The organism is Microbulbifer epialgicus, assembly GCF_041447265.1.
In the GTDB taxonomy this organism is placed as follows: domain Bacteria; phylum Pseudomonadota; class Gammaproteobacteria; order Pseudomonadales; family Cellvibrionaceae; genus Microbulbifer; species Microbulbifer epialgicus.
In genome coordinates, this window is record NZ_JBGMEK010000029.1 from 1 (window position 1) to 57,671 (window position 57,671).

The 57,671-nt window shown below is 48.9% G+C and carries 31 protein-coding genes (1 of these 31 running past the window's edge); 11 read left to right on the plus strand and 20 right to left on the minus strand.

The genetic code is table 11. The features are described 5' to 3' along the window. Window positions 1-375 (plus strand): transposase (locus tag ACCI49_RS13455; protein ID WP_371837343.1); only part of this gene is annotated, 375 nt, incomplete at its 5' end. Between the two features lie 68 nt (window positions 376-443). On the opposite strand, the gene ACCI49_RS13460 is transcribed toward ACCI49_RS13455, so the two are convergent. Then, window positions 444-1,079, minus strand: a complete 636-nt coding sequence (locus ACCI49_RS13460) for a LysE family translocator (protein WP_371839530.1) — start codon at window positions 1,077-1,079, stop codon at window positions 444-446. Window positions 1,080-1,356: 277 nt separating this feature from the next. Here ACCI49_RS13460 and ACCI49_RS13465 point away from each other — a divergent pair, with 277 nt between their 5' ends. Further along, the gene (locus ACCI49_RS13465; protein ID WP_371839531.1) at window positions 1,357-1,647 is read left to right on the plus strand and encodes a transposase; all 291 of its coding nucleotides are present in this window, start codon (window positions 1,357-1,359) and stop codon (window positions 1,645-1,647) included. A 440-nt stretch (window positions 1,648-2,087) separates the two neighbouring features. Here the strand turns inward: ACCI49_RS13465 and ACCI49_RS13470 are convergent, their stop codons facing one another. The 12 genes from ACCI49_RS13470 to ACCI49_RS13525 form a co-directional block, all read right to left on the minus strand. Then, complete coding sequence (locus tag ACCI49_RS13470) at window positions 2,088-7,298, minus strand: flagellar motor protein MotB (RefSeq protein WP_371839533.1); 5,211 nt, start codon at window positions 7,296-7,298, stop codon at window positions 2,088-2,090. Beyond that, window positions 7,298-20,467 (minus strand): isopeptide-forming domain-containing fimbrial protein, encoded by a 13,170-nt coding sequence (locus ACCI49_RS13475; RefSeq protein WP_371839534.1) that lies wholly within the window; start codon window positions 20,465-20,467, stop codon window positions 7,298-7,300. Before ACCI49_RS13475 ends, ACCI49_RS13470 begins: the two co-directional genes overlap by 1 nt. 299 nt (window positions 20,468-20,766) lie before the next feature. Further along, window positions 20,767-22,146 carry an AgmX/PglI C-terminal domain-containing protein gene (locus ACCI49_RS13480; protein ID WP_371839535.1) on the minus strand — a complete coding sequence of 460 codons (1,380 nt, stop codon included), beginning with the start codon at window positions 22,144-22,146 and terminating at the stop codon, window positions 20,767-20,769. A gap of 9 nt (window positions 22,147-22,155) precedes the next feature. Beyond that, window positions 22,156-22,695, minus strand: coding sequence for an ExbD/TolR family protein (locus ACCI49_RS13485; RefSeq protein WP_371839536.1), 540 nt, complete (start codon window positions 22,693-22,695; stop codon window positions 22,156-22,158). Beyond that, on the minus strand, window positions 22,692-23,282 hold the full coding sequence (locus ACCI49_RS13490; protein WP_371839537.1) for an ExbD/TolR family protein: 591 nt from the start codon (window positions 23,280-23,282) through the stop codon (window positions 22,692-22,694). The genes ACCI49_RS13485 and ACCI49_RS13490 overlap by 4 nt, the downstream gene beginning before the upstream one ends. Then, the gene (locus ACCI49_RS13495; RefSeq protein ID WP_371839538.1) at window positions 23,282-24,064 is read right to left on the minus strand and encodes a MotA/TolQ/ExbB proton channel family protein; all 783 of its coding nucleotides are present in this window, start codon (window positions 24,062-24,064) and stop codon (window positions 23,282-23,284) included. The genes ACCI49_RS13490 and ACCI49_RS13495 overlap by 1 nt, the downstream gene beginning before the upstream one ends. Window positions 24,065-24,129: 65 nt before the next feature. Further along, on the minus strand, window positions 24,130-24,453 hold the full coding sequence (locus tag ACCI49_RS13500) for a hypothetical protein (RefSeq protein ID WP_371839539.1): 324 nt from the start codon (window positions 24,451-24,453) through the stop codon (window positions 24,130-24,132). Further along, window positions 24,450-25,034: a tetratricopeptide repeat protein gene (locus ACCI49_RS13505; RefSeq protein WP_371839541.1), complete on the minus strand. Its 585-nt coding sequence runs from the start codon at window positions 25,032-25,034 to the stop codon at window positions 24,450-24,452. Before ACCI49_RS13505 ends, ACCI49_RS13500 begins: the two co-directional genes overlap by 4 nt. 68 nt (window positions 25,035-25,102) lie before the next feature. Then, on the minus strand, window positions 25,103-28,243 hold the full coding sequence (locus ACCI49_RS13510) for a tetratricopeptide repeat protein (protein ID WP_371839543.1): 3,141 nt from the start codon (window positions 28,241-28,243) through the stop codon (window positions 25,103-25,105). Then, window positions 28,240-30,267: a tetratricopeptide repeat protein gene (locus ACCI49_RS13515; RefSeq protein WP_371839544.1), complete on the minus strand. Its 2,028-nt coding sequence runs from the start codon at window positions 30,265-30,267 to the stop codon at window positions 28,240-28,242. Before ACCI49_RS13515 ends, ACCI49_RS13510 begins: the two co-directional genes overlap by 4 nt. Then, the gene (locus ACCI49_RS13520) at window positions 30,267-30,776 is read right to left on the minus strand and encodes a hypothetical protein (RefSeq protein WP_371839545.1); all 510 of its coding nucleotides are present in this window, start codon (window positions 30,774-30,776) and stop codon (window positions 30,267-30,269) included. Before ACCI49_RS13520 ends, ACCI49_RS13515 begins: the two co-directional genes overlap by 1 nt. A 447-nt stretch (window positions 30,777-31,223) precedes the next feature. Next, window positions 31,224-32,243: an NADP-dependent oxidoreductase gene (locus ACCI49_RS13525; protein WP_371839546.1), complete on the minus strand. Its 1,020-nt coding sequence runs from the start codon at window positions 32,241-32,243 to the stop codon at window positions 31,224-31,226. Window positions 32,244-32,391: 148 nt separating this feature from the next. Here ACCI49_RS13525 and ACCI49_RS13530 point away from each other — a divergent pair, with 148 nt between their 5' ends. Beyond that, window positions 32,392-33,309, plus strand: coding sequence for a LysR family transcriptional regulator (locus ACCI49_RS13530; RefSeq protein ID WP_371839547.1), 918 nt, complete (start codon window positions 32,392-32,394; stop codon window positions 33,307-33,309). 18 nt (window positions 33,310-33,327) lie between these two features. Here ACCI49_RS13530 and ACCI49_RS13535 read toward each other — a convergent pair whose 3' ends face one another. Both ACCI49_RS13535 and ACCI49_RS13540 read right to left on the minus strand, forming a co-directional pair. Beyond that, entirely contained in the window at window positions 33,328-33,777 is a 450-nt protein-coding gene (locus ACCI49_RS13535) for a hypothetical protein (protein ID WP_371839548.1), read from the minus strand. Beyond that, window positions 33,777-35,144 carry a hypothetical protein gene (locus tag ACCI49_RS13540; RefSeq protein WP_371839549.1) on the minus strand — a complete coding sequence of 456 codons (1,368 nt, stop codon included), beginning with the start codon at window positions 35,142-35,144 and terminating at the stop codon, window positions 33,777-33,779. Before ACCI49_RS13540 ends, ACCI49_RS13535 begins: the two co-directional genes overlap by 1 nt. Before the next feature lie 841 nt (window positions 35,145-35,985). On the opposite strand from ACCI49_RS13540, the gene ACCI49_RS13545 reads away from it, so the two are divergent. Together ACCI49_RS13545 and ACCI49_RS13550 are read left to right on the plus strand one after the other, a co-directional pair. Further along, window positions 35,986-37,773, plus strand: coding sequence for a C1 family peptidase (locus ACCI49_RS13545; protein WP_371839550.1), 1,788 nt, complete (start codon window positions 35,986-35,988; stop codon window positions 37,771-37,773). Window positions 37,774-38,033: 260 nt separating this feature from the next. Continuing rightward, complete coding sequence (locus ACCI49_RS13550; RefSeq protein WP_371839551.1) at window positions 38,034-38,708, plus strand: hypothetical protein; 675 nt, start codon at window positions 38,034-38,036, stop codon at window positions 38,706-38,708. A gap of 177 nt (window positions 38,709-38,885) precedes the next feature. Here ACCI49_RS13550 and ACCI49_RS13555 read toward each other — a convergent pair whose 3' ends face one another. The 5 genes from ACCI49_RS13555 to ACCI49_RS13575 all read right to left on the minus strand — a co-directional run bounded on the left by ACCI49_RS13555 (window position 38,886) and on the right by ACCI49_RS13575 (window position 53,218). After that, window positions 38,886-46,067, minus strand: coding sequence for a hypothetical protein (locus tag ACCI49_RS13555; protein ID WP_371839552.1), 7,182 nt, complete (start codon window positions 46,065-46,067; stop codon window positions 38,886-38,888). Window positions 46,068-46,134: 67 nt separating this feature from the next. Continuing rightward, on the minus strand, window positions 46,135-46,617 hold the full coding sequence (locus ACCI49_RS13560) for a hypothetical protein (RefSeq protein ID WP_371839553.1): 483 nt from the start codon (window positions 46,615-46,617) through the stop codon (window positions 46,135-46,137). 251 nt (window positions 46,618-46,868) lie between these two features. Then, entirely contained in the window at window positions 46,869-47,117 is a 249-nt protein-coding gene (locus tag ACCI49_RS13565; RefSeq protein ID WP_371839554.1) for a hypothetical protein, read from the minus strand. Window positions 47,118-47,119: 2 nt separating this feature from the next. Beyond that, entirely contained in the window at window positions 47,120-50,080 is a 2,961-nt protein-coding gene (locus ACCI49_RS13570; RefSeq protein ID WP_371839555.1) for a hypothetical protein, read from the minus strand. A gap of 1,797 nt (window positions 50,081-51,877) precedes the next feature. Then, the gene (locus ACCI49_RS13575; RefSeq protein WP_371839556.1) at window positions 51,878-53,218 is read right to left on the minus strand and encodes an MFS transporter; all 1,341 of its coding nucleotides are present in this window, start codon (window positions 53,216-53,218) and stop codon (window positions 51,878-51,880) included. A gap of 412 nt (window positions 53,219-53,630) precedes the next feature. Between ACCI49_RS13575 and ACCI49_RS13580 the strand changes: the two genes are divergently transcribed. The 6 genes from ACCI49_RS13580 to ACCI49_RS13605 form a co-directional block, all read left to right on the plus strand. Continuing rightward, window positions 53,631-54,059 (plus strand): DUF4174 domain-containing protein, encoded by a 429-nt coding sequence (locus tag ACCI49_RS13580; RefSeq protein ID WP_371839557.1) that lies wholly within the window; start codon window positions 53,631-53,633, stop codon window positions 54,057-54,059. A 423-nt stretch (window positions 54,060-54,482) separates the two neighbouring features. Further along, complete coding sequence (locus tag ACCI49_RS13585) at window positions 54,483-55,130, plus strand: NAD-dependent epimerase/dehydratase family protein (protein WP_371839558.1); 648 nt, start codon at window positions 54,483-54,485, stop codon at window positions 55,128-55,130. An 85-nt stretch (window positions 55,131-55,215) separates the two neighbouring features. After that, the gene (locus ACCI49_RS13590) at window positions 55,216-55,467 is read left to right on the plus strand and encodes a hypothetical protein (protein WP_371839559.1); all 252 of its coding nucleotides are present in this window, start codon (window positions 55,216-55,218) and stop codon (window positions 55,465-55,467) included. Continuing rightward, on the plus strand, window positions 55,451-56,065 hold the full coding sequence (locus ACCI49_RS13595) for an exopolysaccharide biosynthesis protein (protein WP_371839560.1): 615 nt from the start codon (window positions 55,451-55,453) through the stop codon (window positions 56,063-56,065). Before ACCI49_RS13590 ends, ACCI49_RS13595 begins: the two co-directional genes overlap by 17 nt. Before the next feature lie 530 nt (window positions 56,066-56,595). Next, window positions 56,596-57,399, plus strand: a complete 804-nt coding sequence (locus tag ACCI49_RS13600) for an iron-containing redox enzyme family protein (protein WP_371839561.1) — start codon at window positions 56,596-56,598, stop codon at window positions 57,397-57,399. After that, window positions 57,377-57,671: the 5' portion of a class I SAM-dependent methyltransferase gene (locus ACCI49_RS13605; RefSeq protein ID WP_371839562.1), read on the plus strand. It continues 143 nt past the right edge of the window; the window shows 295 of its 438 coding nt (coding positions 1-295); it begins with the start codon at window positions 57,377-57,379; the stop codon falls past the right edge of the window. Before ACCI49_RS13600 ends, ACCI49_RS13605 begins: the two co-directional genes overlap by 23 nt.

Sequence of the window (57,671 nt, forward strand, 5' to 3'; positions counted from 1 at the left end):
CGTTTTCAAATTTACGAAGGAAGTATGAATGCCGATAGGCTGATTGACTTTCTTAAGCGATTGATCAAAACAGCGGGGCGTAAAGTTTACCTCATTCTGGACAATCTTAGGGTACATCATGCACGATTTGTTAAAGCTTGGCTGGCAGAGCACGAGGATGAGATAGAAATTTATTATTTACCATCATATTCACCTGAACTGAATCCAGATGAGTATTTGAATTGCGACCTTAAAGGGGGCGTTCACAGTGGCATGCCAGCCCGATCCAAGGAGAAGCTAAAAAGGAAAGTGCTTTCTCACATGAGAATGTTACAAAAGAAGCCCGCGCGTGTAGCAGCCTACTTCCGACACGAATCAATTAGGTACGCAGCATAACTGAACTATTTGTCCGCCGGGTTAATAACCCCGACAGGGGCGATAACAACCGCTTGTAAGTCGCTCCCTCATGGTTGTGAAAGTCCCAACTTGGCTCCAAACCCAATAAAGATGAATCCCGCTGAAGATTTTAACCATTTTGAAACTTTATGACTAATTGAAAGTGTTTTTAGTTGCGAAATGAGAATTACCATTGCCGAGAACCATAATAAGTTAACGGCAGCATGTGCGGAGATCAAAATATATGCACTTGATGCGCTATCCTCAACAGGTAGAAATTGAGGAAAGGCTGCAAGGTAAAACATGGAAACTTTTGGATTAAGCACATTCGTGAGAAGGCCCTCAAAAAATGCAGTGCGAATGGAGACTAAATTTTTTTCTTCGACAGGGGATAACTTAGAGCAATTCGCTTTAGGCCTCCAAGCTGACATAAGTGCCCTAAAACCTATCCAACATAGGTATGCTGCGCCCAACATTTTAAATACAAAGAACGCTTGAGCAGACTGTACAAGCAGTACTGATATACCTAGCACGGAAAGAGTACCATGTACATAGAAGGCAGCAACGAAACCCCAAACATTAGCAAAGCCGGCTCTTCGCCCAGACAAGGGAACCGTCTTCGCCACAAGGACTCCATTCGGTCCAGGGGAAATCACGAGAAGCGTTGCCACAAAAATGAATGCCGCTATGTTTATCGAATCCATCTATATAATCTCTTAAGTGTGAATTTGTAGAACGACGATTAACGCCTTGCTAAACGGCAACCGAAACGTACTACTGGGCCAGAAGGAAAGAATACACTGCACTCAAGACGCGCTGTGAATACATCCCTGTAAGCTCATAATCGGCATCCATGCCTCATACGGTCCCGAGCGCGGTGTATTCTTTCCTTCCCCTGTTTTAGTAACATAGGCTGTCTGTAGTGGTCTAATCCTTCCGGACACTTCGCTAAGATGGTAAAACTACCAAGCGAGGTGAAGTATGACAACAAAAGGTACACGTCGGCATTTCAAGCCGGAATTCAAGAAAGACGCCGTAGCCCTAGTCTCCGAGCAAGGATACTCGATTCCTACAGCTGCCGAGGCTGTAGGAATCACTGCTAACAATCTGCGACGCTGGATAAAAGAGCTGAAGCTGGAAGAGAGCGGAGTAAGGCTGGATGCCGGCGAGCGCGCTGAATTGGATCGATTGCTACGCGAAATCAGGCAGTTGCGTATGGAGAAGGAAATCCTAAAAAAGGCCAGCGCCTTCTTTGCGAAAGAAATAAAATAAAGTACAACTTTATCAAGAAGCAGCAAGGCAACTTTCCAGTTAGGGTGCTCTGTCGGGTAATACAGGTAAATAAGAGTAGCTATTTCGAAAGCAATCCCGCACCACACCTTCCACATTCTTATTAAAATCAGACAATTACAGACATATTACACTAACGTATAAACTGGAAAAACTGTCATCGTGAGCGAAAGTTCCTGATCTGGCACTTACCAGCTTAATGTTATTAAAAGCCCTGTATAATCTGGAACAAATTGCGAGGGTGCTTTAAAGACGGTGATAGAGAAATGATTGCAGAGGGTACGAGAGCTCTAACCTCGGTGGAGAGAAGCATATATTAGAGGGCTATATGTTCTATGGCAGGGAAATGCTGTGAAGAGATTATCCTGGCTTTTAGCAAGGCTGAAAGTAGTAAGGGCCAGGTAAGCACCAGGCCCCTCTAATCACAACTTCCCAATAATATTCACAAATACACCCTGGCTGTCGTAATCCAGCTGGGTGAGATCATCAGAGAAGTCGGTAAAGTTATAGCCTACGCCCAGTTTCAGGTGATCGCCGATATGACGGTACAGGCCTATCAGGGCACCACTCTTACTATCTTGGGCGTCGGGAAGATCGAGCAGGCGGCCTTCGATCAACAGGTCCCAGCGGTTAACGAAATGCCAATCAGCACGCAGCACATAAAGGCTGGCGCGGCTGTCGAAGAATTCCGGGTCTTCTCTATCGAGGCTCAACTGGCCGAGTCGATAGGCATACTTGGCGCCCAGGGTCCAGCGATGGGTCAGGTCATAGCTGGCATCCACAGAGAAAATATGACTCTTTTGGATAAATTCCGCCGAGGTATTCTCTACCGTAACCTGGTCCTGAGTCGGTACGTTATAAAAATAGGTGTATTTCAATAAGGTATTCAGGCGGTCGTGATTTACCGGGCGATAGGCATAGCCCATTACGGCTTCGGTAAATTTGCCATCGTAAAATTCTCCCTGAGAACTTTTGCTGTCGGAGTAATTTAATTTACCCACCAAGCGCCAGTCTGGATTGAGCTGATAACTCAGGGTATTTTTCAGCAACCAGGTGTCCCGCTCGGATTCTGTAACGGTATTCTCATCCAATGCAGTTTCCATCGCATCAGTACGGTATTCCACTGCAGAGGCCAAGCGGATGGCATCCAGGCTGTAGCCCATATTGAAACCCATAGCATTGCGCTCGGTTTTGGCGCCGGTACGAGGGTCTTCCAAGGTGCCCGCCTCTACCGTGGTACCGTAGGTCCAGCGGTCGTTGGGCGCCAGGTCCATCCCCAGGGCATGAGTCAGACCAGTGGAAACATCACCATGACTATATCGCTCCTCGCCATACATGCTCAGGGTATCAGAATAACGGCTGCGGAAACCGGTACTCATATTGCCCTTGCGCGCACGCACGCCGGTATCGCTACGCTCGTTATCAAGCGTGTAATTCATGTAAAGGCTGGTTCTATCGGTCACCAGAAAATCGGTTCCCAGACGCGCTGCCATACCGGTATCGCCGCTGGAGACTTCGCTATCCATGGTGAGTCGATCGCTCACTCGATAGGCACCGCCCAAACCGATGCGATTGTTTTCCTCGCGAGTGCCAGTTACTTCCATGGTGTTTTGTACAAAACCAAAGGCGCTCCAATTTTCACCGGAATCATAACTGGCTTCCACAGCCATATCGGTACGGTCACCCTGGGTCTGAGTCGCAGGAACTACCGTAGAGAAATCTTCACGGCTATCCGTACGTACCCCAGAGCTGAGCCGCCAGTGGTCATTGAGCCGATAACCGAGCATCAGGTCTGTGGCGCTGGTGTGAAGCCCAAACTCCTCTTCCTTACTATCCGCTTTGACACCTACATCGAAGCTCTCACCAAGGGGCAGGTTAACACCGGCTCCATATTGAGTAGTATCGCCCTGTACAAATTGACCGGGACCAGAGAAACCTGCTTCTCGCTCCTGGTGATAGAAATTACCGGAGCCGCGAAAGCTTTCGAAAAAGTCTCCCAATTGAAGGCTGCCCTCAACCTTGGTTGCGCCTGCCGTGGCCTCGGGGTCCAGGGTTTGTCCATTATCAAAAGTAAAGCCACCATCTAAGGAGCTAATACTATCCAGGTTGCCGCCTTCACTATCCGCGACTTCTACCTTTAACCAGCTACCAGCACTTTTACGCAGGGTGAGATCAAACCCCTGAAGGGCCGTTTCATTATCATCCTCATCCTGCCGGGTACCGCTGACACCCAGCTTTACGTAATCCCCAAACCAGTAATGGGCGCGGCCACCAAAAGCCAGGGTGTCCATCTCCTCAAAACCGGGCGTATATTCGTAGCGGGCTACCAAGAACTGGGGATTGCCGTTATAAGAGCCGTCCTGGATTAATAAGTTATCGTTGGCCAAGGCGGAAAGGGGCTTATTTAATAGGACTCGCCCCTGGATATAGTCGATATCGTAATCGATCACCGGGGAGAGATTTTTTACTCCCAATACCAGGCCAGAATCCTTATCCCGCACCTCTACGCGCAGGCGCTCAGATCCGCCGAGAATATCCTGATGGCGAAGAAAATACAGTGAGCCGCCGGTACCACGATATTCATCACGACCGGCAATAGTGCCGGGTTCCGCTCCAAAGGCATCTATTTGGAAACGTTTTTCCCCAAAGCTGGTTATGGCATCACTTTCAAAGTGACCATTAGCACCATAGAGTGCCCGGTCTATTTGCGCCAGTTCATTGTCGGCATAGGTCGCCTTGAAATTACCCCACAGGCCGTAGTCATCGTATTTAGATAACTTCACATAAAACTTGCCGGAAGTGGGCGCATCTTCAACTACCGTAGAGTCGTCACCAAAGGTGGGGTAGTAAAGATCACTATCGAGGCGGCGGAAAAGAGCATCCGGAGACTTTTCCATAAAGTTGGAAAACAAATCATCGACAGGCCCCTCTTCCGTATCCGCACTGGCAGCCAAGCGCCAGCCCTCTCCAAAACCGCCGCTGGTATAAAACGCCAGACGGCCATCGTAGCTTACAGAATTGTCGTAGTGGGTTTCATCGCCCGTCACCAGGGCTGCCGGTCCATTGGTTTTATCGTAGCCGATGGTAAGGTCGGCTATCCCCACGGTAAACCAGTCGTTTTTGGCAAATTCCAGGTCACGCAGGAACAGCTCACCATTGCCCTCTTCATCCAGGATCGCCACTTCCACAGTATGCATACCGGGATCAAAAATCTGTTCGGCAACGAATTGACCCTGGTCGTTTACCGGTATGGGGTTACCCGCCAGCCACACAGTGTGGCCCGGTGGCACCTGAGTACCGTTAACAAGCACACTATTGCCGTCCAGGGGAATATTTCTCCGCGCCAGGCGGTTCTCGCCGTAGCCCACCAGCAGTTCTTGGGCTACATCCACTGCTTCACTGGACTCTTCGATATTATCTACCAGCCACAGCGTTTGCTCAGCGGTTTCATCGAAGCGACCTTTTTTGTCGTACACCCGCAGCACATAGTAAAGCTTTTTCAGCGGTGCCTGGAATTCGGTAAATTCTGCCTGCCAATTCCCTTTTCCATACTGGTCCAACGGAACGACCGCAATGGGGGTATCGCGCAGGGATTGCCCTTCTTCAAACAGGCGCACTTCGGCCCGCTCAACAAAGGATGGGTAATTGGTGTAAGTGCGAAAAACTACACGATTCTCGCTAAGGTCGGTATCCGGGTTATCGGCATAACGAATGGTATTGGGCCACGCAGTAACATTTAGGCGCGGCTGCATCTTTTTGTTGTCGAAACGGAACTGGATATTGGCATTATCCAGAGCCACATCGGTACAGCGCTGCAGGTCGGCGGAGTTTTTATAAGGATCGTATTCCGGGCTGCCATCCACGGTAATACGCATTAGATTCAAAGCATAAGGGTTATTGGCGATGGCCTCACGGTTAATACGCTCGATTTCTAAGCGATCACTCTCCGCGAGTATTGCCAGCTCATCGTAGAGCACCTGCACTTCAACACGCGCGCCATCCTCTTGAATAAAACCGTTGGTCACCACATCGTCGGACTGCACATAACCACGACCTTCAAACTCCACCTGGGCGTCTTCGAGGTTAAGAAGCTCCTTTACCTGCTCCATGGCACGGCGGGCACGAGCGCCAGATAGACCGACATCATCCCCATAGACCATAGCTTCACGGCGATCCATACGCTTGTTTTCGCTGTAGCCGATAAAACTCAGGCGCACATTGGCCTTGCTGGAAATTTCCGCCATGGCAGTGCGCATTTGCATCAGTTGCGCCTGGGTAATGATGGGATCACCATTGTCAAAGCGAATCGGTGCTACCGCACCGCGCAGGGATTCATAGGCAATAGTAATCGTTTCCGCAACTGCGGCTTCCGGGCAGGCCTGCACGCCATCCACCGCAACTTCTAATGGATCGTCATACCAAAATTCCACTTCCACCCGTCGGTTAAGGGCGCGGCCTTTGGGTGTATCATTTGCAGCAATGGGGTGGCTGGCTCCTTTGCCACTGCTGGTAATCATGGCGTCCGGCAAAGCCAAGGCATCGCGCACTGCGAGGGCGACACGGCGGGCTTCACTATGGGACTTTTCCAGGTAGGCTTTTTGCTGCTCTTCGGCGCTTTGGTTCACATCCTGTGGAAGCGCATCGGTATGCCCGACAAAGTGCACTACCAGATTATTTTTATCTGCGAGGTTTGACCGTACCTCACCTAAACGCCGAATAAATGCGTCTGGCAACTCTAATTGACCAGGCTCCAGGCGCAGGGGGGTAACCAGATTTTTTAAGCGTGCGCGCTGCTCTGTCCCAGCGGTGTAATTGAGCCGACATACCGTTTCCTGGCGACAGACTTTCACGCGATTTAATGCCAACGCCTCTGCACGGGCGCGGGCTGCCATGGCTTCTTTATCCAGCGCTTCGTAAGTCACCCGCACTTGAACACGGCGATTTAACTCCCGCCCTGCAGTAGTAATGTTATCGGCAATCGGTTCTGCATCGCCCTGACTTTCTATCAAAATCATCTGCTCGGGCAATTCCAGGGCTTGCTGGAAAAAATCTGCCACAAATTGAGCGCGAGCCAAGGTGAATTCTTCCTTGCTCTCGAAATCCGCCACCAGCTCTTTTTGCATGGGATCGGAATCAGTGTGGCCGATAAAGTGCAACTTAAAATTGGGGGTTTCACCCAGTTCGTTTAACTTCTCCCGCAATAACTCCACAGTTTCCGCAGGGACTTCATCACCCACCATGTAGAACGGCATTGGCTCGATAAAGTCTTCCACCACAACCGGGTCCAGCGGCGCAATAAAAGTAGTCGCGTCCTGTAGCCATTGATTTGAGGGAGCGCGCAGCAGCATAGCCTCGGTATTGCTACCGATGGATTTTTCCTCGAATTCAGCCTGGGGTTCCTCCACCTCCGGGGCCAAACCGGGAATTTTTTGCCACACTTGCCACCAGCTGGCTTCTTGAGGCAGACCAGTCTCTGTGTCAGCTTGCACTTGGGCTTGCGCAGGAAGAGACAAAGCCAGCGCAATCGCTGTGGCGAGACAGCGATCATGCCGGTGAAAAGCCCGGGCCATTTTTTCTATTGAGCTAGCAGTGTTACCTGGCCGATTCATCTTGTTGCGCTTCGCAGAGGACATTACTCCAATCCTCCATTGCTGGGCGGCGCTCCACGCCGCCAGAACACTTCAGTCTCAATATTCAATTCGTAGTCGCCGTTACCACGCGCCCACTCATCGGCAATCTCAGCCTTGATCGTTTGCAAACGCTCATCCACCAAATCCGGGTCTTCATTTTCCGCGAGGTAGGACAGGCGCAATACCGATGGAGCCTCACTGAGTTTTTCCAGCAACAGCTCTATACGAGACTGCCACTGGGGACGCAACTCGGTGGTGCCCGGCTCAAATACTGCTTCGGCCATATCCAGACGCACTACCCGATGCAAGCTGGCACCGAAGTTAAACTTCACCGTCTTGCCTCGAGTTGCACGCATTACCCGCGGGTTTTCAGTGGTGAGACGATAGCCGCTGGGCAAGCTACGGTCGTCGAGCTTGAGCACAAAATTGGAACCGCGATCAGCATTCGGCACCACCGCACAGGTAATATGGAATCGCCCATGGGCATCGGCGGTGGCATTCAGGCCGGTTGCAGTAACCACCCGCGCACCGGGCAGACCACCTTCACCAGCATCCTGGTAGCCGTTCATGTTTTTGTCGTCGAAGACCTTACCGATCACATCGGTACAGTCAAAGGTGGGATCTGGCACTACGCGTACCGTGGCTGAGGCCTCACCGGAAGCCTCCTGGCCGGAAAGTTGGTTGAACATACGCGCGCGGTTGACATATTTGCCCTCACCTACACCGGAGCCCACTACCAGTAGCAGTTTCAGCTCACGGGTTTGCTCGGCTTCTACACGCAGATCAGACCAAATCAGCTGTAGCCCATCCATGACTGGTTCCACCGGCTCACCATCAAGACGCGCCGAACCGGCCACATATTTGAAGCCTGCGGGGAAGAAATCCACCAGCTGCAAATCTGAAAGTGGTATCGGCAAAGTATTGCCGAAGGTGATGGTGTAAGGCACCAGCTGACTTCGGGTTACATTCAACATCGCCGCAGTTTTGGTAATGGAGAGAGCACCTTCCAGATGCGGGTCCATGGCGATATGGTTATTAAACAGCTGGCTTTCTCCTGGAATCTGATCGTCGTCCAGGGTCAAACGCAGGTAGTAATCCGATGCTGCATCCCGCGCTTCTATATCCAGCGGTGGATGGGCGGGAGACAGTTGCACTTCGCAATGCTGCGCGGTACCTGGAATCATATCGGCATTGCTACCGAGGCACGCGCCTACATCAAAGCCCGCAGTTTCTCCGTTAGTTTGCGCCGGAATTACCAGGGATTCACCTCCCACATAATCGTCATCGGTAATTTCCACCTGAATCAGGTAATCGGCATTGGCCGGGCAAGCGGCATCGTCGAAATTAATATCGAACTTGTAGTAGCCGCCTGTACGGGTTACCTGGCCTTGCTGCTTTTTATCATCGAAGCAGCGGTCCGGCAGCGCCTGACCTGAGCTGGCTCGAAGCATGGTCAGGGCGGCGCCGGTTATGGGCTCGCGCAGAATCGAGTTGTACACCACACCATTGGGGGTAAGCGGAAGGTTCAGGTCCTGAGGATTGGCTCCTGACTCCACAAAGATCTCGCTGATGCGCTGCGGACCATTGGTGAAGTCGGAAACCGGGTTGCCCAGAGATGCGGTATTTTCACCAGCATCCGGCGCCGCGTAACGCATCTCATAACTGAGACCACCGTAGCTGTTGGGCGCTAGTCCCTGGAACTGGAAGTAACCGTTTTCATCGGTCTGGATGGTTTCCAGCAACGCATCATTGAAATAGAGATCCACTGCCCAATTCAGCAGCAGCCTTTCGTCCGTATCCGCCTGGTTGTTGAAATTTACATCGTGCCACAGGTAACCAGCCAGATTGGCAATGCCAGGCGTACCACCCACATCGATAGCAACGCTGGCCTGGTTGGTTGAGGGTGGATCATTCCACTGCACCTCTGCAGTGTTCAGTACCGTGTAACCAATTTCCAGGGTCTCCGAAAGTTTTGCCTGGAAGCGCAGTGTGGCACTTTCACCCGGCAACAAATCTCCGTAAATAGCGGAATAGTCAGCAGTAATTACAGTACCGGCAACACTGATTCCATCTACTTGGCCATTGAGCATGGCAGAGTCTGCAACGTATGTAAGGACACCATCGCCTGCAACCATAAGGTCATCAGTAATACGCACCATGGTCGCCGGCACGCCACTGATATTTGCAATGGTCACCAGATATTCCAACACCGTGCCTGCCTCTGCAGCTCCGCCGTCGACAACCGCTACTTCCTTCACAATCGACAGCAGCTGTGCATCACCGACTACCACTTGGGTGGGCTGGGCACCATTTGCCGGATTACCATCCGCATCGGTCAGGGTCAGTGGCAGCTCCTGCGCAGCAACGCTGCCCTGGTTACTGATCACTGTGCCCCGGGCTGCATCAGCATTCACCATCACATCGAAAGTCACCGTGGCAGTTTGTGCGGAACTAATCACGCCCTCATTGGCGCCCGGCAGTGGCGGTGTCAGATCGCTGGAAGAAACCGGCAAAGCAGTATTCAATAGCGACATACCACCAGCATTATCCGCCACCGCCATACCATTTAGAGTGGTGGTGCCGGCTACATAAGTCGTGTTCGCCGGCACCTGATCAGTGAGCGCCACTTGCATGGCATCGACGCCACCCATATTGGAGATGGCTATGGTGTAACGCAGCACATCACCGGGATCGACAATACCTGCAGATATATTATCCACGGCAATTGCCACGGTTTTGTGGGCGATCAATAAAGGGAGGTCACCGACAATATCGATAGTCGGATCGTTGGGCGCATCGGTGGCGGGATCATCAGACGGGATTTCATCGAATGGGCCACTGCCTGCGCCTTCACCATTAACAAAGCCCTGGTTAGAAATAATGGTGCCATCGTTAACATCATTAATGGTGACATCAAAGGTGACTACCACCGCTGCAGCGCCGGTCGCCGTCGCGCCAACAAAACCATCAGCCTCGCCAGAGGTATTCATGTCCATACCAGTTGCAAGGGGTGAAGCACCGCCCACATCCGTAACAGCTGTGCCATTTAAGGTCGTTGAGCCAGCAACATAGGTGGTATTCGCCGGAACCTGGTCGCGCAGCATCGCATTAACAATATTTTCGTTACCGGTATTTTCCACGCGAATCGTGTAGCGCAAAGTATCCGCGACCATCAGCAAATCCGGGTCATCAGTCATATCCACTGAGGTTTTGTGGGCCACCAGCAGTGGCTCGGACTCAATCAATACCTGGGTGGGGTCCTCATCACCTGTCACATCGGGATCATCGATGCCGTTAATATTGGGATCATCACTGTTCTGTAACAACTGGCCAGGCAATTGCACCTGGGCCTGGTTCAACACCGGCGTACCACTGTCGATCACAGCTGCCAGGGTTACCTCGTATACCACCTGTACAGAATCACCAGCATTTCCTGTGGCCGCCAACTCCAGATTTTTCACCAGTAACAAGCCGCTGCCGTGAGTACCGGCAGACGCATCTATGCCGCTACTGTCGCTACCCACTGGCGCTGTCACCAGCTGCAGTGAACCGGACTGGAACAGCGGCAAGCTATTCAGGCGGCCGAGGTCGTCAGTAATTTCGATACCACTAACATCCGCACCACTTAAGTTGGTCAGCGTGAGGGTATAGCGCAGCACATCTGCCGGGGTGGCCGCAGTTGCCGGATTTTCCGCTCGGGTTACATTCTCAACGGTTTTGTAGAAAGTGACTTTGGGTACAGAGGCGCTTACGGTATAAGCATCTTCGTGATCGAGTACGCCTGGCGTGCCATTGGTGGGTGCTGGACGTGAGTACTCACGCGCTTGCGGCATACTGCTATCCCAACTGTGCCAGAGTTCCACCCCGGCAATATTCGTCAGGGCATCGCCATCGAGGGTATCCACATCCAGATAGGCATCGTAACTCAGCAGCAGGTGGTGGTCCGCAGCCAGCATGGCCGCCGCACCCACTGAGGTAATGGTGAGGGTGCAGCTAGCCCCATCGAAGGTTGCATTAAAATCAGTACCTTCTGTCAGAGTGGCAACCGCAGCGCCCGCTCCATCAGTAATTTGCGCAGCAAAATTATTCGGAGCAGTTTCACACATACCGCCTGGATTACTGTCCGGCAGAATATCGGTCACTGTGACATCCCAAGCCGGGCCCGTACCGATATTGTGCAAATCCAGGGTAAAGGTGCCAGCTAAACCAGATTGCATACTCGCAGGTCCGGTTTTGGTCAGGGTGATCGCCGTGGGCTCCACAACCTGCATGTCCAGGGTGGTATTACCGGCACCGGCACCCTGCCCTGCTGCCGCATTGTCATTGTCATAGTTGTAGCTATAACTCGCGCTGTTGGTAAACGCCAGACCATCGACATTGGGCGGGTTGCTGTCACGCAAGCGCAGAGTCACATCGATCACGACCTGCTCACCTGCAGGCACATCAATGCCGCTGGTTGCATCGGCAATCACCAGCGCTGTGGCCGAGCCACTATTTTCCGGTGTGAATGTATTGCTACCGGATACCTTGGCCGCGCTGACAAATTCCAAATCCGCCGCAGAAGTAGTCAGGTCCATCAGCACACTAACATCGTGCAGGGCTGTGGGCTGTACGGTTTCCGGAATGGTAATGCGGTAATTAAACGGCTCGCCAATAGATGCTGTCGGCTGAGTATTTTCAATCAACAGCGGCGCTGCATTGGGCGTATTAAACTGCACACTGACTGGCGCTGTGGGGCCATAGTCCTCACGCATATCCGCGGTAACCACAGTCGCTCCCAAAGATGGCAAATTGTCATTATCCAGGGAGTAATACAGCTCAACATAAGCGGCATTTTGCAGATTGAGGCCCGCGCCCAAATTCGCATCCGCCTGTACCCGATACACCATCTCCAAAGCCTGGCCCGGATTAATGGCATAACCCATGCCCGCAGAAAAATCCCAAACTGCCGCACCGGTGCCGTTGTCGAAAGTGGGAGCAACAATGGTTGCTGCCACACCATTAACAGTGATGGACTGTACATTGACTCCACCCTGACGCAGGCCAACAGGGATTATGTCCCGGAAGATTGGATCATAGGCCGGTGCGGAACCGTTATTGGTAATGGTTATGGTGTAATCGACTATGTTACCAGCAGACAGGGTGGTCCCCCCCGCAGGGGTAGAGCTGATCGCCGCAACGAGATCCGGCTGTAACAGGTCCAGGGTATCACTATCATTTCGCAGCTCGGCACCGGCGGCGGCATCGAAAGTGAATTCCACATTATTGGTTAGCGCTGTATTACTGGCCGGCCAGGGGTGGGCATCCTTATTCAGAACCCTTGCCTGATAGCGAAGTACAAATTCATCGTTAGTGAGATTGTTATCACCACTGTTGATCAGCTCTGCAATATTCCAGCTCAGTGTTGTCGGGCCGGTAGCGGGATCACCGGCCTGCACAGGTTCGGCAATATCGTTATGAACAAAGGGTGCCGCCGCTGCGAAGGGTGCAGTGGTAACCCCATTAATTGACTGGGTGCCTACAAACACCATCCCCTGTGGAAGGGTATCGACAATTAAGGTATTGGGAGCGGTGCCCTCTGGCAGGGACAAACGCAGCTCATATTCCACCAAGTCACCGACACGCAGCTGTGGATCTGCACTACCGTAACTGTCGTCAACGCGGGTTTTACTGATTGTGCTGTCGTTGGCAGCGGTTAGCTGAGCGGCAATATTTTCCAACACATAATCATTCAGGCCACCGACACCATCGGCACCATTGCGCTCGTAAGGGCTGCTGTTGTCCTCATTAAGACTGGTCCACTCGATCCGAGCAGAGGCGGACAGTATCGCCGCAGCCAGCACTTCATCCAGCACCAGCACATCAAATACCAGTAGACTGTTGGTGCCAGCAGCTATATCCAGGTCGCTGTTCGAGCGATTCCACTCCAGTAACTGCGCAGCATTAATGCCATCCCCACTCACAGTAGGATCAGCTTGGGCGACACTGGCAAAGGTCACACTGCCCGGAACAAATTCCAGGCCAAGGGACAACTGCTCCCTGACCAGCAAATCGTAAGCAGCGGCGTTTTCCGGATTACCTGCCGCGGTGAGATCCAATGTGAAACGCAGGATATCTCCAGCATCCGGGTCGTTACCGGGGTTGGTCTGGTTAGCCACAGAATTTGTCGCAGACAAATCCGGCTCCAAGATAGTTAAGGTCGGTGCAGTACCCGTGCCACCGGCTTGAATCACACCACCGCTTGTAGCGGCATAGGAATAGCTGGCTTCATTATTGAAATTATGACCCGCCTGTGCCGTTGCATTGTTTGCAACCCGGGCACGCAGCTCAAAAATAGCGACAGCACCAGCCGGAATAATATCCAGGGCCAGGGCAATATTGTTGTTAGTGGTGTTATCGGTAAATGCACGGCCATTAATTTCCTGCAGCTGGATCAGCTCCAGGCTTGGGTCCAGTACATCGGCAATTTCCACATCGTAGATAGCCGATGTGGTTGCACTACCTGGAACCTGTATACGGTAAACCACTTCTTCGCCCACCGCTGCCGTAGCAGCACTCTGCAGAGTTTTTTGCGGCGCAGTGACTGTGGTGGCGACAGTTCCCATCGGATAGGGTGTACCCAGTGGAACAGGAGCATATTGCTCTCCGCTTTTTGCCGACAGTGACCAGAATTCATTGGTTGTAAAGGTATTTACCCAGTTTTCACCACCGCCAATATCAGTATAAAAGCCAATTTCGTAATTGATATCCAGGCAGGCTCCCGCTTCGACAGGCACCAGGAAAGTGAACTGCATATCGTCGCCACGATTACCTGGCGCGGTGTAAGAGTAATCGGTGCCCTGTGTAAGTACGGTGCTATCCAAAGTGACCTGCAGATTGGCGATGGAGGCCTCATCCATCTGAGTAGCCAGGTCATCAGTCAGGGACAGATCGTAGGCTGGCGCCAAACCGGAGTTACAGGCATGCAGAGTAAACTGCATCACATCGTTGGCCGGGTCCACATTCATATGGGAGCTTGGCCAGGTAGCGTCCGTTTTTGTCAGGCTGTCGATCACCGGCTGCAATACTGTAATGTCGGCACTATCTTGCAGGGTACTGGCAGCGCCGGTGTAATTAAGCACGGCTGTATTGGTCAGGGTCGCAGTCGGCGCTGCAATACCCGAACCCGCCACTACTTTGGCGGTGTACTCGATAACAAATTTATTGGTATTGCCGAAGTTGCTGAGGATATCTCCCAGGTTCCAGGTGACCGTACCTGTGTCCCCTGCTGTGGGCACAGCAATGGCTGAATAAACAAAATCATTCAGGTTGTCGTCGTAGGGCGCAGCAGTATCACCATTCACACTGACAATGGAATTAAATTCCAATCCGCTCGGCAGTGCATCATTAATAGTCACTGCCGGTGTCGTACCCGCTTGCAGGTTCAGGGCCAGTTGATAGGTAACCGTATCGCCAACCCTCAGCGTGCCTACTGCAGAAGCGGTATCAGAATCTGCAACAACCGTTTTCACAATACCGGTGTTGTCCACAGTATCGATACTGGCTTCAGCCGGACCCTCACAGTAATCGTCCGGTGCGGATATTGCCGGACAGCCAGCGCCATCGCGCTCATATGCCTGCTGATTGATACTGCTGTCGTCGAGGGACGTCCAGTCCAGCATTACGCTATTGCTAATCGGCGAGCCAAATACTCCTGTTACCTGGGTTCGATAGGTAATAACTAAAGTTTCACCAAGCTGCAGGTCCAAAGTGTTATCGCCATTATCACGCCCCCAAACCAGAGGCCCAACGGGAGCCCCGGCAGGTGTTGCGACAAAACCGGCAACAGCACCACCATTGATCATTGCTGTCGGGGCAAAGCTGCTGTCAAACTGCAACTCCGATGGCAGTGTATCGACTAAATTCAGATCAAATGCTGCAGCAGTAGATGCGGGATCATGGGCAACGGTAATCACGTACTCCAGTACATCGCCACCCACTGGCAAATTGCCCGGGTTAGTCGCATTGCTGACCGCTTTATTGATAGTGAGCAGAGGTTCCACCACAGTAACTGCAGCGGTATTGTCATTTAAGTTTTCTGTCGCCCCACTCTCACCGTTACTATATGTCAACGCCGCACTGTTCTGACGCGTGTCACCATTATTAGTCGCAAGGTCATTCTCCACGCGGGCGAAATAAGTAATTCTTACTAAGGGGTCCAGAGTACTGCCGGCAGTATCATTTTCACTGGCAGTATCGACTGTACCAATATTCCATACAGCGTTACCGGAAGTATTATCAGTAGGGAAACTGTTAAATACCCCCTCAGACGGGGCCGCACCATTAATGGTTTCAATACCTACAAAATCATAGGTAATATCGAAATCCGCATTGTGGCTCAGCACATAGCCTTCCGGGCTACCGAGCTGGTCGGTAATCACCACATTCTGGCTGATGCCTTCCGGCAGGCGGATTTCCAATTGGAATTTCTTATGCGCACCGATGGTAGGAACCACGGCGGGTTCCAGGTCAGATTTGGTTAACTGTAGCGGCGGTACTTCTGTCTGCGCACTGGCAGTGGTTTCATAATCGTTAATCGCATCGCCAGCATTGGGTAACACACCAATACGCATACCGTCAGCCGCTCCATCCGGGCCAATAGTATTTGCGCTGTTCAAGGCGACATCATTTCCAGGAAGAGACTGCCAGCGGGCCTGTACAATGTTATCCAGGATTTCATGGGGCTCTACGCCCTGCTCTACCCGCACATCAAAGGTAAAGGTTTTGGTATCGCCTACGGCAATGGTGTAATCCGCATTGCTGCGATTCCAGCTGAAAATGGGCGCATTGGCTCCGATAGTAGTGATATCGACATTCTGGGGCGGATCGGTACCACCGATATTGCCCAGGTAAACCAGCTTGGTGCCTGTGAGATCGTCGAGCACATGTAGATTGTAAGCAGCTGCAGTGCCGGTATTTTCTGCCGTTACGGTAACAGTGAGAATGTCATCCGCATCGCTATTGGGTACAGCGAATGACTTGGTCAATTGAATATTCGGACCCTGTACATTAATTGTATGAGGATCAAAATTAGTCGCTACTGGATCGGCCCCAATTGCGGGCCGATAAGTCATTTGTGCCACACCGCTTACCTTGGGGTTCACCAAAGTAGTGGCGTGAGGCGTAAAGGCATTGTTTTCCACCCGAGCAATAAAAGTTAATTCAACAGGCACTAATCCATCAGGATATGTAGTACGGTCAAAAGATAACAGATGCTGGTCACCATAACGCCACTCTACATAGTCATCGGTACAATTGACTTGAGGTACAGTCGGATCACCGCCAGTAAACCAGTTAGTATCTGGAATGGATCTCAAATCCAGCGCATCTGCTTCAATACAACTCAACCCATCTGGAAGATCATCACGGAAAGTAAAGTCAATTAACCGGGACGCAGGCACCTTACCGGTTAACCGATATCGTATCTCCTCACCAACAACAACATTATTATTTCTAGGGTCTCCAAGTGATAGCTCAATAACCTCTTTAGGTTCTGTTTTTACATCGATGATGGTCATGGTGGCATCATCAGAAACACAGTACCCACTACCATCAATGCAATAAATCCGGGCACCACCTAACGCTGGAGAGCCGGGCCGATCCGGAACCTGCCCATTTGTATCAGGGTGATTGGTGTTTCCAATGGTTGGATTACTTTGAGAGCCCGCCAGTCCTTTTAAGCTGTCATAGCGGAATATACTTGCAGTATTCTTAAAGGACTGATTCGGTACAACGGTTCGATGAGGGCTAACACGGTAATAAAAATCAATGCTATCCGATTCGTTCACCTGTTCCAATGCTGCTGAATGATCATAAGAAAATGTAAGGTATGCACGAGTGCCATTTTCTAAACAGTGTGGAGATGCCTCAGGATCATTGGGGTCATAGCTATAATCATTACGACCAACGCCTGTGCCGACAAGACCAAAATCACCTTCCGGTGTATTCTGCAGACCATCGGTTGCAAGTGGCCATACACACATTTGAGCACTTGCTAGCTCATCAGTAATTACAACATCATAGGCTGGCGCTGCACCGGGACCAGCGGCTTGATTATTTTCGACGGTAATCCGATAAACGAAGTCGTCGAATTTGCTACCAGATACGGTGTCTTCCCAGCTACAGTTATTAATATTTCCATTGACTTGACTAAAATTACAAACTTTTTTGGAAATATTTAGGTTAGGCTCCGTTACCGTAAGTTCTGCAGTCCAATCCTGCCATTGAGGATAACCTGGATATTCAGTATTACAGCTGGCATTCTTGGTGCAGCTAGAATTATCAATCGTAATCTGTTCTGTAGTTGAGGTACCCGTACCGCTCTTAAAATATGCAGTAAAACGTGCGCGACCATAATCGGTACTTGTATCACCATGAATGGTCGGCCCGGAAACTGTGTCCTCATCTTTATTTAGTAGCCGGGTTGTCATATTGGCAAGAAACCATTGTCCCCGCTTGTCGACAGCGTAAGAGCTACCATCACTAACATTCCACTTTAAGCCGGAATCAGAGAGTAAGGTTCCTGGAGTACTGGTAAAATTTGTAATAGTGTCACTACAATCTGTCCTGGTTGGATCTGGGAAAGTTGCATCGGCACAGGAAGAGAGTTGCTGATGATTTATATATCCCTGATGACCATCTCGCCCATTAAGACCACCAGGAGTCTCATCAGCTATTTCAATTCCACCAACTGCAATTAGGTTATAACCTGGTGTTTCAAACCCAAACCAGCCACCGGCATACACTTCGAAGTCGCACTCCTCACCAATCAAAATCTCGGGCTCAATCGAAGGCCTATTAGGCAACTCATTACAACTTCCTGGCACATGCCGTTTCAACAGGTTGAAGCCTAGCACCTTGCCACGCATAGCATCCAAAGAATAGTTATTTGCCTGCTGTTCTATCGGGTAAGTTCCAGGATTAGCTGCTTCGGGCGTTGGGTAGATTAATGGCCTTTCATCGTCGAGGGTTATCTCCCCAATCAAATCCACACGAAATGTTAGGTCATCAGCCTCCAAACCTGTACTGCTGGTATTTTTCTCTACAACAAAAGTAATATCCCCAGTACTGCCGCTTTGTGCTCTCAGAGTGCCCAGCCCATAATCAATTGAACAAAGATAGATACTTGCATCAGCGGGGATTGGTGGGATGTTATTATCAGGCGGCGGCAGCTTCCAGATAGGTATCTCAGGGTTAGCACCTGATGGATGGGTAGTACTTGGATGAAGTGGGGGATTAGCAACTGCAGTACTGCTACAACCATTCGGCACGCCTACAACATTCATGGTCGCACCAAAAGACACATAGGCATAGTAATGGTCTGCTCTATCTCCCCCCTCATTTGTGATTTCAAAAGTCAGATCAGTAGTGCCATTATCACGTACTATATGTAGTGCCGCAGGGATATTAACATCCAGGTCTTCTGGCCAGGCATCAAAGTTAGTAGTTTCAGTTACAATTGCGTTATTAATATTACAGAAATTATCGAACTCAACATCCACTTTATGTTGAAGTGTTTTTCTATAATTAGTATCTGGCTCGTTTGGCCCTTCATCAAGATTTGTTTCTAGATCAAAGGCTTCAGAATCAATTAGAATAATTCTAAAAGTAACTTCAACCCAATCACCGTGACGCAGGATATCTACTTGCGTACCATCACCATTTGCTTGACCAGCCCCCTTCAAGGAAAACTTCGGAGCTTTAAGCTTTGTATCACCAAGATCTGACTGATCGGGCGTCAAGGTGACTGAATTATCCCAATTAACGCCGCCCCGTCCAGAGGCAATACGCCCTGGGTAATCATTACCCCCTCCACCGTTACGGCGGTTCACTCGTGGAGAATATGTCGGGTCCATAACATATTCAGTTGGAAGGGTATTCAACAACCGAATTCCGCTCACCGTATGACCAGTATTATTAACTACCCGGATAGTTATCTCACCGCGTGACCCTGCCCTGCCACTGGTACCCTGAACATTATGAATAGTTGTAGTAATATCCAAGTCCGTTGGACTTTGGTTGCTGAATAGGTTGGCAGATTGTGAGGCCGGTGGCGCCTGTCCCCAGGCATGGGTAATACCACCGATCGGATCACCTACCTGAACATCACATCCCCATTCAAGGTTTCTAACTACGTTAGTTTGACGCTGACTATTGCACGATCCATCCATCTCCCCCGAAAAAAATATCGAAACTGCTCCATTAATGGTAGGTAAATTAAATTTCAACCCCGCCGCATCAACCCCTACCAGTTGGTTACCAACATCATCTATTCGCTGGCAACTACCTTGCGCCGAATCATCAACTACGGAGCTAATTGCATCAACTCTGGAGAAACACGCCCACTCCAGGTCAGTGGCTCCATTTAAAGGTGCTAACAAATCTTCAAATTTTACAGCTTCCAGCTCTCGAGAGCCGCTGTTCACTGTGACTTCCCATACAACTCCATCATGTTCGTGACCATACGCTGTGGAATCACCAAATGTCGGTATCAAAGCTCCCGAACTAGTATCAAAAGTACTTACAGACTTAGAAAGAGACGGGGTTGGCTGTTCAATAGTTAGAGTTTGGTTATCGCTTTGCTGCTGAATTGTGGTACTGCCACACGCCGAGTAGCGTGCGGTGGCTGTAATCCCCAGTGGCAAATTCAATTCTGCTAAATTTTCCTCCTCACCAGGACGACTACGTACATTAAATTCCAGCTGTACATACTCACAATCATTGTCAAATACATCGCTTTCACTACATATCGGCCCCCCCAATGATGATCCAGGTAAATCATTAAAAGTAAATGAAGGGTTATCATCACCATCTACTGGAGAGGTAGAAACGATGTCTGTTCCTGTAATTTGCAAACCCCCGGCATATTCAAGTCTGGGATTGTTCAGATTAAGATCTAAAGAAAGATTGCGCAGTGGCTCATCCGTTGGGTTACGTAACCGCACACGGACTGTTCCTGTACCACACAATTCACAGTGGCTATCGTTTGCAATCGCCACAACATCCGATATGGAAGGTACGGGGCACTCTTCTGTAGCTAGGGCATTACTCGCTGCAAACAAAAAGTAAAAACTGGTTAAAATTAGACCAGCAAACGAGTGTTTCCAAAATTTCAGCCCAATTACTTCTGACATCATCGTCACTTATTAGCCGCCGCTTTTCTGTTTCAAAAAACCCTTGACAGCACCCGAGAGCACCGCCTCCGAACAGACACTGCCCGGTGCGCGAACTTTAAATACAAGATGGAAAAGTGGCCGTGAAACAGGTCATAAATAACAGTCAGGTAAGGGAACTTTTTTGGGGATTGCCAAATGGTTCTCAGGCTGGGGCACGAGAAAGAGTGAAGCAGTAGACTGGAACAAGCAAAGTTGCCCCCAGCTCTTTTTAAATATGACAGCCCCCTTCCCGCATAAGTGGGAAGGGGGCCAGACGTTTAATTGTTCGGGAAGAAGTCAATCGGGAAAAGAATGGTGATCGTTGGAACACCGGCCTTTTCGCCGAAGTTGAACCGTTTGACCCGCGCCACAATTTTGGCATTGAGTGCTGGCGAATCCATATCACTGGATTCCACTTGCGCAAGAGATACCGAACCATCCGGCTCAATGGTTATCTTTAAGACCATCTTGCCTTGCAAGGCCGGATTGTTACGCAGTTCACGATTGTAAATGCGATACAGCGAGGCCTTGTAGCGGTCGAAGACAATCTGGATTTCCTCATCAGTACGGGACGGACCCACACCATCGCTAAGCGGTCGATCCTCACCCGCAAAGTCGCCCTCGGTACCGATGGAGCTCTCTACCCGCGAGAAGGCCACTCCGCCCAGGGATGAACCAGTGCCGCCCACATTGCGACTCAGCTCCGCGGTATTGATACCTCCACTGCCAGCTTTCGCGGCTGCGGTAATCAGCGAGCGCTGACTGCGGTTCTCTTTCTTACCCGCCGTGCTCAATTGGGTCTGCTGACCGAGGCGATTATCCAGATCATCTTGGATAAGATCCTGGAAGTTATCCTTGAATGCCAGCACGCCTGCGCGCTCAGCCTTCTTGCGCGCCTGCTTTTTCTCCGCCTTGGAAGGTTTCGGGTCCTGCTTGGCCACTTTCTGCTCAGGTTTGGGCTCAGGCTTTTTCTCCTCCTTCTTGGGCTTGGCCTTCTCCGGTTCAGGCGGTGGCTTGGGCTTGGATTTCTTCTCGATCACCAGCTTGGCCAAACGCTCAGGAATCTCGACCACCTGAGTCTCGGGTTCTGGCAGGGTATACAGAGGCACAAGGTAGCCCAACAGTGCGGCCATAAAGAGAGAGACAAATACGCAAATGCGGAAACGTTTTTCGTCCTCACCCTTGGTATGCCAGGGCATTTCCATCGGGCGAAACTCTGGCTGCTCGAATTCGCGAGTGATTTCGAATTCAAACTTAGATTCCTCTTCCTCGCGACGCAGCTTGTCGGCACGCTCATCCAGCGTGAAGATTTCCTCGTTGTAGTACTCGATATTATCGAGGATATTCCTGCGACCCTGGTGCAACTGATCCAGGTTATCGTTGAAATCGCGGGTCGACTCCCTGATCCGCTCTATCACCTGCTCTGAGGCGTCTGCCCGATAATCCTCGGCCCAGAACATTTCCCCTGCGCCGGCATCTTCGAGCTTGCGCAGGCGCTCAGAAATTTCATCGAGTAGCTGGTACTTAGTGCCATTGGCTTGCAATTCAGCCAGCTTCTCCTCGATCTGCCGCCGCTCATCCTCGAGCAAATGCATTCGCTGGCGAACCGCATCAAGCGCCTCGCTGACCGCCCGCTGTTGTTGAAGAAAATTACTCACAAACTTCCACTAACCCTGAGATGCTTTCTGAATAACCGCCAGTGATACCTTGGTGTAGCCCGCATCAGTGCAGCTGGACATCACTTTTTTAAGCAAACTGAACGGAATGCCCCTGTCCGCAAGAATATTGACTTCCGGTGGTTCAGCCCCCTGCTCGCTTTCGTCTCTTCCGCCCTCCCCTTGAGCCTGTACCTGAGCCACGCCAATCGCCTTATCCAGTTCTGCAATCATCGCCTGTTTGATAGCCTCGATAATGACCTCCTCACTCTCGAGCACTTCGCTGGTGGCAACAACGGAGTTGGCTTCCACCAGGATCTCCTCAGCCGTCACCATCAGGGTTACCGTTTCCCTGGGCTTGGTCTCCACTACCGAATCCGGCAGCGTGATTATCTTAGGTGGCTCCAACGCTTCATTGCTGGAGGTGTTGGTCAGGAGGAAAAACACCAGGATGGTGAAAACGTCCATTAGAGACGTCAGATTCATACCCGAGGTTTTTTTGCGCTTGTGGCTGCGAGCCATGCGCTTCATGCGTCGGCTTTCATGTCTCACGGCGCATCTCCTATGGAAATATCGGGAAACAGAATCACCTTCTCTACCGCTGAGGGATCATTGGGGTCACTACCTTCAACCCGAACTTCAGCACCGCGTACGGTATCCATTACACCTACCAGGTGTTCATAGGCGATATCTGCTTCCATCAACAGGATGGAATCGGTCTTCTCCGGATAACTGGCTTTCACCTGTAGTAAAAACTCGGTAAGTTTTTTCAGGTCGTAAACTTCTGCTGTCGGCAATACTGCAAGCTCAGCATTCTGCTCCGCGCTTTCCTCCACAGCCACTTCCGACTGGACGGGCTCGCCCTCTTCAGTGACATTTAGGTTAGGGAAGCGCGCGATCACCTTCTCTCCATCGCTGATTTCCAGAGCCTGCTCGCGCACCACCACCTCTACCGTCACCGTAGGGTCATCCGGAGCACCGCCGCCAGCTCCGCTCGGCATATTCAGCTCCAGGATTGTCACCCGTGAAAACACGGCCGATACCAGTAGGAAGGGCACCAGTACCACCATCAGGTTCAGAAAGGCGGTGATGTCCAGCTCCGGGGCTTCTTTATCTCTCCCGTGGCGCCGCCTTCTCATTACGCAGTTTCCGTTTGCTGTTTTTCAGTTTCGGCCTCGGTCTCGGTTTCTATCTCGGCTTCCGGTTCAGCTTTGTCTTCACTGTCATGAGCCGGCTTCTCATTAGATTCTTGTCCGCGCTTGACCGGCACATCAATCTCAAAGCGGCGACGGGTTGAACTGCCAATCAGATTGGAGGCTTTAACAGAAACCATCTCAAGACTGTCGATAAGTTCGCCGGTCAGGGAGTTAAGCAGCGCGTGCACAATCAACAGGGGGATACCGGTCATCAGACCAAAAGCGGTGGTGTTCATCGCCACAGAAATACTTGCGGAGAGCAAGTCGGCTTTCTCCGCCGGGTTAGCATTGGCCACTGCAGTGAAGGCTTCAATCAGCCCCATAATGGTTCCGAGCAAACCCAGCAGCGTAGCGATATTGGAAAAGAGAGCCACGTAGGGGGTGCGTTTTTCCAGCTGCGGGATGATTTCCATCATGCTCTCTTCCATCGCGATCTCAATATCTTCGCGACGGCGTACGGTACCCTGACGGGCGAGCCCCATGGACAACAGCTTGCTCACACTGGAGTTATCTTCTTTAACCAGGCTGCGCGCTTGGTCAAAATCGGCAGATGCCAACAGAGGTTGCAGCTTGTCCCACATGCTGCGATTGGTGTAGCGCTCATAATGCAGTCGAATGAATCGCTCGATGGCGACAGCACTACCCAGTGCGGCAACCACGAGAATGGGGTACATAAATGTACCGCCGGTCTGGAAAAATTCGATGACGCTATTAAAAAAGTCCATTACAAACCCTCTTGAGAAATACTGCAGTAATTCATTGCTGCTCCGGAGCCGGAGAAAGGACGGCGTTAATCGCCGGATAGGCTGAGCTGGTAGAACTCCAGCTCACGCATGAAAACTTCCTTGTCGAGCGGCTTGAGTTTGTCGTCCATCAGGCTGGAGACGAGATCGCTTTCGACACCCACTTCGGAACTTTTCCAGGGGACAATATAGAGAGACTTGGGGGCTTCTTTGTTACCAATAATGGAAATGCCCGACAACTCTTTGATCTTTGAGTCTACTTTCGTTTCCGTGGGCTCTTTTACTCCCTTTCCCTCAGACTGGGCGAAAGCAGGGAGGAGTGTGTTGATACCGACAACCAGCGGCAAAACCCATTTAAACTTCAATGTCACTTGCCCGCCCTCCGTTTAAGATCCGCCAACCAGATGGAGACATCCTGGGATTCCGGCTCCAATTGCACGTAATGTTGGAATTGTGCCAGAGCACACTGGAGATCTTGCAGATAGAGATCACACAATATGCCGAGATTTTTAATTAAAGGCAGATATTCGGGATTTTCTGCCAAGGCATTCACATAAATTTTCCGCGCATCGGCAAAACGCCCCTGCTTGCGATAGAGCACCGCTAGCTCATTGGTCGCCACCGGATGCTCGGCATCGAGTTCCAGGGCCTTGAGAAAAGCCGCTTCTGAATTCTTCTCATCACCAACCTGGTAGTGGGCAATTCCGAGGTTGATATAGGGCGCCGGCAGGCGCTGCTCGCGCTCCACCACTGACTGTAAAAGTTCAATGGCCGACTCATACTCCTTATCTGCCAAGTATTGGAGAGAGCGTTCGAAATCCCGGCTTACACTGCCGGAAATTCGCACCGATGAGTAATCAGTAATTTTGCCGGTGGTTGTCTGGGTGCCAGCACAAGCGGTCATTAGCAGTGCAAGCCCCATCAGGAAAAATATTCGCAGTTTCGTTTGCATAGCTCTCATCGCCTTACTTGCTGTTATCAACCCAGTATCCTTACCAGTGTCCGGGCCAACTCAAATTTCTACCGACCGGATACCGCTTCGCCTGCCTTCAGCTGCTCAGGCTCTGGCGGTAGCGGCACAATGTTCTGCAGATATTGACCCGCTTCCTCGACCCGCGCGTACCGAGCTGGCATCAATCCTGCGAGCTTGCCAATGCTCTTATCGACCCAAGGGTTATAGATACCCACCCCCAGAAGTTCGACATTCTTCTCGTGCACTGAAATCGCCTTTTCTTCAAACGGATAAATCTGCTCTTCTAGCGCCAACTCATACTCTTCCAGCTCCAGCGCATTTAGATTAGTGGGGCGCTCAGAGTCTTTGAGTGACTGACTGAAGTGCAAATAGATTTCCGCGAGGTAATAAGTAGCCGCCGCAGTGACATCAGCCACTTGATAATCAATCAAGTCAGTGAAGGCGCTAATGGCCGTTTTCATACGCTTACGCTTCAGGTTGAGGTTTTGCTCAATCGGTTTGACCAATGCAACCTGGGTAAAGGCGTTGTAACTCGGCTCCGCCAACAACAGCGCGGCATTACCGGCGAGGTAGCGGGTACGGTCACTGCGTTGTGAACCGCCGCGCAATTCTATACGGACCATTTCACGCAGTGCATTCATATAAAGCTTTTGTTCTCCGGCCGCTTTGTAGATATCGGCGATTTTTTGCCGCGTTTCCAAAGCCGGCTCCAGGGGATTCGGAAATAAATCCACGTAGCGGCGCAGTACAGCCAACGCTTTTTGGTTATCTTCCGCTGCGCTATAGAGGTCAGCCGCCTGAGTCAGAGCCTCACGACGGACTTCTTCATCCTCAGACTCACGCTCAATACGCTCAAACTCGGCAGCGGCCAATAGCAGTTCGCCACTTTCCTGGTAGACTACCGCCAGCTTTTTGGTGACGTCTTTCGCCAATTTGTGGTCGGGGAAATGAGTGCGGAAATTGTTAAGTACCGTCGCAGCCTGAGCCCAATCTTTCAGAATGATCAGTGAGGCGGCAGCATCGTACTCCGCGGTAGCCAATAGAGTTGCCCCCGGGGCTGCAGCGCGGATACGCAGAAAGTGACTTGCAGCAGTCGCATGATCTTCCTGTTTGCGAGCCATATCACCTTGCTGGTAGATAGACGCCGCAAGGTTATCGACAAGCCCTGCACGATCCTTGGCATCGCTTGCGGTAAGATTCAGGGTCTCCCCGTAAGCCAATTCCGCATCGGCAAATGCCTCTACATCAAATGATGCGTGAGCCACCAACATCCAGCTGGAGCGACGAATCTCCTGCTCTGCCGCTGGGAATTTTTCCAGCAACCGGCGGCCATTTTCAATAGCGAGTGTATAGTCCTTGAGACCATACAGGTCCTCAATCGCGCCCAACATTACTTGCGGGGCTTTTTCATGCTCATGGAAGGTATCGGCAAATGTGAGTGATGAGCGGATAATTTCCCGTAACAGTGGCGCACGCTGATCCGCAGAAGCTTCTTTCAGGTTATTGGTTAAATGCTCACGATAGGCATAGACCGCGGCGTAACCGGCTTCGCTGGAATCCTTGTGCGCAAGATATTCGTAAGCGGTTCGCTCATACTCCAGCGCGGCACCATGAAAATCGCGATTTTCTAACATCAGGCCGGCCAGTTGGTAATTGATTTCCGGCGCCCGCTCAGTTTCGCGGAAGGATTGCAGATAACTGCGATACCAGTGAATCGCCTCGCGATAGTGATCGGCTTTTTTATCCTTGAGCTTTTTATTCTGGTAGGCGGCATGGTAGTGGCTGGCCAAGTCGATCAGGTTTGCCTGCAGGAACTCGACAACCTCTCCGTACTCATTGATATCGAACACCGCCCAGTATTCGGCATTGAGCGCATAGGTATTGGCAAAGGACTTCTTGGCCTCAAGCACCAGCTTGGGAAATCCACCCTTGCCGTAAATTTCGATCACTCGAATAGAAAAGTCCGCGGAAACCTTGTGTAGTGGGTTACGCTCAACAAATGCGTTGTAGGATTTTGCCGAATCCTGGTAGCGACGCTTATCCAGATAGTACTCACCCAAGTGGCTGTACACTAAGTATTCATACTGGCGCGCACCTTTGCGGGAGAAGTAATCGACAATGGAGTCGGGGCCTTCCAGGTAGGAGAAACTCAAACTGACCACACGGAACGTATCGTCTACGTGCTTGCGCTCTACTTCATTGCTCTGCTGGTCAAAGTCATAACCTTGCGAGACTTTGTAATCAAGCATGGCGATATAGTCGTCGAGCGCCATCTCATACATATCCTGCTTAAACAGAGACCAGCCGCGCTTATACAATGCAAGCTCGTAGAAACTGGAAACCACACCGATTTGGATTACTTTGCCATAGGCCTCTTCGGCATCCAGATACTTCTTGCGGGTAAAATAATATTCGCCCAGGCGGAACCAGGATTCATCGATATGTCGGGAATCAGGGTACTTAGCCACCAACTGGCGCAATATATCCACCGCAGCATCGATCTGACCCGCTTCCTCATAGGCGCGGGAGAGCTGGTACATCACCTGGTCGTTGCGGTCGTACAGTGGATACTTTTTAAGTAGGTCGAGATACAGATTGATCGCCTCTCGGGCATTGGCGGACATCAGCGCATCGGGGTCATCTGCGGGCATCTGTAGTGGCGTATTGTCGAAAGCGACCTCAACATTACCAGTGGCACGGGCTTCAAACTCGGCATCCGACTCTGTCCCGCTATTTTCCTGCTCCACAGGGGCTGCCACCTGGGCAACCGGGATTTCAACTTCAGCCGGGGCATCGAGAATATTTCCCGCAGCCAGTTCAGGGGCGTCTATGGCAACAACTGCACCACTGGCATTCGCCGCACTGGTTGGGCTGACGGCGCTGTCAATGGCGGCATCCTCCGCACGGTGGGCTTGTTTAATTTTCAGATCGGCAATACGGCGCATGGCCTCAGGAGTGAGATTCGACTCGGGCGTTTCCTGCAGGTAGTGCTGGTAACTAGCCAGGGCCTTTTCAAGGCTTCCGTCGATATACTCCTCTTTAATTTCGATATCGACATGTTGCAGGCTTCCAATGGTCTTACTGTTATTCACTGCGCAAGCATTGAGCAACAGCACCACGGCAACTGCTGAGACACAACGGCGAAAAGTAGCCACAGCCAACAAACTGAGTTCAAACACAGGCTTCATGCTTCATCCCCTTTGCCATCTTCCGCTTCCAGTTCTGGGGGATTGTTCTCGGGCAGAGACTCGGCTTGTTCCACACGATGTTGTTCGATCTTGCGCTGGTCCTCACGCCGCTCCTGCAATTCATTGGCGCGGTCATAACTATCAGCCAGGGCAAAGCGCGCTTTAATCTGGTAGCTTTCCAGCTGCGTGCGACGACGTTGCAACTCCTGGATTGCCAGGGCTTCGAGCATACTACCCTGGCGCGCCATCAGCATTTCGAGACGCTGCTGCGTACTACGGATCTGTGCGCGCAGTCGGGTAATATCAGTGTTGTAGCCGGTATAACTGTGAGTGGCAGCCTGGCGGCTACGAACATAGGATTGATAAACTGATTGCAGCTTTTCAATTTCCTCATTGAGTTGCTGCAGGTGTTTATAGGCTTCGGTGAGTCTCTGGTCGTACTCCGTGGAAAGACGCAAATCCAACACACCCTGGAGCCGCTCCACCCTGCTTTGGGTCACCTCAGTGAAACCTTGAGGATCCTGCACAATTTGCTTTTGCAGCTTCAGCAGTTCCAGGCGCGCCTCCTGCTCACCAGCAGTGGCGAGATACTCGGGGCGCCGCGAGATCAGCATTTGCTCGATACGGCTGGCAAATTTGTCACGCTGTTCTATACGCAATTTGATGCGGGCATCCAGCTTGCGAAATTGCTCGTCAAGTTGTGGCAATAGGGGTTCGTAATAGGCCCTGCGAATGCTGATAATATCTTCGTAAGCCGTGAGATTTTTCAACCACTCTTCGTTGCGCTCATAGAGGTCATTTAAATCGCGGTAATTGCGCAGGAACTCCTGATAATCGTTGGACGCCATCAAGTCCAGCAGGTAATGGGTCTCCGGCGCATCCGGCAGGTTGCGCAACGCCACCACCCAATTCTGGACCTGGGTGGCTTCCTTGCGGCGTAGCGCTTCGAGAAATTTTCCCTCGCGGATGCTATTGATCGAAGCGGTTAGCGTATCTATCTCCTTGCCAAAGGAATCCAGTGCACGGCCATAGTGAATAGCTGCCGTACTGTGCACATCCAGCTTGCCATAGGCATAGGGCACGGCGAGCATGGCTTCCTGTACAGATTCATTGGTGCCTTTGCGATCCTGCAACATTTTCCAGGGCACCAGTGCCCGATCAAAGCGACCCGCACGGGCCTCCACCCAGCCTGCTCCGAGCAGCGCCCGATTGGAAAATGGGCCCTCGAGATTTACACGGTCAAAATAGGGGCGAGCCAGCTGCAGTTCACCGGCCTCCATCAGGTGGGAGCCGAGTAACAAGTTGGTCTTGTCGTACAGCGCCTGCTCAGCGGGATCATTACTCCGATTTTTACCCAGAGCAGTCAGTTCCAACACACCGCGCGCTTCCTCACCGAATTTCAGTTGGGCGATACCGAGGTTGAACTCGACAAATCCCTCTAGGGATTCCTCCCCCTTCAGATCCTTTAGCAGCTCAACGGCAGCTTCAAAGCGTCCTAATTGCATAAAAACCCGCGCGCGTAAAAATTGTTCCTCCGCACGCACACGCTCGGGTACCCGCCCCTCAATCATTTCCAATGCGTGCAGAGCATTAACGGGCTGTTGCTTATGGTAGTGAATCTTGGCCAGGCGGTAGGCGGCCTCATTGCGTACTGATTGGGAAACATTACCTTTCAGTACAGCTTCAATTGCGCGACCCGCTTCCCGGTGTATGCGATAAGAAAGCTCTAGATCGCCAACGGAGAACTCCGCCTGCCCCAGGTGGGCGCTGAACGGGTCCAGCTCCGGTTCATCCAAGCGATGGTACTGGACCAGCTCGGTATCCAGAGCCACAATCGCATCAAAATAGTTTTCCTGGTGGGCGTGAAACATAGCCGCACCAAAAAACAGGTCGTTCAGCCCCTCCTTATCATCGGCATTCGCCACACCGAAAAAAACTGGCAAGGTGCAAAGGGAGGCTCCGAGGACCCGCAATGTCATCCTGACCGAACCGGGCAGCACCAATAGCAAAGGAGTAAGCATCATTACCAGTCCTTGAAATTAATCTCGGACTCGGTTCCGGCAATCCTGATCTCGACAAACTTTGGCCCCACGGCCTTATCCACCTGATAGGAGGCGTTGGACCGGTATTCTTTTCCGGAAGGAGTTTTGCCGATAAAGCGTACTTCCAGAGGGTGGGCACCTGCCTGCACATTGCCAGTGTAAATTTTTTGCACCCCTCCCTTCTGCAGGGATTCTATCTCGCGGTAGGTATATAAATGGTGCGCAACGATCTCGCCATTGAGTTTTACCTCCACTGATTCCAGCTCAAACGGCTGCTCATCCGCAATGGATACAAAAAACGCTACCTGGGTATTGGATGGGAACAGTAACTTCTCTTCCAACTGTGCCAGGGTCGTTGTCAAATCGATCACATCTTTTTTGACATCCTGGATCTGTTCATCCAAACCTCGGATATCATCACGACTGACATCCTGTGCGCACAGGGTGCCAGCCAACAGCAGCAGGATTGTTACCTGTAGAATTCTGAACATGTGACCTACCTCTGACCCTACCTTTAACAATGAACACAAACGATGCGGAAGACCCTTGCGGGCCACATTGAAATGCCTATAAACAGGGACCTTTCAGCCAGCGGCATTGTATTGAATACGAGAATGGGCAGATGTGAGGAAAGTCAAATCTAGCGAAACAGACAGGTGGGAATTTTCCAGGCCTTAGTGATACCCTAGCTGGAATACTGTGATATAGATCACATATCTCTATCGAAAGATAACGGGATTCTTTATTTTAAGCGGCCCCCTAATATTCAGGGGCGGTATTCCACCAAAACCAATGGAACTCTTTTTTTCACGCGGCAAGCTAGCAGGCTAATGCGATACAAGAATATGCCGACTTTGTTCGGCACGAGCCGGCAAACTCCAGCAGACTCGCACATCTGTTTCAATAATTCGTTGCCAGATGAATAGTATCCAGCCACCTTAAGCGGTGGCAGGCTCTTCCATAGAAATAATGACTTTGCCTTTTGCGCGGCCGGATGCAAGGTAGGAAAATGCCTCTTTGCTTTGCTCGAACGAGTAAGTCTTGTCGATTACCGGGGAAATAATATTATCCTGATAAAGGTTGCCCAATTCACGCAACTGTTCTCCATTCGCCTGCATAAGCACCATCCGATATAGAGCAGACTTGGCCTTGGCTGCTTTCATCACTTTACGTGATTTCAATGCAAGCAGCTTACGAATCAACCAATTCAGGCCCAGCTCCTCTGCGGCCTGCGGGTCCAAATCCCCAACAATAGAGACTACCCGCCCACCGGGCTTAAGTACTTTAAATGCATCCAGAGTGTATTCTCCACCCAACGTATCGTACACCACGTCTATCTCTGAGAGCTGGTCCAGGTAATTTTCCTTTTTGTAATCAATAACGAGGTCGGCTCCAAGCTCCTTAACCCAGCCCACATTCGCGGTGCTGGTTGTGGTAACCACATAAGCACCGAATGATTTCGCCAGTTGAATCGCCATGGAGCCTATACCTCCGGAACCCGCATGAATCAGAACCTTTTCTCCCTGCTTAAGCCCGGCAACCTGAACCAGGGCTTGGTAAGAGGTCAGCCCTACTAGCGGAATACTCGCGGCTTCCTGGTGTGACAAATTCTGTGGTTTGCGGGCCAGATGGGAAACCTGCACAGTAATATATTCTGCAATGGTACCGACATGCTCCTCTCCCACACGGGCAAATACATGATCCCCCGGCCTGAAGTGAGTCACTTCCTCCCCGGTAGATACCACTTCGCCACTGACATCCCTTCCGATGCCCGCCGGGAAGCTCACCTTACTGAAGGACTTAAAGTCTCCCCGCAGGATCTTGTTATCGATCGGATTAACGCTTGCGGCCTGTACCCGAATAAGTACTTCATCCGCCTTAGGACTGGGCTTATCCACCACCTGGAATTCCAAGCTGCCATCTACTTCCCCGTACTGGGTCATTCTCAACGCTTTCATAGGCCTCTATATTTGTCCTGTTCAACTGGTAGAAACGATGATGCCCGGCCCACGCGCCGGGAAATAGGTGGGTATCGGTAGAAGTCTTTTGTCTTTCTGACAATAATGGGAGTGTATTTAACGCTGGACAGCCAGTTGACGGGGAATTATGGATAAAATCAGGGCATTGCGCTATTTCAAGCGAGTTGCAGAACTGTGTAGTTTCACTGCGGTAGCTGAGGAATTCGATGTGCCCGCTTCCTCCATTTCTCGCCGGGTACGTGACCTGGAGCAATCCTTGGGGATAGATCTGTTGCAGCGAAGCACCCGCCAAGTCAAAGTCACCGAACTGGGCAAGCTCTACTATTCAATGGTCAGCGAAGCCATTCGCCAACTGGAGCAGGCCGACGAACTGGTCAGTCAGACATTCGAGGCGCCCAGCGGCCTTATCCGGGTCAGCTGCCTGCCCTCTTACGGCGAGCAGCACCTAACTCCGCTGCTGGAACAATTCGCCCAGCGCTATCCCAATATTCTGTTCGACCTGTACTACAGCGACGATCTCGCACAATTAGGTAAAGACCCGGTGGATATCGCCATTCGCGGGGGCTATGCGCCGGATGCGCACGTAATTGCCAAGCGCCTGGACGACAATAAATTCACCCTCGTAGCTACTCCTTATTTTCTCAACAACCTGGAGCAACAGCTACCATTGGCGAAGTCAGCCATCGAGTCCTCCCCGACCTTGCAGTACCGGGGCCCCAGGGGAACAATCGACTGGTATTATTTTAATGGCGAGAACTGGGAGCTGCTCAAACTTTCACCGCACCTGATCAGCAACAATGGCAAGGCTCTATCTACTGCCGCCCTGAATCATCGCGGCATGTTCTGTGTACCTTCATGGAGTGTCTGCGAATTCCTTGACTCTGGGGAATTGGTGGAGGTACCCACAGAGGGCACCGTATCGGTCAGCCCCGGTGGCGATATCGGCATCTTCTTACTTTACGAACGCAGTAAATACCAAATTCCCAAAATAAAGCTCTGTGTAGACTTTATCTATGAAAATCTTAGAAATCCTGACTTATCATAGATGGTCAACAAAAGTATTTTACTGGACGTCTACACAGGGAAGATCTTGGGTCAGGTCCTGCAGGCGCCCCCAAAAATACTGCGTTGGCTTGGCATTTATACCTTCTTGCTGAAATATTTCTTTCGCTTCTGTTGCTGCCGTTATACCGGCTAGGGCATGAGCGCGGTCACAATCACAGATGGCTAAATTTTCAGCTGCCCGGTAATGTTCTATAGCGCTGTCAAAGTTGCCAGCAGATTCGTAATAGAAAGCGAGGCGGAAATGTTTGTCCAGTTCCTTTTCCCCACGGGGTGGCTTTTCCGATGGATTAAGAGGCCTCTTTATTTGGTCGCAATCAACTGGGGATTCAGCTGAGACAGCATTTTTCGAAGACTTCGCGAATTGTGTCGGTGCTTCTCGATGATTATCTAGTGATTGGCCGCAGCCAATAAGAGCCGATACAATGAGCGCACATGCCGCTTTTTGCATTAGGCTGTAGCTCCGGCATTGACCAGTGCCTGCTCAAACTCCTCAGCGTAGCGTGCTATATTGTCCGCTTTATCCATAGCGTTGATAATTTGCCGCGCATGGCGGTAATCGACTATCTGTCCCTTCTCTGGATCGCCGATGGAATGCCTTAGTGCTTTCCCGGTGAAGATTCCTAGGAACATGCCGTAAAAAAGGATGATCGTTGCATATTTTGGAACTTTCACAGCATCGGGGTCTTGGGTAAAGTCTGGGCACTGAGGGTAATGTTCACGTACCACCGGTGTCAGCTTCTCGTAGTTGCGACGCCCGGTTAGCTGCACAAAGCCGCGACCCCGGAATTTATACCCATCGCCCGGCTCAGTATTCCCCAGGTCTTTTCGGAAGTCGTACCTGGTAAAATAAGATTTAGAGCCATATTCCGTAATTGGTTGCATAGTGTATGCCGTTTCGTGAAAAATCGTTGCGAGCATATAAGCCAGCCAACCAATGCTACGAATTTCCCACTGAATTTTGAAATTTCCGCTCGGCTGAGTCGGCGGGTTTTCCCAGAAATTCAGAATAACCTCCATTCCATTAACCTGTTCCTGGGTCAAGCTGCCTTTGAAGATGCCTTTACGTATATCTTCATAGAAGGTTGACCTTTCCATTTGAAGAGCGGTTCCTGGGGGCTCTTCAGGTACCGATGGAGCCGGTTGTGGTTCAATGGGCAGTGGCGATACCTGACTGGTCTCGGCTTGTAGTAACGCTTGTTCGAACTCCTTAGCATAGATTTCAATACTACGTGCCTTATGCATGCTGCCAGTGACTTTTCGTGCATGGAAGTAATCGACTATCTGTCCTTTATCTGGGTTGCCAATATATTGTTTCAGTGTTTTATCATTAAAGAACCCCAGAATCATGCTGTAAAACAGTATTACCGTTGCATACCGTACATCTCTTACCGCTTCGGGGTCCGTGGTAAAATCAGGGCAATTCGGGTAAAATTCACGAACGACTAAGGTCATTTGCTCGTAATTACGGCGCCCGGTTAACGGTAAATAGCCGCGCCCTTTAAACTTTACACCATCACCTTCCTTGGTATTGCCCAGATCTTTGCGGCCTTCATATAACTGGGTAAAGCGTTCATTACTGCCAAACTCTGTGCCCGGTTGCATAGTGAATGCCGTTTCATGAAAAACTGTTGCAAGCATATAAGCAAGCCAACCGATATGGCGAACCTCCCAGTGTGCCTTCAAATCTCCAGTCGGCTGAACGGGTGGGGTTTCCCAGAGATTAAGGATCACCTCCATTCCTTCAACCTGCTCAAGATTCAGGCGTCCCTCGAATAGATCTTCACGAATACGGTCGTAGAATATTGCACGATCCATAAAAAGCCTCCCTAAAAAGTTTTTGTAAGTAATAAAAAGGGGGAAGGAAAGAATACACTGCGCACGGGACCTTATGAAGCATGGATGCCGATTACAAGCTTACAGGGACGTATTCACAGCGCGTCTCGAGCGCTGTGTATTCCTTCCTTCTGACCCCGTAGTAACTTTACCTTTCCTCAAAGTAACTGTGGTCTATGGATTGCTTTGCTTACAGTGGGTGGCAGCTAATCAGGCATCTATTTCCACACCCATGGCTCCGAAAAATTAACCGTGTCGCCAATCGCATTGTCGCGATTTTTAAGCCGAAAATTGACGACAGAATACCCCTTTGCTTAGCCAGAAACTCATTGGAGCAGTTTAAAAACCCTTTTAAGGAGAAACTTTTAAGAATCATATACGCAAATTTTCCAAGCTCACTTATCGTAGTTGTGAATCTACTTCGTAGTGTTTTCAGCACCGCAATTGTCTATTGATGGCCCAATCTCGATATTCTACTAAAACTTATGGTAAAGCCTCTCAAAAAGGAACTATTTCTTAAATTCAGTTAAAAACACACTGGTGCAAGCTTGATAATTTTTGGTGTCAATTTGGCATTGGCGACCTCACAAATGCGTTCTTTGAATAGCGCTTGCCAGCCTTTAATCTCCTATTCTAATCTTATGCGTCGGAATAGTAGAGATCAGTAAAAGATCAGTATCCAAGTCGGTAGTTTATCCTGTGTTAATCATGATAATAAAGTAGGCGTAGAATCTAACTACTATTCTTGCCAATAGCTGGAATCGTGCTACTCCCGAATTATCCTCAGTGAAGGAATGTCCGCTTAATAAACCGAGAAGTTGCCATGAAGAAACTGAGCGAGCAATTTAATGTCATTAGTGACGCCCTGGATCTACGGGATCGCTATTATGAGCCCCGCCTGTCTCCCATACCCTGCCAGATGCCCCCTCCCCAAGACCTCACTATTCTCAATCAGGGGCAGGATGGAGCCTGTACCGGATTTGGTTTGGCTGCTGTAATTAATCGTTTGTATCAACAACAGAATCAAAATGTCTTAGTCAGCCCCTGGATGATTTACAACATGGCGCGCAGATACGACGAGTGGCCTGGGGAAACCTATGAGGGGTCAAGTTGTCGGGGAGCGATTAAGGGGTGGTTGAATACTGGTGTTTGTCTCGATTCCCTTTACAAGAAAGAAGATGGTAACACCCCAAATTTTGAGCAACTGGAAGATGCTAAGTCTCGAACTATCGGCGCCTACTATCGAATACGCCCGGATATTACAGAGATGCACTATGCACTTCAGGAGACCTACATCATATACGTATCAGCAATGATCCATGATGGCTGGCTTAAACTTCGCAGAAACCCTAACGGCGAATACGTTATACCAGCCAATAAACAACAGATAGGCGGGCATGCTTTTGCCATAGTTGGATATAACACCGAGGGATTTTGGGTTCAGAATTCCTGGGGCAGGGATTGGGGGGACAATGGGAAAGCCCTCTGGCCTTACGAAGACTGGTTAAACTCAGTACTGGATGCCTGGGTGGTACAAATTGCCCTGCCCACGCCGCAGATATTTGACCAATTACGCCGAGCCGGTACCCGGTCCACTGCCAACCTCGCAGCATCCGCTACACCGAGCCGCAATGAGATATGGAGACACTTTGTACATCTTAATGATGGTAATTTCCGTGACGGCGGTAAATACTGGAGCAATGAATCTCATATCGCGGCTATAGCAGATAACCTACAACGAGAGAAAACAAATTTCGATCATTTACTTTTTTATGCACATGGTGGCCTAAATACTGCGAAGGACTCGGCGCGTCGTATCGCAGCGATGAAAAATGTTTTTATTGAGAACCGCATCTACCCCTTTCATTTTATGTGGGACACTGGCCTTCTTGAGATTATGAAGAGTATTCTGACTGATAAATCTGCCCGTGCCGAGCGCATTGCAGGAGGCATACGAGACTGGTTCGATCGTCGCATTGAAAATATGACTCGTTTTCCGGGTCGGGCTATATGGGATGAAATGAAACAAAATGCGGCAAAACCTTTTGAAAGTCAAGATAGCCATGGCTCACGCACACTAAAACACATATTGAACACGCTGAATGAAATAGGCAATAAGCAGCTACACGTGGCTGGTCACAGTGCAGGAGCAATACTTCAAGCACACCTGTTAAAACGTTTATTTAGAGGCAATATGTTCAACAAAGTATCCAGCTGCTCTCTGCTGGCACCGGCCGCCAATTATGACCTCTACCAGCATATTTACAAACCACTGATTAAGAATCAAAAATTAGAATCAACCACCATTTACAATCTGTCCGCAGAAGAGGAAGAAGATGACAATGTCGCTCGAGTCTATGGTAAATCCCTCTTATATCTGGTCTCCAATGCTTTTGAGGAAAAGCGTGGAGAAGCACTCATGGGCATGCAGATCTACAACGATCAGATTCCAATGAACGAGGTAAAAATCCATTACAGTCCTTCCAATGCCACCAAGAGTAAAACACATGGCGGGTTCGATGAAGATCCGGCAACGATGAATAGTCTGCTACGCAAAGTTTTAGGTAAAAAACCGCCACGACCATTCACTACTGGAGATTTGGAATATTGACTGGAAAGGTACTCTAGTAGCTTGAAGACATTTATAGAAATCACTTTATGTCAGCCATGCACAGCAGGATGATGAGACATTCGACGAATTCAACCTGAATAAATTACATTTGTTGGAGCAACCATATCTACCGCATACTATTTTCTGATTATACGACCCACTTCACCGATTAAGATTCCATTAAGTGACTCCTGGAACACCTTCAGCTGTACTTAGTCGACCCTAGCATTAATATTAAATGAGAAAGCGAGGTGACATACATGATCATTGAAAATGCCACAATGATAGTGGGGATCATCTTGGGAGGAATCTGCCTCCTCGCTGCGGTATACAACCACATTAAGCATCAAAATTTCGGGTTGGGAGGTGTCGTACTTGTAATGTTTGGCTCGATGCTACTTGCTTTATCCATCTGGGGGTCCGTGGAAATATGGATAGGAGATTCTGGAGCAAAATTTCAACTTAAGGAGGATTTTGGTGCAGAGAAAGCGGAACTCAATAACCAACTGGAAGAGCTGCGTTTAAGATTGACCACCAATAGAAAAGATATTGACAGAATGGCCGAACATATTCCACGTGCAACTATTAGCCCAGCGCAAGAAAAAGAAAGAAGGGCAACTCGGGAAAAATTTGAAAGAAATTCGCATTACTCTATCCTCATATTCAACAAGGCCGCACAGCAGGAAAATGCAAAGACTATTTCTAGAGATTTACTTGAAGCCGGATTTAAAACTTCTGCAACTGAGACTGATCTAGAGGAGGCAAAACAACAATTCCCAAACAATGTAGCATGGGTGGTTTACACAGAACGAGGGGAAAGGATACTTCCTGAAGTTAGAAGAATTTTATCCCAATCTACAACAGATATCCGCTTTGAGATAGACTCGAGTCCAGTGTCTTTACGCCGGGGGGACATCCAGGTTCTATTGTTCTAACCCGCTCGGGTTATTGCAGATGATTTTATCATCAACTCCACCGCTTTTATTACCACCGGGTCAGAAGTAAAGAATACACTGAACTCGAGACACGCTGTGAATACATCCCTGTAAGCTCGTAATCGGCATCCATGCCTCATAAGGTCCCGAGCACAGTGTATTCCTTCCCCCTTTTTATTAAGTACTTCCAAATAACACTGTAATCTTATTAATTTGCACCAATGGTAGTTGCTGCCCATTAACTGTGCCAAATAAGGTAAATCCGATATTGAGCCGTGCATTATCGGAAGAGAGCTGGCTATTCTGGAACCACTGCCAGACTTGTGACGCAACACTCCGTGCTGTCGTCGATGGAGAAAACGTGTCTAACTCAAGCGCGTTGGCTAACAAAACGGGAGCTTCAGCCATCAAATGGCTACTACCGCTGTTATCACTTACCAGCGAGTAGGCGTAACTAATTCGCAAATTGATCCTGGGATTAATAGCAGCAAAGTTGACCGAAGAAATAGGCTCGATAATATCTTCCATCACTTGCTGCAAAATAGCCTCACTCATCGGTCCAACAGCGACGGGATTAAGTGACTCCCGTTCAACTAACGGAATAGTTGCATTTACAAAGGATGTTTCATCCGTTGTGTAAATAAACAGTGGATTGGTTTTCTCATCGGGTACTAACTCGGCGTTGCGAACAATCCATGAAGTGAAATTGGCAGACTGATAAGCCAGTATGTCTAGGGGTGTCCAAGTTAAAGTTAGAGGACTAAACAGGGGGGCAGCTGGGATACTGTGCTGAAGCTCCCACCATCCATCTTTTTCCGTAGCCTGGCTAGGCTCCGGCTCCCAAAAGTTATCTCCATTCAGAATATCTTTAAAGGAGAGAGAAGGCCAAATAGCGGGATTATCGTTATCCCGATCAGTTTGCCCTTGCAGTGTCAGCGTATTCAGTGCTGTGTTGACACCAGGGCCTCCGCTCAGTGTGAGATGGAAATGGTCGATCTCATTATCTTCAACTAACAAATCTTCGGCGATATCCCAATTGGTGGGCCAAGCCTCTGCAACATTATTTACCAGTGCGACAAAGCTTGAAACAAGCTCGGATGCTTCCCCATTAGGGATACCCTGGGAAGCGGCACCACTACTATAGGCTTCAGACAAAATATTATTAAATTGGGCCGACAAGGCCGGATACTCTTGGTGAAATTCTGCAAGAGCTTCAAATAAGGCATCAGTAACTCCTAGATTTTTTCTGGCCGCAGTGATTCGCCGTTGCCCCGGCGCGATCGGTTGGTTGCGGATAATATTGAAATACAAGTCATCTTGACTGGCAATATCGGTGCTTATTTGCACCGTATAGGTCCACTCCATCGCATCGAGAATTTCATCGCGAAGCTCTGAAGAGCTGGATAACTCCGTTAAATGTTTGGCTCCAGTGCCACTGTGGGACAACAGTGTTGGCAAGGCTGGTTCAAAAGGCAGGGGGATCGGGATGATAGCTTCCGTATTGAGTGGCGCCTGGGCAGTGATAGGCATCAGCAGGGGCGCCTCTTCGGGCAGTGCAAACTTTATCCAAGAACTGGGTACGTAGCCGAGAAATTCGCTATCTTCTTCAAAGTTATGTTGCAAGTAGCTAACATTGTATTGCAGCGGTAGCTGAATACTGGAGTGATCCTCCGGTGTGGTAACACTAAGCAAAGAAGTTGCCCACTGCTTGCCTGTATCAAGGCTCAGATAAACCGCTGAGAGCTGGTATAACTTGTCGATATCAGCGTCGCTTTTAATCAGTGCCTCATCATTAGGTTGGGCAATGCTGCCAAACAGTTGTGGTGCCTTTTGTGGGTGAGTGCCATCTATAATTTCTGATGCACTAATATCTGCGGGCACCTGAACAACAGTGGAAATGGTGTAGGCACTGGCAAGGTTTACTAATAGCGCTTGCCGCAAGCGCTCCTGAGCTTCTTCGATATCACCCTGCCCTTCATCCTTCTCTAAAATCGACACCAGTCCGCTAGGTATTGATGTCGCAAGAGTTTGTTTGCTCGCCATTAACTGATCGTAGTAAACAGTGTTATAACGCTTATCCAGCAGCGCCACTGCGATGCCAAATTCTGCCGTTAGAAATGCTTCCACAGCCATCAAAAAGCTTTGGGCCCATGCATCCATATCGATATCATTGTACTGGATATCATTGACCATACCGCTGCGTGGCGTCGTATTCAGTGGCCGAAGCGCAAAATAAACCGGATTGCTGTAAAAGCTTATACCAAAGCCTTTAATCTCACTGAAGCGAACGGCCCACAGATCAGGAACTTGATTACTGTCATCGGCCACTTGTTGGACTGATCTCTGCGCCAGTTTCAATACACCTCCAGCCTGATCAAAACCAGCAAACGCTGCTTCGAAATAACGGGCAAAGTTAGTGATTCGATTACTGTCCTCCGAGATCCAGTCTGTAGCCATTCCCTGAGCAATAGGGAAAGGGGGTAAGTTAAGTTTTGCTGGGATATGAAATTGCAGTTCAGCGGCTGCAGGCAAGCATGTCATTGCCGGCGGATAAACCAGTGAGCTGTCGCGCTTCATCGTCAGGCATGCCGTGATCTCAACAATATCATCTGGTTGCTCCAAGACATCACTAAAGGCGACAGGAAAGTTAAATTGTGTGCTAATCGTAGGCTCAGTCAATGAGGGCACCGCATTGAAAACAGCATCATTGACTTGCTGGTTGATATATTCCAGTACCTGCTCTGCAAAGTTAAGCAGTTCCCTTTGAGGGTCACCAATACTCACGGTTCCGGTCAGGCTGGTGGTAACCGTTAGAGAGGTATTACTGTCGGTAAGTTGGTCAATGATCAAACGATAGCGCGTTTGAATAGCTTGCCACTGCTGCTTCTCATCAGCAGCAAGTGAGGAAAATTCTGGTGAGTGTGTAGCGCTGACTATGCCTGGATTAAACTCCATAGACAGTTTCAGCAGAGCCGTATTGTCGTTTTGATCAATAAAAAAGAATCCACTCTCCACCCCCGGCCACTCTCCGGGACTGATAAGAGGATCGTTATAGAGCGGCGTAATCGTATCTCTGTATTGTATGTTCAGCGGGTTGCCGTATAAATCACATATCCGGAATGCCAAATCTGTTTGCTGGCCGACAATATCGTAGCGATTGGCCATTATTGGGGAATCCACCTCTGGCCATGTTTCCTGTAGAAAGGCAAACACCGGAATGACCTGGCGCAGTTGCAAACAACCATCTACCTGTGGGGAAACCTCATCCTCGCTCTGGGTGGGGCCCACTGGTAAACTCCAGACCGAAGCACCATAAGTGCCGTTGCTTACTAGCTGATACTGAAGCAGGTGGTAAAGTTCATTGACCCGAATCTGTGGCAGATCACCATTCACCGGAATCTGGATCAAATCATCATCATTAACGGGTTTCCAATTGATAGCAAAGCCTATATTACCGGCTTCATAGGTGGGTTGATAATTGGTGAGGGGTACACCATTCATATCGAATACTTCGGTAGCCAGGGTGGGAGCCCGACTGTCACATTCAACCCACAAGGAGTTTTCATAGGGGGCAAGAGCCACCCTATTGTTCCCAGCATTCTGACACTGAACCAAAATAGTAAAATCAGCGGTTCCACCAGAAGTACCTAGAACAGTGCCTTGGTTGGGGTCATTCGGAGAGTCGGTAGCGTTGGCGGTATCCGCAAACAGATCATTGGGCAAGCCCTCACCCGAGCTAGTTTTATAATAGAGATAAAAGCCTTGGGCCCGAACAACGCTGAGCTCCCATATTAGACGCAGGAAATTTCTCACATCGCTTAAGGGAGCGAAGTCGGAATTATCTGCTCCTGATAAAACGCTAAACGTGTGGGCGTGCAAGGCACTGACTTGTTCTACTTGATTTAAAGTCGAGAGGTTCAATTTGGCCAGCAGTACACTGGGGTCCAAATCGTCCGAACGCAGTTTGTCACCGCCGGGGCACTGGTAGAGTAAACTGATGCTTGCATCCGACAAATCACTTTTCAACGCCTGTTCAATCAAATCCCGGGTGGCTTCATCAGTGCCGTTTAGTTGGTAGATATTAGCTGAATAGTCAGCTTCCGCGAGTAACCCCGATGAGCGGCCCATAGCGCTCTCTGTAGGGCTTTGAACTTGACGCAGTGACAGCGGAATAGCCAAACTTGGAATCGCTTCTACATCCGCCCCAAGAATAGCTGCTCCGCTGTCGACCCTTTCCAGTGCGAGTTGCACGCCCTGCTTCTGCGCAACTAGATTCATCAGCGGCTGAGGTAGGGTATACAGGGTACGCGCTTCACCCGGCGCGCTCCAAGCAAGGCTGTTTTTTAAGTTGAACCCCAAGGGCGTGGCTGTCAGCGGTGGCAGTGCACGGAAATCAATGGTATTTTCTGCGGGACTGGTGGGTTGAGTTGATGATCTAACCGCCTGCCAGTTGGGGTTTGGGGCCGAAGGTAGTTCAGTAGGTAATTCAATCTCCGTTTGCACCATATCGGGACTAACGCCATTAAAGCTAATCCAAGCGGCCGACTGGCCCGGTGAGAAGCTCAAACAGGCTTCCTCTGTAGCGCTCCCTTCACTGGCCGAAAATTGCTGGCCAGACAATTCGAATAGGGAAGCCACGGGAAAATCAGCGATAACTTCGGGGCTCAATTGAGGCGGCACCTTATCTGGCTCAGGTAATTGCAAGCCTGACATCAGATAACGTGAACCGAACCCCGCAACGCTGGCATAGTCAAGTTCATCCAGCAAAGTACTGAGTTCCTGCCCTGGATCACTGGCAGCGGCATGGGCGCTGACTAAATCGACATACCGGAAAGGGTCTTCCGACAAAGCTGCAGAGGCATTGGCAATATCTTTTTGCAGTCTTTGATCGATATCTTGCTCATACTGTTGAGCTGCCGGAATCAACAATGAAACAACATAACGCGCGATCAAAACAAAGTAATCTGTAAACAAAAAGCTCGCCATGCTGGGACCTGTTAATGGCGAAGTCTCTGCTGATTCGAGAATTTCTGAGCCGACCCCCGGCACTTCTGAACCGATGAGGCCCAGATTGTCAAAATACATGTCGATGGCCTCTAGGTAATTGGCCGGGGTGCGATTAAATTCACTGAAATCTACACTATTGTTGCCGCTTTGCAGACGTAATTCATCGAACATGGGTAATATAGCTGCTGTTTGCAGAACTTCTTCAGAAGTCTGTTGAAAGCTGCTGATACTAAAAACTAGATTATCTTCAAAATAAGCCTTGAGTTTTTCCACAAAACCATCAGTGCCGCCGAAAAGCGGACCGGGCTCTTCTGTCCCGGTGCCGAGATCATCAGAAAGCATTTGTAAGGTTTGTGAAAGCGGTATTTCAACAAGTGTTGGAGGGACAAATGTCAATAGCCAGTGTACCAGTTTAATAATAAGTTGTTCATAGCCGGTAGCCGTCCCAGGCGACTTTAATGGCACTTCACCGGGTGCCGGGCTCTCCATCACCAGCGAAGCAATAAGTTTGATTGATGCTGTATTCTCGCTATAAACCACGGTAGGTTGAAGCAGGAAAACCACTTCCAGCTCCGCTAGACTCGATTTTATGGGTGCATCAGTAAACTGTTCTTTTTCAAAACCTTCACGTATAAAACGAGTTGGAACACTGAAATTATGTAAAAGCTGGACAGGCTGTTTCATTTCTCTACGTATACGTAGGGAAGCGTTTTTGGCCCGTTCTGTTAGTATGTCCGTTACACTAAATTCGGGGAAGCTGAGACCAGGTGCTGAAGGACCGTCAATAGACGCCGGTGTACCACTTCCCACATAAAAAGTGTGGGTCACTGTAGTATGGAATGACAAGTGGATACGTATAAATACTACTTTAACCGAGACACTCACTCTCACAGAAGCCGAGACAGGAATGACTGTTTGATAGCCTGTTTCAAAGGCAATACCTGCAGTGGCAGTGAAGCTCACTGTCACAGTGGCCTTAATAATTCCCAGGTTCACGGAGCCTTTTAACAGCACTGCAATACTGGCGGCGCCGGCAAACCAATAGTGATCTGGCGGTTTGGCTAAGGAATTCCCCGAACCATTTTCATTGGCTCGCCAAGCCAGCAAGCCCTGCATTGAGACCGCCACTGTAGCAGCTAAGGACGCACTCAATGGCCCGGCCTTGATACTCAAGCCTGCACTTACCTGGATGCCGATACCAAATTCAAGAATAGGATTGTAATTGACACTTGGAGTTGCACCTGGGTTATTTCCGCTGCGCAACTTCGTAAAATAGAATCCAGCCCAACCGGTAAGAACACTGACAGAGATACCAATAGACCGCTCGGGGCTCACGGGCCAGCCTACATTTACCCGAAAGTCACCATTGGTGTAAACCCAAATGGAAAAGCTAGGCAGTATAAGAATAAACCCATTAAGCGGAATTCGACGCATCGCATAGGGCAACGTCAGGGAGCCATAGTAAACGCCGAGATTTGGTCCTAGCTTCTGGTAGAGAATTTCAAACAGTAGACCACTAAAAAATGACGGTGTTGTGGACATAGGCACCGAAATTTCGAGGCCATACATAACTGGATCATTGAAAAGAACTCTCAAACGGAATTCACGCAGCGACAGATCTGCGGCAATAAACCAGTCTCGATCGGGCTGATAAAACTCTTCAGCCAACTCGGTAATGATGGTAGCAGGATCATCGCCCACCAATTGATTTTCCAGTTGGTTGAATATTTCCTCCATGGGGTTAGCAGATCCGGCAACCTGAAGCCTGGGACCTACCCGCTGGCCGATGCCTAAATAGTGCAGCTTGAAAGCCGAAATTGAATTCTGGGAAGGTATTGGGAAAGGAAAATTAACCAGCTGTTCAGTAGTGCCAGCATCCGGACTAATAGTTTTGCCCGAAACTGATGGCGTTGTGGGCGTTTTGATTTTTGCTTTTACTGTCAGGCCGTCACCATCACCGTCATAGCCAATTAATATAGCCAATACCTCTATATTGGGCTCAAAAGTAATCTCAACGGGACCATAACGGCCGGTACCGCCTATATTCAGTGGCTGATCGAGTGCCAGTTGAAGATAGGCGGCGGTATTGCCCTGCGCTGTGCTGGGTGTCACGCTAAGCGAAGGCGTGATGTCCCGATCCATGATAGCCTGCCAAGGCCCGGCAGGGATGTCCGGAAGCGAAACCCCCGTCGCCGACTCCAGTTGGCTGCTAAAAAGATCCCAGACATCATTGATAGATAGTGACTGAGTTGTTGAGAGAGTCAAAGAAAGAGGTCCCCCCAACAACTGCATATCTAATTCTAGGGGAACATCAAATGCGCTGCCTGTCGCCTTGAGTACGAGATTAGTCATGGTGCTGTTAGAATGAAATTCGAGACCGGTTGGGAGTTTTGAGTGTTGATCCGTTTAGTGAGCTATCCTAGCCATTGTCACCACCGTCCTCTGGAGGCTCTTCACCAGTTGAACTGATTTCAACCCCAATAGAGTCCAAGCTAAGTTGGCTGATGATTTGGATCGGACTTTGCGGGGTAGCTGAGACACCGAAACTATATTCATGGCTTCCTGTATCCACAGATAATTTCGTGATCGTAATATCTGCATCAAGAAAATCAAGCAGTCCTTGTCTTATATTATTCAATGGTGTAGGGGTTGTTGGGATACTTTCGATCACACCTCTTAAACCATTAGCAGGAAACGGTGGAGATAGATTGTCATCGAGCCAGGAAAGGAACTGATTGGCAGTTCCGAGCGTCACCGGTTGAGACAAGCTAAATTTAATCCCCTCCTGCAAATTACTCAGATCCTGACTGGTGATGGGAACTTTATCACCGTTGATATCAAATGTAGCGCTGATAATTACACCGACATCATTATTAGCTTTTTTGAGAGGGAGCCTAGTCATAGCGTTTACCTTTTATGTTGTTGCTTATTGCTTGTTACAAAAATTTCCAATTTATAAATCGGACAATGAAATCGATGAATTTTTATCTATTACATTGTCGCCCGCTAAATACCGACGCAGATACGCGAATCTGCGATTAATTCACAGACTCGCATCGATCTATGGCCAAGGGCAGCACATCCTTGTACCGCATTAATCCGTTAACTGGTTAGTTGGCTAAGTTAATAGTGATTTGCTTCTACGCAAGCAGGCTAATCTCTGTAAATATTGATCCTCAGATCTTCAAATACAAAGTTTCCACTTCCAAAAGGTTTCCAGGTACCTTCCACTACCACAGTCTGCGGGGGGGGGGGTTCTCCGGGCAGCCAGTCGACCACTTTATTCCACAGGGTAACAACAGCAGCTGGCCAACCTGTCAACGGCAGCAGTGGCAATGACAAGCAGTAGATTTGATTGAGCCTTAGCATTAGATCGTCGACGATTTTGCTAGAAGAACTCATGATTAATCATTCTCCGGTTTAACTGATAAAAACCATGCCAAGTTATTAGCATAGGTGGGAATGACTTGCCCCGGTGTTGTTGTTCCCGCAAAAACCGTGAAGTCAACCATTACCCCCGGGGGGAAACTGTAGCCAAAAGCGCTCAATTGAACATTATTGAACAATATGCCATACACGGTTTGACTACCGTTTTCCAGGTCGACTTTAAGCAGGTTGGCATCACCAAATGCTGTCTTCAGTACACCTTCGAGTTCAAAACCACCTGCACCGGCGGATAATTGTGGCAATTGGATAAAAAGTGCGGCGGCGTCGTTATCCGGTATGGTGGATGAAGGCCCCCAGGCCAAAAGCACCTTAGCTTCCAGCTTGGCATCCGCACCAAGAGCACCGAGCGAACCGAGTAACATGTCGTACTCCAAAGCATATCTCGGCGCGCTGGTAACGTAAGTGCTGGGCGGACTAGCAGCTTGGTCGGGAGAATCCAGCAATGCTGGCTGTACAAGTGAATCTGCATTGATTGGGTTGGATTCCAGCTGCAAGATATTCACAGCGGTAGATCCGGTATTGGTGGCATTAATTGCCTCTTCTTCACCAACAATAAAACGGCTGAATTTTAGCGGAATGCTGAACAGCAGACTATTAGGGCGAATGGCATCAGTACTCGGATCTGCAGTCATAGCCGTCAAGTCCAGAGTGACTCGTTTACTATCAGGCACCGTTATACCCACTTCACTAAGAGTAAAATCTACATCTACGGAAAGATTTGAGATTGCCAAACCTACACCGGAGTCACCCATGCTCCCATAAGAAAATAAATCCAGCTGATCACTGTCTGGGAACGGGTTGGGACAAAACCACAAGGCACCACTTAAACTGAAGCGCGCACTGACCTCGGTTGTATTTTTTTCTTGTACCGGCTCGCTGCTCACCGGTACCAGACTTGCCTGATTAAATACTACTTTCTCCAACACTCTTACGTTGGGCACTACTGGATCAATATTGGGATCATTTACCAAAAATTCGTATACAAACTCCTGCTCACTAATAAATGTCATCCGGCCGACACCGTCGCTACCGGCCTGATACTGCCCTTTGATACTCAAGGTGTTCGGTTTGGAATCAACAGGGGGATCGATCAATTGAACATCTCTACCCATCAATTGATTGAGGGTAAGTCCAACGCTGGTATTAAACTGCGTAATACTGGAATTACTAAACACAACCACCAGTGTTTCTGTTTCGTAATCCACTGGTGCATCACACAGGTCAGGATTCGAAGGCTGACCATTGCCGTTATAAAATATAACTCCAAACAAGGAAGATTGATCGATCTCTAATTTCCCAGACTTGGCCTCAACATCCATCATGTTGCCCTGAATACCCAAGTGATGAGCACGTAGGGGGCCATTAACACCTCCCAAGAGCATTTGTAAATCTGCCGGCATACCATTGCCATTAATGCCTGTGTTGAGAAATAATACTCCCGTCCAGGCCGGATCATTCACCAGATTATTAAAGTGTTCGAAAGGATCGCCGGGCACTGGTTGCTGGGCAAAGGTAATATAGTCATCGATCAGTGCTGAGGTCGCCTCTGGATCACTATTATAATGCTCTGCACCGGTCCATAGCCCCGGATTAGCAACCAGCTCTGCGACACTGGCTGTAGTATTAAACTTAAAAATCATAATGAGCTGTGCGTCCGGATTTTCACTATCAAAACCCAGCTCAAATTGAAAACCACTGAGAAAAATCGTCGAGTCAAAGTTCCAGCATTCAGAGGGCTCAGTCACGATAAAAAAAAGCTGATTTTGTGTCAGTATCAGCGACAGGTCTGCAGGGAATTTTGGAGGGGAACCATAGGATAAAAACTGCAGCTGGGTCTCCGGAATCGGAGGGTCGGCATTCAGCATAGCTGGCTGCTTGGCCAGCACCACTTTGTTCCAACTACCATCGTCATTGAGCTCAATTAGCAGCCCCTGGGGCGTAGTAGAACTAAGCATACTTGACGAACCCAGCAGACTGTCCCCAGGGAAAAATACCGGCCCTTCAGAATGTAAAGTCAATTGACCATGACGGGCACTGCTGAGAATGGTCGCCTCAAAGCGACTGATTTGTTCGCTGTTTAAAGGGGAAGGAGCGGAGAAAATACCGCCCAATGGCACACAGGGGAATGCGGCACTGTTAAATAAAGTTGCCAGACGAGCATCGACGCTATTTGAAAAGGGGCCACCATCCTGTTCAACAAAAAAGCTTCCAGAGCTAGGCTCGCCAAAGTAGTGCCCCTCTTCTGTCAGTACCTGCATCCAGGATGTGGTGTAGTCATTCTGAAGTAAATCCAAATTACTGGGTGGTGAGTCAGATGCAGGTCTGTTAACTGAGAACGATGGCGCATAGGCAGGCTGATCGTTAATAAACTGTATTTTAGTTCTCTCAGGAATTCGCAAGAATTCCTGTGTATAAAGCCCGGGCATAAGCTCTATCATCGAGTTCTTGCCATCAGCTTCTATATTTTCAAGTGTAAAAATCCCTACGGGCGAAAGATATAAGTTGCTGGGAAAGTGAGCGGGCAAGCCACTTATATCTTGATCCTGCATTTTTGAAAAGCCAAACCCAGCACCGATTTCGCCGTTGACGGGTAAAACTGTACCCGGATCATAGGGTGATAATTTTACCGGAGCACCTTCGGTAGTGAAAAAATAGCTGGAAGCAATGGCTTGGGCTTCTCTCGCCCATGCCGTATTACCACAACGATTTGCGACATCCAACTGTAGGCGTGTAGCGAAGAAATTCGTAGGAAGAACGGGGTTTAACCAAAAATCAAAACCGACAGTACTGTTTGCATCTGAAAAATCGAACATGGCAAATGGCGAATTTTTCAGAGACGATTCTTCATATATATAGTTAAACTTACATCCGGCTACGACTGCCAAATCGCGGGGATTTAACCCCACCAAAAAATTCAAGCTACCGGCAGAAACTCCAGAAAAGTACAAATTTATTGTCGGATTTACGGGAAATCTAACCTGTTGCATCCTGTAAGCTTCACTATCGGTATCATAATATAACAATCTGACTGGAAATACTTCTCTCGAAAAATGTAAAGCAGGGACACCCTCTTCCAACTCAATAAGTTCAATCCAATTATTGTTTGAAATCAGCAGATTAAGCTGTGACCAATAAAGGTTTTTAGAGGAATCCACCCTAAAATTAAACCCCGCCTTTTGTATATGGATAGCCGGTATATCATCCAGTATTGTTTGATTCTGCAGCCATACAAGCGCATGTGGGATAGTCTTGGAAAGGTCGGGAAAATGGGCTTTAGCTCTCTCGATGAAACCAGGTGCTTCTTGCTGGCTGACCTCTACGCCTATAAAAATATACCAACCTAACATATCTTTCCATGTGTGTTCGAGTGTAACTTTCGAATGCTGGAGCGAATGTTGGGGGCTATGCTGAGCGAGAATTGAAGGGGGTGATGAAAGTAAAAAGTATACCCACAGTGACTGCTTGCCAATACAAGGGCGATTCTCTGGTGGCGCTGAAACTAAATATAATCCTTGGTAAATTTCCGTTAACTCTTCTGATAAGGCGCCGGCAAAGCTTTTTGCTCCATGCTTCTCGCTCATATTGTTTTGTCCGAAATTAACAGAACGCAGTTTTCACCATAGGAGCACACAAACACCAAATTAACTTTCATTACCTCGCAGGCGATACTTATGGCTGCACAAAAGCTGCCTCATAAGATTTCCACCCTTTAAAAATGTTCCGATGCCCTATTGGTTATATATAGCGCCAACCTGAAGATATTTTCACAGCCTTAGCCGATAGTACCAGCATTCTGCACCGAAGATCAGCGCCTTCACTGACATATTCAAAAACCATATATTAATTTATAAATTAATTATTAGATGTTATATTCGTGAAAATACTTTTAGTTTACGTAAACCAGGTTTTGTGAGAGCTGACACCAACGATACTTGTAATAGATTGAAACCATTACACTGTATTGGGGACCTTTCTAAGAATGGCCCTAGAAGGGAAGTCACTGCGCCAGTAAGATCTCAAACCATTAAAAATAGAATTTTTTTATATACACCATTAACTGCTACAACTCTAGACCCACCCTAACTATGGTCAACAGTATAAACAATCACCCTTATTGAATTACCACTGGTGTCAAAAGGAAAGAATGCACTGCACCCGAGACCCACTGTGAATACATCCCTGTGTGCTCGTAATCGGCATCCATGCCTCATACAGTCCCGAGTGCAGTGCATTCTTTCTTTCCCTTTTTTTAGTATGTCATTAAAATTGTCAATACTCAGGGCTTTTAATGTTAAATATTTTTGAATCACGCTCGGAACACAGAAAGATTGTGGATTTCGTACCCAAGCCTCTTTATTTAACCCGGTTTCTTTTCGGCTCTATTATCTTATGGTCTCTATGAAAACGGCCCTCTTTGGCGCCAAGGCCATCATCTTGCAAGATCATATCAGCCGGAAAAAGCCCTAACCTTGGCTTATAAACCAGCCCCTCTACTTTCAGACACCCCTCTCATAAAACCTAGCAAACCATTTTTATTTTTACTTACGATATCCCATACCATCATCGCCATACGCTTTACACCGAATGCACTTGAAGGAGGAAAAGACCCTTTGCTGCTTCAAGGATGCCCTGCGCCGATATTGCCTCCAGTGCTAAAGCTTTTTATCAGTGATTTAGAAAAATTTATTGTACCAACAGAGACAGTGTTTTGATTCCTACTCACCTTGAACACACAGGGATTCCCTACCAATAAAGAATACTGCCACAAAGAGACCAGTCAAAACCAAGAAGGTATTTAACGAATACGCCCAGCTAATACCAGTAATAATATCCGGCGCAAACGCTACGACTGCGGCATTTAGTCCTAAACCCAGGGCACCACCGGCAACCCTAAACATAAATAAGATTGCGCTGGCAAGACTAACTCTCTCATGATCAACAATAGACACTACAAAAGTGGTAATAGCGGGATTAAACATTCCCATACCAAACCCTAGCAACACCATCCCCAAAGCGACATCTACATAATGTGATTCTACCGATAGGCGAGATAGTGAGAACATGCCCACCGCCATAAGCAGCACTCCCAAACAGATCAAAAATTTCGGTCCAATTTTCACGTATACTTTCCCAGTGAGAATAGAAATAAAACCAAAAGGAACCATAAGTGGGAGCAGGGCCAGGCCAGATTCAATGGCAGAATAACCATGAACTCTAGAAAAAAACTGCGGCATATACAGAATGGTGGCAAAGAACACGACAGAGGTCAGCAGAGTTATTACGCCTGCTGTAGAAAATTTTTTATTGACAATAATATCACTAGGTATAAGCGCACGCTCCCCCTTCCTTACTTGCAAGAATAAAAAAATACAGGTGGAAAGCATAAATACAATGAAGAAATACAGTGTTAGCAGGTGATATAATCCTAGTTCTGCTGCCACATACATACCAAATAAGAGGCTAAAAACCGATACCATCAATATTATCAATCCTGGATAATCAAGACCCACATCCTGCTTGACCAAAGTATCTTTTGGAACAAATTTCCAACAGAGAAAGACAGACAAAAGTGATAGCGGAATATTAATAAAGAAAATCCATCGCCATCCAAACGTGTCGGATAGGGCTCCGCCCATTATTGGCCCAATGGCATTGGCAATACCACATACAGCCATTATCAACCCTCCAACCTGGCCAGCCCTATCGGTGGGCATCAATGTATATGCCATACCTAAAATAGAAGGCCACATTAGAGCGGCTCCAGCACCAATAGCAACTCTGGAAACTAACAACATTACCGTGTTGATAGAAAGCCCGCCTACCAGGGAAAAAATCAGGAAAACTCCACTACCAATAAAAAACAACCTACGACGCCCATAGATATCTGCCATACGCCCGCCAGCAACAATCAAAACACCGAACATCAATCCATAGCCGTTGATAATCCACTGAGATGTCGTGATATCTATATTAAGATCACGCTCGACCGTGGGAATCGCCGGCGAAAAAGCAGTAAAATCGATTGTGATAAGAAAAAGCGCCAGATTAACTGCCACAAGTCCCAATCTTTGAGACTCTGAAAGGGTCATCTGGAAATATGACATAAGCAAGCCAGCTTACAAAAAGGGGGAAGGAAAGAATACACTACTGTCGCGACACACCGTGACTCGCAATCGGCTCCCTGTCTCTTAGAGATTCAGATGAAATGTATTCTTTCCCTTTGCTTTTTTAGTAGGAGTCCAACTCTCCGCCTAAAACAGTATAAACAATCCCGACCATAGAATAGCGCGCTTCCATCGAGAGCAATGCATTAAAGTAATCTTTTATCCCAATAGCTAGCGGGCAAACTATAATCATCTCAATCGGAAAATTTACCGCTCCCACTAGGTAGGAGGCAGACCAACAGAATTCCACACAAACCCAAGCGCCCTATTAGCAATGGTATTTATCAATAGCAGTGCGTTATATATGAAAAAACTTATATTAGTATTATTTATACTCTACACACCTTTTTTGCTGGCTGATGAAAACACTTTGCAAAATCTCAATCAATTTCAATGGAAAAACCGTGTACTTCTACTACACGATCCTTCCAACCCGCAGGAAACACTGCAAAACCTACTCAAGCTCTCCCCTCAATTTGCAGAGAGAAATCTATTGTGGTTTTTATTCTCTAATGGCAGTCTGGAAACAAACTATCCGGGAAATGTCTCCAGTGAGTTTGCGAGCAATATTAAGAGCCGATTCTTACAGGGTTCGGGTACAAAAGTCGTCCTGATTGGCAAAGATGGGGGCGTGAAATACAATGCCTCATCATTTTCTCCAGTGGAGATACTGAAGAAAATTGATAGCATGCCTATGCGAAGGCAAGAAAAGCAAAATGGGGAAGCACCCTAATCTTTCCAGTGACCTAAGAGGTTTATGACAATAACGGTGTTGAGAGTTGCCCTTGCTGCTTGCGTCTATTCGGTAATATCCTTACCCATTTTCAACATTGTAAATGCCCTGTTAAAGGACAGAAAGATATAGATCCCAACGGGGCCTATTACACCTATGGCACCGTTACTAAAAAGGAGGAAGGGAAGAATACACTTCATCTGTACTTCTAGGAAACATGGAGCCGCTTAGCAGCATATGGGGCGTATCCCTTACCTCCAGGCCAGTCGTAACCCCTTAAGCTAACGGGAAATGCAGCACAACGATCTGTCACCACCGACCTTTCGACCAACGCGACCCCATAAAATACCTGCAGTTTCGTGTATCTTCGTCAATGAAACGCCCGCTTTACTGTTTCATTGATATAACAAGGCACCATAATTCATGATAAACAAAGCAATCATCCTCGGCGCAACCGGCCTGATTGGCAAACATTTGAGCCAACAACTGTCCGTCGAGAACAATATTCACGAAATAGTCACCCTCACCCGCCGCCCGGCTAGCTCATCTATAGCTAAGATTCGCAACGAGGTGGTTGACTTTGAGCGCCTGGAGGACTTTGCACAGCTATTTCGCGGTGACTTGATGTTCTCGTGCCTGGGTACCACAAAGAAGCAGGCGGGTAGCCTGGAGCAACAATATAAAGTGGATGTGGAGTATCAATTCCGCGCTGCGAAGCTAGCCGCAGAAGCCGGTGTTCCCCACTACCTGCTGGTCTCCTCCAGTGGGGCAAATGCCAAAAGCAGCAATGCCTACTTGCGTATGAAGGGTGAACTTGAGCAGAAGATCCTAGCTCTGTCATTTCCCCGCATTAGCATTTTCCGCCCCTCACTGCTGGTGGGGGAGCGCTTTGATTCACGCCCAGCAGAGAAAATCGGCGCCATTTTACTACCCTGGATCTGCCGCCTACCCGGACTTCATCGCTATCGCCCCATTGCCGGCGCCCAAGTGGCGACTAAAATGGTCAGCGTGAGTCAACAAGGGGGTACCGGCGTTGAAACCTTCACCCTGGAGGAACTATTTTATAGCTAGCTCGCCCAGCAAAAAAAATAGGGGACTGGCGATCGGCGCTATAGCAGCAAAACTATCAGTAGGTACACACTTTCTGGTGAGCACTATGTTGTTGTTTGCACGCCCCCCCTCCGCACTATCTTTTACTTATCGGGCCTTGCTGCCACTGTCCGCTATTGACGATTGCCCTTCCGATCACCTGAACGACGCTCCCAACCAGTGCACCAATAACAACCAGAGCAAGGACTGGCACCTAAAGCATACCCCTGCTCCTTGGGCATTCAACGGTAAACAACAAATTGAACTCCAGGAAAGCTGTGTACTGGGACAGGCTAAATTATGTGTTCCAGCGTACTGAAGCCTCCCTCGCCATGACACAGGAAATCACAGGGCTCAGACAATTGCTGGAACAGATAGAATCCAGCTGCCAAGATACAGAGCGAATATCCCTAAAACTGGTACTGGAGGCCATCGGGCTCAGGTCTTATGCACCCTTCCTATTGCTTGTGGGGCTAATCCTGTTTTCACCATTGAGCGGCGTACCGGGTATGTCAACCACTATGGCAACCCTTCTGCTTCTGGTGGCAATTCAACTGTTGCTGGGACGTAAGCATCTGTGGCTACCCAACTGGCTACTGAACCGCTCTATCTCCCAAAAAAAAATGACTGGGGCCTTGCACTGGATGAAGAGACCTGCAGACTTTGCCGACCGCTGGATGCAGCCCCGTCTGGATTTCCTGGTTAGACGTAGCGGCACCTATGCAATCGCCACCATCTGCTCACTCATTGCACTGGTCATGCCGTTGATGGAACTGGTCCCCTTCTCTGCCACCACCGCCGGGTTCGCCCTGACTATGTTTGGTTTAGCCTTGGTATCTCACGATGGTCTTCTAGCCTTAATCGCCTTTACGATCACCGCATTATTAACCTGGTTGCTCGCCAGCGCGCTACTCTAAACTCCCAAATTGTTTTTATATGCAGGTTTGCTATTTTGCGAACAGTTTTTGGAGCATTTTTTTTCCAAAATACTGTGTAATAATTTTTAGCACAATTACGACTGATATTTAAATGACATTTTCTGTGCGAGCTTTTGACATCTAACTTGCTAAAAAGGCAGAGGAAAAACGTGCCGTTCTATGAGACATGAATAGCGATCATACTCATACAGGGATGTATTCACAGCGTGCTATGGAGTAAGAATATTTTTTACTTCTGATCCAGTAGTAGCACTCTGCATTCTAGGCCATATGAAAATTCATACGAAAGTGGTTTTCTTCGTTAAAAATCTGGTGACACTTATGCAATTAAATATAAGCTCTTTATCCAATTGATAAGTAAGGTTTTCTATATTGTTTAGATCTACAGAAGGGATAAAGGAGGAGCACGGAATGTTCTGTCGCTATAACATTTTTAGCTTATAGAGTTACGTAATTTTTCTATTTAGATAGGTCAATCATTAAATTAGTAATTAATACTGGGGATTCGTATGCGCCCTCGAAAAACAGCCTGGTTAAAACAGCTCTCGGAAGAGGCCCTGGAACATAGAGCAGTAAACCATCCATATCTTATACAGTTTGCTGAAGGCAGTCTACCAAACTTTAGATATGCAGTTGGAGATTTCGCTCAGCAATACGGATTTTACTCCTCTCGGTTTGTCAATATGTTGGCCGCTGTGATTGCGCGCCTGACATCAAGAAGTCACCGAAATGTCCTTCTGGAAAATCTTGAGGAAGAATCGGGGCATTATGATGAAACTGAACTTAATGAATTGGAGCGACACGGGATTAATAAAAGCTGGGTGCGCAATATTCCACATACAGAATTGTTCGAACGATTTAAGACCCGTGTAACAAAAAATGTCCCGCACATTCCCCAATCCGAAGAGGCCGTAGTCTGGTATGAAATGCTATCAGGTGTACTACTTCACGGGCCGAAAGAGGAGGCGATAGGAGCCCTGGGGCTGGGAACTGAGCACATTGTCAGCGCTATTTATCCGTATATAGAGAAAGGATTGAAGACTCTGTCTGATTTGAAGCTGGCAGATTACTGCTTTTTTCCTGTACATACACTGGTGGATGACAACCATACAGAGAGCCTTAATCAAGTTGCCCTGGATTTAGCAGGTACAGAGGAAGGACGAAGACACCTCCGTTACGGTGCGATAAAAGCGTTAAATCTTAGAGCTGCATTTTGGGATGGCATGCTGGATCGTGCAATCAAGGGGCCTGATAATACGTTCATCAATAGCGCTCAGAAGGGAGTTGGAAATGGATCAATCTATATCAACTGAAGCAATCTATAACGCTCAGGCGGTCAACTGGCTACGATCAGAAAAAATAATGCTGAGTGATTACACTGCGAGGCCTTGTGTTTTACAGGAACTGGGTGATGTTGCTGGTCAGCATATTTTGGATATTGGATGTGGAGAGGGCTATATCTCCAGAATGATCATGGAATCCGGTGCCAGCTCCCTATTCGGCCTTGACGTCTCTGCTGAAATGATTTGCCAAGCAAAATCTATGGCAGCTGAACTTGGACTACATAAAGCTAATTATGAAGTCG

Bases quoted from the DNA above. Each gene is read 5' to 3' on its own strand.
- ACCI49_RS13550 (WP_371839551.1), top strand. From the start codon at position 38,034: ATGATCATTGAAAATGCCACAATGATAGTGGGGATCATCTTGGGAGGA.
- ACCI49_RS13555 (WP_371839552.1), bottom strand. From the start codon at position 46,067: ATGACTAATCTCGTACTCAAGGCGACAGGCAGCGCATTTGATGTTCCC.
- ACCI49_RS13590 (WP_371839559.1), top strand. From the start codon at position 55,216: ATGTTGTTGTTTGCACGCCCCCCCTCCGCACTATCTTTTACTTATCGG.
- ACCI49_RS13460 (WP_371839530.1), bottom strand. From the start codon at position 1,079: ATGGATTCGATAAACATAGCGGCATTCATTTTTGTGGCAACGCTTCTC.
- ACCI49_RS13535 (WP_371839548.1), bottom strand. From the start codon at position 33,777: ATGCAAAAAGCGGCATGTGCGCTCATTGTATCGGCTCTTATTGGCTGC.
- ACCI49_RS13490 (WP_371839537.1), bottom strand. From the start codon at position 23,282: ATGAGAAGGCGGCGCCACGGGAGAGATAAAGAAGCCCCGGAGCTGGAC.
- ACCI49_RS13565 (WP_371839554.1), bottom strand. From the start codon at position 47,117: ATGAGTTCTTCTAGCAAAATCGTCGACGATCTAATGCTAAGGCTCAAT.
- ACCI49_RS13465 (WP_371839531.1), top strand. From the start codon at position 1,357: ATGACAACAAAAGGTACACGTCGGCATTTCAAGCCGGAATTCAAGAAA.
- ACCI49_RS13560 (WP_371839553.1), bottom strand. From the start codon at position 46,617: ATGACTAGGCTCCCTCTCAAAAAAGCTAATAATGATGTCGGTGTAATT.
- ACCI49_RS13600 (WP_371839561.1), top strand. From the start codon at position 56,596: ATGCGCCCTCGAAAAACAGCCTGGTTAAAACAGCTCTCGGAAGAGGCC.
- ACCI49_RS13470 (WP_371839533.1), bottom strand. From the start codon at position 7,298: ATGTCCTCTGCGAAGCGCAACAAGATGAATCGGCCAGGTAACACTGCT.
- ACCI49_RS13505 (WP_371839541.1), bottom strand. From the start codon at position 25,034: ATGCAAACGAAACTGCGAATATTTTTCCTGATGGGGCTTGCACTGCTA.
- ACCI49_RS13530 (WP_371839547.1), top strand. From the start codon at position 32,392: ATGGATAAAATCAGGGCATTGCGCTATTTCAAGCGAGTTGCAGAACTG.
- ACCI49_RS13525 (WP_371839546.1), bottom strand. From the start codon at position 32,243: ATGAAAGCGTTGAGAATGACCCAGTACGGGGAAGTAGATGGCAGCTTG.
- ACCI49_RS13510 (WP_371839543.1), bottom strand. From the start codon at position 28,243: ATGAAGCCTGTGTTTGAACTCAGTTTGTTGGCTGTGGCTACTTTTCGC.
- ACCI49_RS13495 (WP_371839538.1), bottom strand. From the start codon at position 24,064: ATGGACTTTTTTAATAGCGTCATCGAATTTTTCCAGACCGGCGGTACA.
- ACCI49_RS13540 (WP_371839549.1), bottom strand. From the start codon at position 35,144: ATGGATCGTGCAATATTCTACGACCGTATTCGTGAAGATCTATTCGAG.
- ACCI49_RS13545 (WP_371839550.1), top strand. From the start codon at position 35,986: ATGAAGAAACTGAGCGAGCAATTTAATGTCATTAGTGACGCCCTGGAT.
- ACCI49_RS13520 (WP_371839545.1), bottom strand. From the start codon at position 30,776: ATGTTCAGAATTCTACAGGTAACAATCCTGCTGCTGTTGGCTGGCACC.
- ACCI49_RS13475 (WP_371839534.1), bottom strand. From the start codon at position 20,467: ATGTCAGAAGTAATTGGGCTGAAATTTTGGAAACACTCGTTTGCTGGT.
- ACCI49_RS13580 (WP_371839557.1), top strand. From the start codon at position 53,631: ATGAAAAAACTTATATTAGTATTATTTATACTCTACACACCTTTTTTG.
- ACCI49_RS13515 (WP_371839544.1), bottom strand. From the start codon at position 30,267: ATGATGCTTACTCCTTTGCTATTGGTGCTGCCCGGTTCGGTCAGGATG.
- ACCI49_RS13585 (WP_371839558.1), top strand. From the start codon at position 54,483: ATGATAAACAAAGCAATCATCCTCGGCGCAACCGGCCTGATTGGCAAA.